Genomic DNA, 54,897 nt, shown 5'->3' on the forward strand with positions numbered 1-54,897 from the left:
AAACTTATTAACCAAGTAGTCTTGATTGACTACATCATTATTATACTAGGAGAAAAAATTATGTTAGAGCAGATTAGAGAGATTATCGCAGAGAATTTAGCAATTGATGTGGAGAAGGTTACAGAGAGTGCAGATTTCAAAGAGGATTTAGACGCAGATTCTTTAGACCTCTTCGAGATGGTAACAGCATTAGAAGATGAATATGAGATCGAAATTCCGGAAGAAGACCTTCCAACACTCAAAACAGTCGGCGACGTAGTGAAATACGTGGAAGCACATAAAGAATAAAGATATAGCCTTCGACAAATTGCAGACTCTTTTAGAAGTGTGAATGCAAGAAAGGAAACAAATTATGCAGACAGAAATAACAAGACTTCTCGGAATAAAATACCCGATCATCCAAGGTGGTATGGCATGGGTAGCTGAGCATCATCTGGCGGCTGCTGTTTCAGAAGCAGGTGGTCTTGGACTTATTGGTGCCGCCAGTGCTCCGGCAGAGTGGGTGCGCGAGCAGATACGGGCAGCACGCAAGCTGACGGACAAACCATTTGGAGTGAATATTATGCTTATGAGCCCTTATGCGGCTGATGTTGCGAAAGTAATTGTGGAAGAAGGTGTCCAGGTCGTGACGACTGGAGCCGGAAGTCCGGGAAAATATATGGAAATGTGGAAGGAAGCAGGAGTGAAAGTAATTCCTGTTGTTGCTTCTGTGGCTCTTGCGAAACGTATGGAGCGGGCAGGAGCAGATGCAATTGTTGCAGAAGGCTGCGAGTCTGGCGGACATGTCGGAGAGAGCACGACTATGACACTTGTACCACAGGTCGTTGATGCAGTCGATATTCCGGTTATTGCCGCAGGTGGAATCGGAGACGGAAGAGGAATTGCAGCAGCATTTATGCTGGGAGCAAAGGCTGTACAGATGGGAACTGCATTTGTTGTCACAGAAGAGGCACAGGTGCACCAGAATTACAAGGATAAGATTTTAAAGGCAAGTGACATTGATACAAGAGTCACAGGACGTACAACAGGACACCCGGTACGGGCACTTCGCAATGAGATGACAAAAAAATACTTGAAGATGGAACAGGAAGGTGCTCCATTTGAAGAGTTGGAACTTATGACTCTTGGAGGTCTTAGAAAAGCTGTCGTAGACGGTGATGTGAAGACTGGAAGTGTCATGTCAGGCCAGATCGCGGGATTGGTAAATGAGCAGATGAGCTGTCAGGCATTGATCCAAAAACTGGTCAGAGAAACAGACGCTTTGATAGGCACTCTGAATCTGTATGAAACCGAAGCATAGTAATTGGAGGATAAGAAATATATGAGTAAGATTGCATTTATCTATCCGGGACAAGGGGCGCAGAAATGTGGCATGGGTGCAGATTTTTACGAAAACAGCGCCAGTGTCAGAAAGCTCTTTGATGAAGCAGGCGAACAGCTGGGGCTGGATATGAAAGCATTGTGTTTTGAGGAAAATAATCTCTTAGACCAGACAGAATATACACAGGCGGCTATGGTAACAACATGCCTTGCTATGACAGAAGTTCTGATGGAACGTGGAGTAAAACCAGATATTACAGCGGGACTGAGCCTTGGCGAATATGCAGCCATCTCTGTGGCCGGCGGGCTGGAGCCGATCGATGCGATCCGCCTTGTGAGAAAACGTGGAATTTTGATGCAGCATACAGTTCCGGCAGGAGAAGGCGCTATGTGCGCGATTCTTGGATTAGATGCAGAGAAAATCGAAGCAGTGACAGCAGAGATTGCAGGTGTGTCTGTAGCGAACTATAACTGTCCGGGTCAGATTGTTATTACAGGAAAAACAAAAGCAGTTGAAAAAGCGGCAGAACATTTGAAAGAGGCGGGTGCAAAACGTACCGTAATGTTAAATGTTAGTGGTCCGTTTCATTCTACGCTCTTACTCCCGGCGGCAAAGGAACTGGAAATGGAGCTAGATAAGACAGAATTTCATGAGCTTATGATCCCTTATATTACAAATGTGACGGCAGAAGCAGTTACGGATGTTCGTAAGAGTCCGGGATTACTTGTGACACAGCTTACATCGTCCGTTCGCTGGCAACAGAGCATGGAGAAAATGATCGCAGACGGAGTTGATACATTTATCGAAATCGGGCCGGGCAAGACTTTGGCAGGATTTATGAAAAAGATTGACCGAAGTGTCAAGGTCTGTAATGTAGCAACATGGGAAGATCTGGAAAAGATCATATAGAAACAAGGCGAAAATGACAGGAGTTATAAATAAAATGGAAAAAAAGGTAGCAGTTGTGACAGGAGCTTCCCGTGGAATTGGTGCGGCAATCGCAAGAGAGCTGGCAGCAGCGGGCATGTATGTTATGATCAATTACTGTGGCAGCGAGGAAAAAGCACAGGAATTAAAGACAGAAATTGAGCAAAATGGAGGAGAAGCTTCTATATATAAATGTGATGTTTCTGACAACGTGGCATGTAAAGAATTTATTGGAAATGTGATCGCAGAATACGGACATCTGGATGTGCTGGTGAATAATGCAGGTATTACAAGAGATGGTCTGTTGATGCGGATGTCAGAAGAAGATTTTGACGCTGTGTTAGATACGAATCTAAAAGGCGCATTTCATACGATCCAGGCAGTATCCAGACAGATGTTAAAGCAAAGAAGCGGGCGCATCGTGAATATTTCATCTGTAGTTGGTGTGTCTGGAAATGCAGGACAGGCCAATTATGCAGCTTCTAAGGCCGGAATCATCGGACTTACAAAAGCTGTGGCAAAAGAGCTTGGCTCCAGAGGAATTACTGTGAATGCAGTAGCTCCTGGATTTATTGATACAGATATGACGCAGAGCCTGCCGGAAAAGGTTGTAGAGGCTACGCTTGCCCAGATTCCTCTTGGAAAATTTGGAGAGCCTGATCAGGTGGCAAAAGCAGTTGCATTTCTCGCATCGGAAGATGCTTCTTATATTACCGGACAAGTGCTGCATGTAGACGGCGGCATGGTAATGTAGAAAGTGATGCAGGGGAAGGAGTACAAAAAAGATGGCAAATAATAAAGTCTTAAAAAGAAGAGTGGTCGTGACCGGACTTGGTGCAATTACTCCAATTGGAAATAGTGTAGCTGAATTTTGGGACGGAATCCGCAAAGGTAAGGTTGGAATTGGTGAGATCACAAAGTTCGACACTACAGATTATAAAGTAAAACTGGCAGCAGAAGTCAAAGACTTTGTGCCGGGAGATCATATGGATAAAAAAGCAGCCAGACGTATGGAAGCATTTTCTCAATATGCGGTTGCAGCAGCCAGAGAAGCTTATGAAGATTCTGGACTGGAGATTGAAAAAGAAGACCCATTTCGCGCTGGTGTGATGATTGGTTCCGGAATTGGAAGTCTTCAGGTAGCAGAGCAGAGCTATGAAAAAATTCTGACCAAGGGACCGGCAAGAGTGAATCCGCTTATGGTGCCTTTGATGATTTCCAATATGGCAGCGGGAAATGTATCAATTCAGTTAGGATTCCGTGGAAAATGCAGCAATGTCGTAACTGCCTGCGCCACAGGAACGAACTGTATTGGTGATGCATTCCGTACAATCCAGTATGGTGACGCAGATATGATGCTTGCAGGAGGAACCGAAGGCTGTGTATGCCCACTTGGTATTGCCGGATTTACAGCACTGACAGCACTTTCTGCTTCTACCGATCCACTTCGTGCCTCCATTCCATTTGATAAAGACCGGGATGGATTCGTACTTGGTGAAGGTGCGGGAGTTGTAATGCTGGAAGAGCTGGAGCATGCAAAAGCGCGTGGGGCAAAAATTTACGCAGAAGTGACCGGTTACGGATGTACAGGGGATGCTTATCATATTACTTCTCCGGCAGAAGACGGAAGCGGTGCAGCGAAGGCAATGGAGCTTGCCATGGAAGAGGCCCAGATTACACCGGCACAGGTAGATTACATCAATGCCCATGGAACAAGTACCCATCACAATGACCTGTTCGAGACACGCGCCATTAAGAAAGCATTTGGCGAGGCAGCGAAAGACGTGGTGATCAACTCTACGAAATCCATGATCGGTCACTTGCTTGGAGCAGCAGGCGGAGTAGAATTTATTACTTGTGTCAAAAGCATGGAAGATGGATTTATCCATCAGACGGTCGGAACAAAAGAGGCCGATGAAGAATGTGACTTAAATTATGCAATTGGAAGTCCGGTAGAGAAAGAAATCAAGGCAGCCATGAGCAATTCACTTGGATTTGGCGGACACAATGCAACAATTTTAATTCAGAAGTATGAAGCGTAAGGGGGGAACCTGGAAATGGACGTAGAACAGTTGATGAAACTGATTGATAAAGTCTCTGAGTCAGACCTGACTGGATTTAAATATGAAGAAAATGGTATAAAATTGCAGCTGAATAAGAAAGAGAACCTGGTGATGGGAACGACTGCGGCAGTGCAGGCTGTTACACCGGAAGCTGTGAAAGTTACAGGTGCTTCTTCTAAAGCAGCCACAGATTTAGAAGAAGGCGTACAGAAACAGACTGGGACATCTGAGGCGGCTCCTGTTGGAAATGTAGTCAAAGCTCCGCTTGTGGGAACATTTTACGCGGCTCCGGCAGAGGATGCAGAGCCATTTATTCAGGTTGGCGATTCCGTGAAAAAAGGTCAGTCGGTTGCAATTATCGAGGCCATGAAGCTGATGAATGAAATCGAGAGTGATTTTGATGGAACAGTCACGGAGATTCTTGTAAAGAATGGCCAGGCAGTAGAGTACGGCCAGCCATTATTCAGAATTGCGTAGGAGGTTATCATGAAACATTTGGATATTAAACAGATTCAGGAAATCATACCTCACAGACATCCGTTTCTGTTATTGGATTATGTAGAAGATTACGAGCCGGGTGAGTATGCAGTGGCGTACAAATGTGTTTCCTACCGGGAAGAGTTCTTTGCCGGACATTTTCCACAGGAGCCGGTCATGCCGGGTGTGCTGATCGTGGAAGCGCTGGCACAGGCAGGTGCGGTAGCGATTTTAAGTGAGCCGGAGAATCAGGGAAAAGTCGCATATTTTGGCGGAATTGATAAATGTAAATTCAAAGGAAAGGTCGTGCCGGGGGACAAGCTTCGTCTGGAAACAAGAATTATCCGGAAAAAAGGACCGATTGGTGTCGGAGAGGCTGTCGCTACAGTGGACGGTAAAAAAGTAGTCAGCGCGGTACTGACATTTGCAGTAGGGTAGGTGATCTGTGTGATTAAGAAGATTTTGATTGCGAACCGTGGTGAGATTGCAGTTCGGATTATCCGTGCGTGCCGGGAAATGGGAATTGAGACGGTTGCAGTATATTCAGAGGCAGACGCAGAAGCCCTTCATACAAAGCTTGCAGATGAAGCGGTCTGTATCGGACCGGCACCGTCATCTCAGAGTTATTTAAGTATGGAGAATATTATCAGTGCAACGGTGGTGAGTGGGGCAGACGCCATTCACCCGGGTTTTGGCTTTTTGTCAGAGAACAGTAAATTTGCAGAACTGTGTGAGCAGTGCGGAATTACCTTTATCGGACCGCCGGCAAATGTCATTGCAAAGCTTGGCAATAAACAGGAAGCAAGAAATACGATGGAAGCAGCAGGTGTTCCGGTCATTCCAGGAAGTAAGGAGCCAGTCTGTGAGGTGCATACCGGACTTTTGCTTGCACGGGAAATCGGTTACCCGGTTATTATAAAAGCTGCCCTCGGCGGAGGTGGAAAAGGCATGCGTGTGGCATATTCCGAAGAAGAATTCACGCAAAGCTTTCAGACCGCACAGAAGGAAAGCCAGATGGCGTTTGGCGATGATACCATGTATATTGAACATTTTATGGAGGAGCCGAGACATATCGAATTTCAGATTCTGGCAGATTCCTATGGAAATGTAGTGCATCTCGGAGAACGTGACTGCTCTATTCAGAGAAATCATCAGAAAATGATTGAGGAGGCTCCGTCAGCGGCGTTGTCTTCAAAGCTTCGAAAGAAGATGGGAGAGGCAGCAGTAAAAGCTGCGAAAGCCGCAGGCTATGTCAATGCAGGAACCATTGAATTTCTTTTAGAGAACAATGATGCCTTTTACTTTATGGAGATGAATACCCGAATTCAGGTGGAGCATCCGGTGACTGAGTGGGTGACTGGAATTGACTTGATCAAAGAACAGATCCGTATTGCAGATGGACAGAAGCTGTCATTTACTCAACAGGATATTGAAATCAATGGGCATGCCATTGAGTGCCGGATCAATGCGGAAAATCCGGAAAAAGGATTCCGGCCGTCACCTGGAACCATTACAGATCTTCATTTGCCGGGAGGAAAAGGAATCCGTGTAGATTCCGCAATTTACAGTGGATGCAGCATTTCTCCATATTATGATTCCATGGTTGCAAAGCTCATCGTCTGGGCGAAGAACCGGGATGAAGCAATCCAGAAAATGCAGAGCGCACTTGGAGAGGTTATTATTGAGGGCATCGACACGAATGTGGATTATCTCTATGAATTATTAAATAACCCGGTATATCAATCCGGAGAATTTAATGTGAATTTCATAGATACTATAAAGCATTAAGGTATACAACAACCGTGGAGTGAAAGAGTATAAGGAGTGGACATATGAAGTTAGATAATATGTTTAAGAAAACAAGACGTCCTTCCGGAAAAAAAGGGCATATCGGTGGGAAACACCAAAGCCCGGAAGTTCCGGAGGGACTTCTGTGTAAATGTAACAAATGTCAGAAAGCAATTATTACAGAGGACGTTATAACAGGCGGATATATTTGCCCGAAATGTCATGGGTATTTTCGCATGCCGGCACCGGAGCGGATTCGGTCAATTGCAGATGAGGATACGTTCGAAGAGTGGGACAGAGGAATTGAAAATACGAACCCGATTGGATACAAAGGGTATCCGGAAAAGGTGGAAGCATTAAAACAAACAACTGGATTAGATGAGGCAGTGGTGACTGGAAAAGCTGCAATTCATGGAATTGAGACAGCGCTTGGAGTCTGTGACGGACGTTTTTTAATGGCGAGCATGGGAGAAGTCGTAGGTGAGAAAATTACAAGAATGGTAGAACGTGCGACAGAAGAAAAGCTTCCAGTTATCATCTTTACATGCTCTGGCGGAGCAAGAATGCAGGAAGGAATCGTGTCTTTGATGCAGATGGCAAAGACATCCGCTGCACTGAAACGTCACAGCGACGCTGGACTTCTTTATATTACGGTGCTGACAGATCCAACAACCGGTGGCGTGACGGCAAGTTTTGCTATGCTTGGAGATATCATACTGGCAGAGCCGGGAGCACTGATTGGATTTGCAGGTCCTCGTGTCATTGAGCAGACGATTGGTCAGAAACTTCCGAAAGGATTCCAAAGATCCGAGTTCTTAAAAGAACATGGATTTGTAGACCAGATTGTAGAACGCCAGAAGATGCGGCAGACGCTGGGAAAAATCCTGAAAATGCATCAGACTGGAAATGAAAAAGTCGAAAAAGCAACAAAAGAATTTCAAAATAGAAAAACCAGATCAAAAACTCTGGAAGCCTGGGATCGTGTACAGATTTCCAGAAGAAATGACCGCCCGGTTGCAGGTCACTATATACAAGCTTTGTTCCAGGATTTTGTAGAACTGCATGGAGATCGGTATTTTGCCGATGATCCGGCAATTGTTGGAGGAATCGCTACATTTCACGGAAGAGCAGTGACAGTCATTGCCCAGGCGAAGGGACAGAATACAAAAGAGAATATCGGACACAATTTTGGTATGCCGTCACCGGAAGGCTACCGGAAGGCATTGCGTCTTATGAAGCAGGCAGAAAAATTCCATCGCCCGGTCATTTGCTTCGTAGATACGCCGGGAGCATTTTGCGGAATTTCCGCAGAAGAGCGCGGCCAGGGAGAGGCGATTGCAAGAAATCTGTATGAGATGTCAGCGCTTAGGACCCCGATACTTAGTATTGTTATCGGAGAAGGAGGAAGTGGCGGTGCACTTGCAATGGCGGTTTCAGACCAGGTATGGATGCTGGAGAATTCCATTTATTCCATTCTTTCACCAGAAGGCTTTGCAAGCATTTTATGGAAGGACAGTACGAAAGCTGCGCAGGCTGCAAAAGTTATGCGTCTGACAGCAGCAGATTTAAAAGAAATGGGGATTGTAGAGAAGGTGTTTGCAGAACCAGAACATTTTACAGCAGAAACGATGAGCAATATTGCAGATGAACTGGAGAAAAATATCGAAGGGTATCTGGAAGAATATACAAACAAAGACATCCAAGAATTAGTGGATTCCCGATATGAACGCTTCCGTCGGATGTAAGCAGGATCTGAAATATATAAGTGCAAAGTTGTCTGTAAAATGCAAGTGTCAGAGAATTCAGAAGGAATGCAGGAGCAGGTTGACTTCTTTGACAAAAAACGTCTATAATGAAAAGCAAGTAAAGGATGAAGGAGCAGTGCGAATGAGTGATGTATATGCAACAATTAACTATGTCCTGGTGAATCTGATTAATGAGATCTGGGAGGTAGAAGGTAAGGCAATTATTACGGATGAATTTAAAGATATTACCAACAATGATATGCACGTCATAGAGGCAATCGGACTTGGAGAGGGTAATAATATGTCTACCATTGCAAAGAAGCTGAATATTACAGTAGGATCACTTACAACTGCTGTGAATAGTCTTGTGAAAAAGGGGTATGTTGACCGGTTCCGCAGCAAAGAGGATCGACGGATCGTATATGTGCGTCTTCTGGAAAAAGGGGAAAATGCATATCATCATCACGAAGATTATCATAAGCAGATGACACAGGCCATTGTGGACAAGTTAGATAAGAGCGAGATCCCGGTACTGTTAAAGACGCTGGACGCACTGACTGGATTCTTTACCGATTATACAAGAGAAAGCAAAGAAAAATCGTCAGACAGCATGGATAAAGAATAGACAAAAAATGACTGATGATGAGAGAACGTATAGAAGAGTGAGGCGTACAATATGATCCGAGGCGTGATATTTGACATGGATGGCACTTTGTTTGATACAGAGAGGCTGTATACGATTGCGTGGAAGCAAGTCGGAGAAGAAATGGGGTATTCCATTACGACAGAACTTCTGAATCAGTGCCGGGGAAAGACGGCAGCGATTATCAGGGGAATATTTGAAGATACATTTGGCAAAGAATTTCGTTATGAAGAAGCAAGACAGCGAAAAGATGAGATTTTTATGGAGATGCTTGCGCGGGACGGAGTTCCTAAAAAGAAGGGGCTTATGGAGCTCCTTTCCTATTTGGAAGAAAAGAAGATTCCGGCAGCAGTTGCAACTTCTACAAGACAATCGCGTGGAGAAAAAGTTCTTCAAATGTCAGGAATAGCGGAATATTTTGCAGCATTTATCTATGGAGACACGCAAAAAGCAAGTAAACCCAAACCGGATATTTTCTGGAATGCAGCAAAAGTGATCGGACGTGATCCGAAGGAGTGTCTGGTAGTTGAAGACAGTACACCGGGAGTCATGGCAGGGATCGCAGCCGGTGGAGAAACGATTTATATTCATGATATGGTAGATGTGCCGGAAGAGGTACTGGAACATGCATCAGCCAGTCTGGAGAATCTGGGTCAGATCATTGAGTGGATGGAAAATGTAAAATAGGGAGATGATTTTGTGAATAAAGAAATCGAAAAGTTGCAGGAAATCATTGATGACAGTGAAAATATTGTCTTTTTCGGAGGAGCAGGAGTATCTACAGAGAGCAATATTCCGGATTTTCGAAGTGCGGACGGCCTGTATCAGCAGAAATACAAGTATTCACCGGAGCAGATTGTCAGTCATACCTTCTTTATGCGCAATACAGAAGGATTTTATGAATTTTACAAAGAAAAGATGATGTTTTTAGATGCGAAGCCGAATGCCGCGCACAAAAAGCTGGCAGAACTTGAGCAGGCAGGAAAACTTAAAGCAATCATTACGCAGAATATTGACGGACTTCATCAGGCAGCAGGAAGTAAGAATGTATATGAGATCCATGGAAGCATTCATCGCAATTACTGTCAAAAATGCGGAAAATTCTACGATGCAGCATATGTAAAGAACAGCAAAGGAGTTCCACATTGTGAGTGTGGAGGAGTGATCAAGCCGGATGTCGTACTTTATGAGGAAAGTCTGGATGAAAATATGATTGACAAGAGTATCCGTGCGATCAGCCAGGCAGACACACTGATCATAGGGGGAACATCTCTGGTCGTTTATCCGGCAGCTGGATTTGTAGATTATTTTAGAGGAAAACATCTTGTCGTGATCAATAAGAGCGATACGGCAAAATCAGTTCGTGCAGAACTTACGATTGCCGCACCAATCGGCGAGGTATTGAGTCAGATTACAGTATGAGTACATTAAAAAAAGAGATCGTGATTCGTGTTGCAGCATTAGATGATGCAGAAGAATTGTTGGAGATTTATGCACCATATGTCAGGGAAACTGCAATTACATTTGAATATGAAGTTCCCTCCCCAGAGGAATTTCGTGAAAGAATTGCACATACACTTGAAAAATATCCATATCTGGTGGCAGAACATGATGGAAAAATCGTGGGGTATGCATATGTCAGTCCATTTAAGGAGCGCGCAGCTTATGCCTGGGCGGTGGAAACCTCCATATATGTAGATCAGAATTGTAAACGTATGGGAATAGGAAAAAAACTTCATAGTGCATTGGAACATTGTCTGAAAGAAATGGGAATTTTAAATATGGAAGCATGTATTGGATATCCCGAGGAAGACGATGAGTATCTGACAAAGAACAGTGCACAGTTTCATGAACATCTTGGCTATCGTATGATAGGAGAATTTGAAAAATGTGGATACAAGTTCCATCGCTGGTACAATATGATATGGATGGAGAAGATCATTGGAATCCATGAAGAAATTCAAACGTTTCCAAAGAAATTTGATGCGGACATGTTGAAGGACTAGAATACAGCAGACTTGGATGGTAAGGTGAAATATATGGAAAATGAGAAAAAGCAGTTAAGGCTTTGGCAGGGATTACTGGTAATCATCCTGGCAGGTCTGGAAGTATTTGTGTTCAGTGACTTTCTGCCACAATGGTTAGGAATGGGACGGTCTTTGATCGGAGAATTGATTTTACTGGGCACAGCAGTTGGAGCAGTGGCAGTGTTTGGCGGAAAATTCCGGTCGGTGTTTCCGATTCATAAGCCAAAGCTTACAGAGGTCATGGGGACGATACTGATTTACCTTGGTGCGAGTCAGGCAATTTCTGTTGTGACCATGATTGAAATGTATATTGCCCCGGAGATGGTTACTGAAACATCAATCGGATTAAGCAGTATGTTCACAAGTTCCTCCATGATAGTAGCAATTATAGTTGTTGGAATTGCACCGGCAATCTGTGAAGAAGCAGTGTTTCGTGGTGTATTTTTTAATTCTATTTGGAATCAGACACACGGAAAATGGATTCCAATTATAGTTACAGCGGCAGTGTTTGGTCTGTTTCATGGAAGTATCATACGATTTTTCCCAACATTTCTCCTTGGAATTGTACTCGGATATCTTGTCTATGAGACGAACAACATGTTTTATAATGTGATGTTTCATGCGATCAATAATATCATTCCGGTACTGGTGCTTTATGGGATGCAGTTTTTGATGCAGCTGATGGCAAGAGCACTTGGAATGAATGGAAGTGGAATGTGGAACTTTGTAATGGATACAGCAACCAGCCAGGTTTCTCAGCTTTCACCGGCATTTATGGGAATTTATATGATAGATGGCGGCGTGGGGCTGGCAATTTTGTATCTGGGCAATCACGTGTTACATCTTGGGCGGGAAGGTTATCCAAAAGAATTATTTCCAAAAGAAAAACGCAAACAACAGTTCATCTGGCTGGCACTTGCCCTGGCACTGGCTGTAACCGGAGGAATGATGATTGTAGCAGGTACGATACAAGGTCTGCATTTTTAAGAAAGATAAATCGGCTATAATAATTGGGGGTTTTTACCTTCGCACACATAGTGCTAGTAATTAAAGTATAGGGAGGAAAGAAAGATGGCGGTAAATGTATTAGACAGATTCGAATTTCGATCTGTCAGGGTAAATGAAGCAGAGGAAGTAGCAGAGATTGAGAAGATCTGTTTTCCACCACATGAGGTATGTTCTAAAAAAGATATGTTTGAAAGGGTGGAACATGCACCGGAACTTTTTCTTGTTGCAGTAGACAAAGAGACTGGAACGATCGCAGGCTTTTTAAATGGACTGGCAACAGATGAAGAAGCATTTCGTGATGAGTTTTTCACAGATATTACCGTACATAATCCGGAAGGAAAGAATATTTTCCTTCTTGGGCTGGATGTCCGGCCAGAATACCGCAGGCAGGGTCTTGCAAGAGAAATCATGAACCAGTACGTAAAGCGTGAGCAGGCAAAAGGGCGTAAGATGCTGAAACTGACATGCCTTGAACAGAAAGTGGAAATGTATAAAAAAATGGGCTACAAAGACGAAGGTATCTCTGCTTCTGTATGGGGTGATGAAGAGTGGCATGAGATGAGTTATGCTTTTTAAGGAGACACATATGAAAACATATCAGCTTCAACTGATAAATTGCAATAACCATAATATTGAAATATCAAGATATCTGCAGATTCTTACAAGAATTGAAAAAGAGGATGCAGACAGAATAGTATCGAATGTCCCGGTGGTACTTTATGATAATCTGGACGAGGAATGTGCGGGATATTTTGAAGAAGCACTGGATTATTATCAGGCTGAATATGAAATCCAGCCGATGTCGGAAGAATGCGACATTCCAAAGTTCCCATCAAGACAGATAATCGTACTGGGACGAGTGATGGAATATTTTGGACAGCGCAGTGACTTTGTACAGCTTGCAAAAAAATACGATTTTAGCAGAAAAATCCAATTATCCCAGACACCATTTGCGGCAAAAGATGGTCTTAACAAAGAGCAGGCGGTAAAACTTTGCCAGGAGTTTACCAACATAGGTATGCGGGCGCAGATTGTACGCAGTAAGAAGAAACCTGTGCCAATAGAAGAGAAGAAAAAAAGTTTTTGGAATATTATTTAATTTAGTCGTTGCGCAGCGTCATTGGCGTTATGCAATGCACTTAGCGTAAGAATGTGCCCTGGCACATTCTTTTTTCTAAGAAAAATCTAGAACACCGAGGCATTCTTGAATTTGCATATTTTTCTTGACTTGGAGTTCACTCCAGATGCTATAGTATGTCATGTAGAAGGCAGGTGTTTTGTGTATGACAATTAAAGAAGTCAGTGAGAAATTTAAGATTTCTCAAGATACGCTCAGATATTATGAGCGTATTGGTTTAATCCCGCCAGTTTCGAGAACGGCAAGTGGGATTCGTAACTATCAGGAATCGGATCTTGGCTGGGTAGAGCATGCTGTTTGTATGCGAAGTGCAGGAGTTCCAATTGAAGCATTGATTGAATATGTAAAATTATTCCAGATAGGAGACTCTACATTTGAGGCGAGAAGACAGCTTCTAAAGGAACAGTATGACATTTTAGAGGAACAGAAACAGCAGATTGAGGCAACAATGGAACGCTTGAAATATAAAGTGTCCAGGTATGAAGAGGCTGTGAAGACAGGGGTTTTAACCTGGGAAGAAAAGGAGTGTAAGTAAAGATGTATATTGAAAAGATAAATGGACCAGAGGATGTGAAGAAGATAGAAGTATCAGAACTTCCAAAGCTTGCAGAGGAAATGCGCCATGCGCTTTTGATTCGTGCAAGTAAACATGGCGGACATTTCGGGCCGAATTTCGGTATGGTGGAGGCAACGATTGCGCTTCATTATGTGTTTGATTCGCCGAAAGATAAAATTGTATTTGATGTGTCACACCAGAGCTATCCACATAAGATGCTGACAGGAAGAAAAGACGCATATCTCTATGAAGAGCATTACGACGATGTGTCCGGTTATACAAATCCGCATGAAAGTGAGCATGATTTCTTTACTGTCGGACATACATCTACATCTGTGAGTCTGGCGTGCGGTCTTGCAAAAGCCCGTGATCTCAATGGGGAAGATGGCAATGTAATCGCGGTGATCGGAGATGGTTCTTTAAGTGGCGGTGAGGCATTAGAAGGACTGGATTACGCAGCAGAGCTTGGCGGCAATCTGATTATTGTAGTCAATGACAATGATATGTCGATTGCTGAGAACCATGGCGGTATCTATAAGAATCTGAAGCTGCTTCGTGAGACGAATGGACAGGCCGAGTGTAATCTGTTCTGTGCCATGGGCTTAGATTATATCTATGTGGATCATGGAAATGATGTGGCTGAGCTGATTCAGGCATTTGAGAGTGTGAAGGACAGTAAAAAAGCAGTCGTTGTGCATATCAATACATTAAAAGGAAAAGGTTATGCGCCGGCAGAACAACACAAAGAGCAGTGGCATTTCAACGGACCATTTCATATCGAGACTGGAAAGCCTCTGTATGAGATGGAAGAAGAAGACTACTCAGATGTGACGTGCAATTATCTCATGAAGAAGATGAAAGAAGATCCGGCAGTTGTTGCCATTACTTCCGGAACTCCGACAGTTCTGGGATTTACAGAGGATAAGCGAAAAGAAGCAGGACGGCAGTTTGTCGATGTTGGAATTGCAGAGGAGACAGCGGTTGCACTGGCAGCAGGAATCGCAGCAAATGGCGGAAAGCCGGTCTATGGTGTGTATAGCACATTTGTACAGAGAACCTTTGATCAGATTGCACAGGATGTATGTATCGATAATAGCCCGGCGACGATTGTTACGTTCAGTGGTTCTGTCTATGGAATGAACGATGTGACACATCTTGGACTGCAGGATATCCCGATGATGGCAAATATTCCGAATCTTGTCTATCTTGCGCCGACAACAAAAGAAGAATATCTGGCAATGCTGGACTGGAGTATAGAGCAGAAAGAACATCCGGTTGCGATTAAGCTTCCCGGTGGAGAGGTGATTTCAGACGGAAAAGAAGTCACAAAAGATTTCAGTATTCTAAACAAGTATGAGATGACGAGAAAAGGAAGTAAGGTTGCAATTGTCGGACTTGGAACATTTTATGGATTAGGAAATGATGTGGCGGATCTGATAAAAGAAAAGGCAGGAATAGACGCAACCGTTATCAATCCGTATTATATTACAGGTCTGGATGAAGAAATGCTTGAAGATCTTAAGAAAGATCATAGTGTTGTAATTACATTGGAAGACGGAATTCTGGACGGTGGTTTTGGTGAGAAGATTGCCAGATTCTATGGTGACAGTAATATGAAGGTTTTAAATTTCGGTCTGAAAAAAGAGTTCCTGGATCGATACGATGTGACAGAAGTATTAAAAGACAACCATCTTACAAAAGAGCAGATTGTGGAAGATGTTGCAAGGATTTTTGCATAATAGTTGTACGGACTAAGTTCCTAAGCCAGGGCAGGATTTTGGAATTCCAGAAAATACGTAGGAAAACATCAGATATAAGTTGAAACTAAAAATTCTCTATGGTAAAATATTAATAAAAATTAATATTTTGACACAGAGGAAGAGAATATGAAGAATGAAGAGATTATCTGTTACTGCTCAAATGTTACAAAAGCTCAGATTATAAAGGCAATGGAGCAAGGGGCAAGGACGTTAAATGATATTAGGAAAATGACTGGAGCTTGTACTTTACACAGATGCAAAGAATTAAGCCCAAAAGGGACATGATGTTCTTCCGATATTCGAGAAGTGATGGTCGAATATATGTTAGAGGAAAAGAAGAAAGAGAATAATGATTGAGAATAAAACATGGAACATAGAAAACGTGTAAAAATGGTGCTAGAATACTCTAATAAATATCAGACAGAGGTAAAGGGCCATGACGACATCTATGGTAAAGGGAAGTCCGCTGAAGCTGTTGGAGCGCTTGATGCTTCTGCAAAATATTTGAGCTGTATGGGACTTTTCTATTGGAGCCTTGGAATCCTGACGGTTACAAGAATGGTGACACAAGGTCTTGGATATTCTGGAAGAACCGTTTTTTCAGGTGCTGCGGAGATGGTCGCAAGAGCAGTTGTCAGCCTTGGATTTGTAGGAACATTTGGCTACACAGCAATCTGTTTTGCGGATCAGGCAGCATGGATCGCAGCATGCTGTTACAGTGTTCCGACCTGCCTGTGGTGCGTGAAGAAGTCAATTGCAAAACTGAAACAGACTAAGTAATAGATTTTACAATGAAAAAGCTCCCGGGTTGATGTAAAAACCCGGGAGCTTTGTATTATCTTTATAATTTTTATAACTGTGGTCCAGCGGATACGAGTGCTTTTCCAGCTTCGTTTCCTTCGTATTTTGCGAAGTTCTTGATGAATCTTCCAGCAAGATCTTTTGCTTTCTCTTCCCACTCGGAAGCGTCAGCGTAAGTATCACGAGGATCAAGGATTCCTGTATCAACACCTGTAAGTTCTGTAGGAACTTCAAAGTTGAAGAAAGGAATCGTCTTAGTTGGAGCGTTTTTGATATCTCCATTCAGGATTGCATCGATGATACCACGAGTATCTTTGATGGAGATACGTTTTCCTGTTCCATTCCATCCTGTATTTACAAGGTAAGCCTTTGCTCCGCTCTTCTCCATCTTCTTAACAAGCTCTTCTGCATATTTTGTAGGATGCAGCTCTAAGAATGCCTGTCCGAAGCAAGCTGAGAATGTAGGTGTAGGCTCTGTGATTCCACGCTCTGTTCCTGCAAGTTTTGCTGTAAATCCTGACAGGAAGTAGTACTGTGTCTGCTCTGGTGTCAGTACAGATACTGGAGGAAGTACTCCGAATGCGTCTGCTGACAGGAAGATGACGTTCTTAGCTGCAGGTGCAGAAGAAATCGGGCGGACAATGTTCTCGATATGCTGAATTGGGTAAGATACACGAGTGTTCTCTGTTACGCTCTTATCAGCAAAATCAATCTTTCCTTCAGCGTCAAGTGTTACGTTCTCAAGAAGAGCATTACGCTTGATCGCATTGTAGATATCTGGCTCAGACTCTTTATCAAGGTTGATAACCTTAGCGTAGCATCCACCCTCGAAGTTGAATACTCCGTTGTCATCCCAACCGTGCTCGTCGTCACCAATCAGAAGACGTTTCGGGTCTGTGGAAAGTGTTGTCTTACCTGTTCCGGAAAGTCCGAAGAAGATTGCTGTGTTCTCACCGTTCTTATCTGTGTTAGCTGAGCAGTGCATAGCAGCGATGCCCTTCAGTGGAAGGAAGTAATTCATCATAGAGAACAGTCCTTTTTTCATCTCTCCGCCATACCATGTGTTTACGATAACCTGCTCTTTGCTTGTGATGTTGAATAATACAGCTGTCTCTGAATTTAAGCCTAACTCTTTGTAGTTTTCAACTTTAGCTTTAGAAGCATTATATACAACGAAATCTGGCTCGAAATCTTTAAGTTCCTCCTCAGTTGGCTGAATGAACATATTTGTAACGAAATGAGCCTGCCAAGCTACTTCTACGATAAAACGAATTGCCATACGGGTATCTTTGTTAGCACCGCAGAATGCATCTACAACATAAAGCTTTTTGTTGGAGAGTTCTTTGATCGCAAGATCCTTTACAGCGTTCCATGTCTCTTCAGAAGCTGGATGATTGTCATTCTTGTACTCATCAGATGTCCACCATACTGTGTCTTTTGAATTCTCGTCCATAACAATAAATTTGTCTTTAGGAGAACGTCCTGTATAGATGCCTGTCATTACATTTACTGCACCGAGCTCACTGACCTGTCCTTTTTCGTAACCTTCAAGTTCAGGTTTTGTCTCCTCCTCAAATAATAACTCGTAGGAAGGGTTATACACGATTTCTGTAGTTCCAGTAATACCATACTTGCTTAAATTGATTTCTGCCATCTTAAACCAAACCTCTTTTCTTAAATGTAATAAGGGAAATGGTCGATAGCTGGAACATTTCCCCCATTCATATTTAATTATACATTATTAATTTCCAAAATCAATAAATTTTTAACAAATTCCTCCGGTGCAAAATTACCAATTTTTTCCTAGGAAAGTTCCAATTTTCCGGTATAAAGCTGATAATAGGTTCCTTTTTGCCGAATCAGGTCATCGTGATCACCGCGTTCGATGATCCGACCGTGATCCAGGACGATAATTGCGTTACTGTTGCGAATTGTGGACAGTCTGTGTGCGATAACAAATACGGTACGCCCCTTCATCAGATTGTCCATACCTTTCTGTACGATACTCTCGGTACGGGTATCAATACTTGATGTTGCCTCGTCCAGAATCAGTACCGGTGGATCGGCAACAGCGGCTCTTGCAATAGACAGAAGCTGTCTTTGTCCCTGGGACAATTCCTCGCCGTCACCGCTTAGTAATGTATCGTAACCATTTGGCAGCATCTGGATGAACTGGTCCGCGTGAGCAAGTTTTGCAGCATTGTAGATTTCTTCGTCAGTGGCATTCAGTTTACCGTAACGGATATTGTCTTTGATCGTTCCGGTGAACAAATGTGTATCCTGAAGAACGATTCCGAGGGAACGGCGCAAGTCATCTTTTCTGATTTTTGTAATGTCGATGCCGTCATAAAGGATCTCACCGCTTTGAATGTCGTAGAAACGATTGATCAGGTTGGTGATCGTTGTCTTGCCGGCGCCCGTAGATCCTACGAATGCCAGCTTCTGGCCAGGTTTGGCAAAGAGGCTGATATCATGAAGAATAATTTTGTCTTCATCGTATCCAAATGTCACATCTTTGAATCTTACATCTCCGGTCAGTTCAGTATAAGTCACAGCACCATTTTCGTCAGCAGGCTTTTTCCATGCCCACATACCGGTACGTTCTGTGCATTCAGTAATCGTTCCATTCTCATCTTTTTTTGCATTGACCAGTGTGACAGAACCGGTATCCTGTTCCGGTTCTTCGTCAATGAGCTTAAAGATACGTTCTGCTCCTGCAAGTGCCATGACGATGGAATTGAACTGCTGTGCGACCTGCATGAATGGCTGGGTAAAGCTCTTTGTAAACTGCAGGTAAGAAGCGATGACACCGATGGTAATACCGCCCACACCAGTAACTGAAAGCAGTCCGCCGAGAACTGCAGTCAGTACGAACTGGAGGTTTCCGATGTTTCCGATGACCGGTCCCATCATATTTGCATATTTGTTTGCATTTGCAGCGCACTCGAACAATGCGTCATTTAGTTCATCGAACTCTTTTTCTGAAATTTCTTCGTGATTGAAGACTTTGATGACACGCTGCCCGTTCATACGCTCTTCAATAAATCCAGTCACATCTGCCAGTGCCATCTGCTGACGGATGAAATATTTTCCACTGTTTGCGCCGATAGCCTTTGTTGCAGAGATCAGAACCCCGATGATGAGTACTGCAAGAACGGTAAGAAGCGGGCTTAGCACGAGCATGGAGATAAATGTTACGACGATAGTGAAAAATGACATCAGTGCCTGTGGGATAGCCTGGCTGATCATCTGTCTTAATGTATCAGTATCGTTCGTGTAAAGGCTCATGATAGATCCGTTCGTGTTCTGGTCAAAGTAGCGGATCGGCAGTGTCTGCATGTGCTCAAACATATCGTCGCGCACTTTTTTTAACACGCCCTGTCCAATGTATACCATCATTCTTGTATAGGTAAATGTTGCAATTACTCCGATCAGGAAAATGGTTCCAAGAACCATCAGTGCCTGGTAAAGCTCGGTGTAGTTCGGATTTTTTTGCCCAATCAGCGGAATGATGAAATCATCCAGCAGATATTTCAGGGACAGAGATACCGAGATAGAAGCAACCGCACTCAGAAGGATGCAGATGAATACCATGATAAAACGGTACTTGTACAGGTCCATAATATATTTGAGGAGACGTTTTCCAGTAGCAATATTTTCAGCACTTAGCCTTTTACCTGTTTTTTTTGTTGTCTTACTCATGATCGCCACCTCCTTTTACCTGTGATTCATATACTTCTCTATAAATTTCATTTGTCTTTAATAATTCTTCAGATGTTCCAATTCCCATGATCTGACCGCCATCCAGAACAATGATCTGGTCAGCATCTTCTATAGAAGAAACGCGCTGTGCGATAATAATTTTGGTCGTGTTCGGAATTTCCTCGCGGAATGCTTTCCGGATCAGGGCATCCGTCTTTGTATCTACTGCACTGGTAGAGTCATCCAGAATCAGGATCTTTGGTTTCTTAAGGAGCGCCCTTGCGATACACAGACGTTGCTTCTGACCACCGGATACATTGTTACCTCCCTGGACGATTTTTGTATTGTAACCGTTCGGGAACTCCTGAACGAATCCGTCAGCCTGCGCAAGCTTACATACACGTTTGACTTCTTCATTGCTTGCAGTTTCATCACCCCAGCGGATGTTTTCATAAATGGTTCCAGAGAACAGTACATTTTTCTGAAGAACCATGGATACCTGGTCGCGCAGGGATTCCAGGCTATAATCACGAACATCAATGCCGCCGACTTTGACACGTCCTTTTGTGACATCGTAAAGTCTTGGGATGAGCTGGACAAGGGAAGATTTTGCACTTCCGGTTCCACCGATGATACCGATAGTCTGTCCGGACTCAATATGAAGATTAACGTCTTTCAGAGATAGATTTCCGCCTTCGCCTGCGTAGCTGAAGTCTACATGGTCGAATACAATGTCTCCGCTTGGAACTTCTGTCACTGCATCAGGCTGATCTTGCATTTCCGGAATTTCATTCATGACTTCAGTGATACGGTCAGAAGATGCCTCCGCGATCATGATCATAACGAATACAAATGTAACCATCATCAGAGCTCCGATAATCTGTAGTGCGTAAACGATGACACTTGTAAGTTCGCCTGTCTCCATAGTGCCGGCAATGATGCTCTTGCCTCCGATCAGAACCATGATCAGAACGACTGAGTACATGGTAAACTGCATGACCGGTGAGTTCCAGGCAACAATTTTCTCAGCTTTTGTGAAAAGGTTATATACATATTTGGAAATGTCGTGGAACTTGTCAATTTCATAATCCTCGCGGACGAATGCTTTCACTACACGGGAAGCATTCACATTTTCCTGGACTGAGTTGTTCAGTACATCGTATTCATCGAATACTTTGATAAAATGTGGGTGCGCTTTTTTGGCAATGTAGATCAGTGTTCCTCCAAGAAGCGGGATTACAATCAGGAATAAGAGTGAAATTGTCTTATTGAGGAGCAGTGTCATGATCCATGATAAGATAATCATAAATGGAGCTCTTGCAAGAAGACGGATACTCATCATGTATGCCATCTGGATATTTGTGATATCTGTTGTCATACGTGTGACCAGTCCTGAAGTAGAAAAATGGTCAATGTTTTTGAAAGAGAAATCCTGTACCTTATAAAAGATGTCGTGGCGCAGGTTCTTGGCATATCCGGCACCTGCAATTGCTGCCATGTTACCGGCCTGAACACCAAAGAATAAGGCAAGCATAGCCATGACTACAAGAATCAGACCACGCTGTAAAATGTAGGACATATCTCCATTTGCGATTCCTACATCGATGATTTTTGCCATCTCGAGTGGAATCAGAACTTCCATCAGCACTTCGAGAATAACGAGAAGCGGAGCAAGAATAGACTGCTTTTTATATTCTCGTACTGATCTTAACAGTGTTTTATTCATATTATGCCTCCTTTTTATTGTCAGTACAATTACATTTTGAAGCTGCAAGATTATCAAGCATCTGACAGAGAACTTCCCGGCAAACATGGAGCTTGTCATCAGGAATACCGGCGGACAAAGCGGCCTCACACTTTTTGATATGTTCTACAATACGTGGACGCAAAGCCTCAGCTTTTTCTGTCGGAACCAGTTGCTTTAGTCTTGCATCGCTTTCAACACTGGTTCGTGTAATATAGCCCTTTTGCTCAATCAGTTTAATAATACCGGTGACAGTAGACCGCCGGATCTGGAATGCTTCCTCAATATCCCGCTGGAATATTGGTTTGTGAGCAGATTCCAACAAGATAAATTTTAAAAGATGTTGCTGGACAGGTGTCAGATCACTATTTTCTAAAATAGTATAGCAGTCATTTTGACATTTCATCTTATGAGAAAGAATGTGGATCAGACGTCCCAGTTCCAGAGGATTATTTTGGTTGTTTGTATCTTGCATAATACACCTCAATTCGTAATTGTTAGCTTCCTAACTTTTAACATTATATGGACAATATAATAGAATGTCAAGAGAAAAACTAAGAGGATAATTAAGAAAAAATTGCAGAGTAAACTGCAGACAAAAATTAAGAAAAAATTACAGAAGAGCAGTATGATAAAATAACTTCGTTGTGCAGTGATAAATTCTTGTAAAATAATAAAAGGTGGTTGAAATGTCAGGGGGATAATACTATAATGTGTGAGGGAGTGATCAGGAACTCCTACAATGATTCATTTTCAGGCAGAAATCAAAATGGAGCCTGGAATGGATGAGTAGAAAAATTTCTAAGAAAAAAGGCAGGTGAACAGAATGGACAGTTGCGATAGTCATGGGCGAACTAAGAACATAGGATCAGATATGAGTAACAGTCTGTTCTGTTTTTTCTAAATAGAATTTATCAATTCATTTCTTATCCTATTTTCCAATGAGCGAACATATGCATAAAAATGCAGCTATCTGATCTGTGAAAAACAGATGCAAGAAGGATAAAGATTTTAATGTCAACAGCTAAAGTGTCTCTTGATGTTTTAATTTTTGTGCTTCTTGCGGAAATGAGAAAACAGGATAAGGAGGTTTCCCAAGATGGAAAACAAAACACAGGATTATCAGTCAGAAATCTTGGCTATCATCAGAGGTAATACTTCACCGGGAGTTATGCGTAACAAACTGGAGGATTATCATGAAAATGACCTGGCAGATGTATTTTCCGAGCTGACAGCAGCAGAAAGACGGAAAGTCTGCAGAATTCTGAACCTGGATATGCTTTCAGACATTTTCGAGTATATTGATGAGAAGCAGGCAGCAGAGTATCTGGATGAGATGGATGTGCGTAAGGCAGCGGGTATTCTTTCAGGAATGGAGACAGATGCCGTTGTAGATGTTCTCCGTATGACACCGAAGGAGAAAAAAGTACTTCTGATTGAACTGATGGATGATGAAGCAAGAAAAGATATGGCGATCATTGCTTCATTTGACGAGGAAGAAATCGGAAGTAAGATGACAACTAACTGCATCATGATCCGTGAGAATCTGACTGTAAAGCAGGCAATGAGCAGCTTAATCGGTCAGGCAGCAAAGAACGATAACATTTCTACTATATTTATGGTGACAGAAGATTCTACATTTTACGGAGCATTAGATTTGAAAGATTTGATTATTGCAAGACAGGATGCATGTCTGGAAGATCTGATTGTGACATCATACCCATATGTATATGGAAATGAACTGATAGATGATTGTATTGAAAAGCTGAAAGATTATTCCGAGAATTCCATTCCGGTACTGGATAATGATAACAAATTGCTTGGAGTTATCACATCTCAGAGCATTGTAGAATTGGTCGATGACGAGATGGGAGAGGACTACGCGATGTTTGCCGGTCTGACAGCGGAGGAAGATTTGAAAGAGCCTCTGCGTGAGAGCCTGAAAAAGAGACTTCCGTGGCTGCTGGTATTGTTAGGACTTGGCATGGTCGTTTCATCAGTAGTTGGTGTATTTGAGACAGTTGTAAGTCAGCTTACGATTATTATGTGTTTCCAGTCACTGATCCTGGATATGGCAGGAAATGTCGGAACACAGTCACTGGCCGTAACAATCCGTGTTCTGATGGACGAGTCCCTGACCGGAAAACAGAAGGCAGAATTAGTATGGAAGGAAATGACAATCGGATTTTCGAACGGTCTGATTCTGGGAACATTGTCATTTATTGTAATCGGACTTTATATTGCACTCTTCAAAGGAAAGACTATTATGTTCGCTTATGCAGTTTCAGGCTGCATCGGAATAGCACTTGTAGTTGCAATGGTTATCTCCGGAGCAGTCGGAACATGTATTCCGCTGTTCTTTAAGAAAATTAATGTTGATCCGGCTGTAGCATCCGGACCATTGATCACGACCATCAACGACCTGGTAGCAGTTGTGACTTACTATGGACTGAGCTGGATTTTCCTTATTGAGATGTTGCATCTTGCGGGGTAAGTGATAAAAAAGAACCTCCAGGTATGATTTTGACTATGTAGATTTTAAATATTTTATTGCACCGCCTATTAACATGCAAATCCCAAAACTCGCGATGCTCGAACAGATGGATTTGCATGTAGCTATGCTCATAAAATTATTTAAAATTCTACAATTAGTAAAAATCATACCTGGAGATTTTATTTTCGCTTACTCCGCAAGGTGGTGGTAAGTGGGAGCAATTTAACTAAAAAGGAGGTATTTATGATAAAAGCAGTTATTTTTGATATGTATGAGACCTTGATTACACAGTATGGCGGACCGGTATATTTCCGGGCGCAGATGGCAGCAGATGCCGGCATAGATCCGATGTTATTTGATGCACTTTGGATTCCGAGTGAGAATGACCGGACCATTGGAAAGCAGACATTGGAAGAGACAATTGAGCAGATATTGAGACAGACTGGAAAATACAGCGAGGAGACATTCCAAACTATTATTTCTGGAAGAAAGGCAGCAAAAGCAGACTGTTTTTGTCATCTTCACCCGGAAATTATTCCGATGCTTCAGGCATTAAAAGAAAAAAAGATTAAAATCGGACTGATTAGTAACTGTTATTCTGAGGAAGCGGTATTGATCCGGGAAAGCCAGTTATTTCCATATTTTGATGAGACATGTCTGTCTTATGAACTGGGAATGAAAAAGCCAGATCCAGAAATATTCCTAAAGTGTATGGAAGGGCTTGGCGTGAGAGCCGGAGAATGTTTGTACATCGGAGATGGCGGGAGCCATGAACTGGAGGCGGCAGATATTATGGGAATGACTGCGCTTCAGGCACGGTGGTACATCAAAGAGGTGCCGGAACTGGATATCCGAAAAGAGAAGTTTGAACAGTTAGAGACACCGATGGCGGTGTTAGAAAAGATATAAAAAATGATTCGTTTATTTTTAGACAAATAATATATCTTAAAAATATACAAAAGTATTGCATGAAAAGCATAGAATTGATACAATAAATGTAAGGTGCTGTCAGCACTGGTGTGTCTGGCGGTTTATTTTTTACAGGGAGTCTATAGCTCTGATTACATAGATGATTCGGACGATGAACTATTATGGAAAGGAGAACATACTTATGCTAACAATGGCTGACTTGATTGCAGTACTTAGTCTCTGCTTAACCTCATTTGGTCTTGGATATGCAATGGGATGTAACAATAAGACCACAAAAAAATAACCGCCTGTTAGCCTGAGAAACTAATACGGTTATTTTTTATTTACAATGATCAGGTAAATCGCCATTGGCAGTACCTTTTATATAAGTATATTAACACTGATATGTGTGTGTGTCAAATATATGTTGTATGAAAAGGACGAAGTGGTATGAAGATAAATAATCAATATGAGGAAGCAGAAGCGATTTATCCAGTTACAGGATTATATATTGATCCGGACGGGAATGCTGTAGAAAAGTCAGAGATGCTTTTATCGGAGCATCGTATGGACGTGTATATTAATGATGTGCTGACGATGAAATTAGTGTGTACACCGAAGGATTTGCCGGGGCTGGTACTGGGACGAATGGTCAGCGAAGGCATGATTCATTCATCAGAGGAAGTGGAATACCTTTATATCTGTGAGCATGGAACCAGGGCGAGAGTACAGATTGGTTCAGAACATTGTGGATTGGTTAATGATAATCTGAGCGCAGAGGTTATGGATACGCCGACTTGTTGTACGGATAATAAGACCATATATAGTAGATTTGCAGTGGAAAAAGAATTGCAGCATCTGGAGCCGGTAAAAGTTAGTCTGGAACTTATGTATGCATTCGACGAAGCCTTTCATCAGGATATGCCATTGCATGAGGCGACATGGTCAACACACAGTTGCTTTCTTGCATATAAGGGAAAGATTGTGTATTCCTGTGAGGATATCGGACGCCATAATGCACTGGACAAAGCGATTGGCTATGCACTTATGCAGGATTATGATTTTCATGAATGTGCAGTATTTACGACCGGACGGCTCCCGATTGACATGATTACAAAAGTAATCCGGGCAGGAATTCCACTTGTGGCAAGTAAAAAGACTCCGACGGCAGAAGCTGTAAAACTGGCACAGGAATATGGATTGACGATGATTGGAAGAGCGAAGAATCACAAGATGATGCAATATACGCTGTATAAAGAATAAGACATTAGGTTCTGCTCTTGCATGGTTATTTGCACTCTTTGCAGTGATTGCTTCATTTGGTATTGGAAATATGACACAGGGAAATTCTATTTCAGGTGCACTGCATGCAACATTTCATATCCCGACATGGATCACTGGAATTGTGATCACAGTGCTGGCTTGTAACAATCGGGATTACATTATTTGCATTTTCTACAATCCTCGGATGGGAATATCATGGAGAAAAAGCATTCTTGAACTTGGCTGCACACAGACACTTAATCTTGTATGGAGCTTTTCGGATATAGCAAATGCGCTCATGGCAATCCCGAACCTGATCTGCATGCTCATACTTAGTAAAGAAGTAGCACAGGACATCAAAGCATTCCAGCCAGAGATAGACAACAGACATACAGAAAAACGTTCCGAACAAAACACGTATGTGCAAGATGTAAAATAAAAATATGAGAAAAATATAAAAGACTTATCGCAAAATAAAACAGAAAAAGTCCTGTCCTATGACGATAGGGTAAAATTCGTTATGTCTGCGAGCATAGCATGTCTTTCTATGTACTGTCTGAGCCGTAAGGCGAGTTTACATAGAAAGATATAGATAAGCGGCGCAGCAGACTTAGAATTTTACCCGTGTCATAGGCCAGGACTTTTTCTATTATAGTTGTAAAAGAGCTTTTTGTTTTGCCAATTTTTCCATTTTACAAAAACAATTCTAACAGGAACACCACCATGCATGCGCATACGGATACTTGCAGCAGGCTTTTCCCAAACCATGCAAGTGCTGTGGCAACGATCAGAGCTGCCCATGCAGACCAGACACTTCCGGTCGCGGACAGGATTGCCGGGAAGGTCATCACAGCCAGTGTGACGTATGGTACATAGTATAGAAATGACCGAATCGTTTTATTTTTAATTTCTTTTCGAATCAAGGTCAGAGGCAGCATACGGATCAGATAAGATACTCCGGCCATGACCAGGATATAGATATAAATATTATGACTCATGACTTGCCTGCCTTTCATTGTTATTTAATACACTAGATTCAGTGCTTTTTGTATCGTCCTCATCCTGATTGATTGGGAACAGGATTGCAGCACCTCCGGCAATGAGAATCGTAAGCAGAATCGTTCTTGTTCCGGTAGAAAGTGTGTGGACGACTGGAAGTTTTGTAAATGCAAAGCTTGCTCCCATGGAAATCAAGACAACTCCCGCAAGAATCTTATTTTTTCTTGCAGGCGGGATAATGATTGCCAGGAACATGCCGTAAAGACCGACACTTAATGCACTGACGATATTAGCCGGTAGAATGGATCCCATCAAAGTTCCAAAAAGTGTTCCGAAAGCCCAGCCGGGAAGTGCTACAGTATATGCACCAAAAGAATAGTATGGATTCAATTTACCCGGTACGGCCACGGAGATTCCAAATAACTCATCAGTGACATCATAACTTAGAAGCAGACGCTGGATCATCGGTGTGTCTGGTGGAAGTTTCTGACTTAATGCACAAGACATCAGAAGATAACGGGCATTTGTGATCAATATCAGAATTGCGACCTCCAGATAGCCGCCACCTGCGGCAATCAGCGTAAATCCGGCAAATTCACCAGCTGATGCATTATTAGTAAAACTTACGAGAAATGCCTGAAAGGGTGTGAACCCGGCATTTTTCGCAGCAATACCAAGGGTAAATGAAACTGCAAGATAGCCAAGGGCAATGGGAATTGCGTCCCGCATACCCTTGGCAAACCAAGACTTATTAGTACCTCTCATTTGTGACCTCTTTTCCTATCTCATAAATTCATTGATTACGTGTAACACACCGTCTTCATCGTTGGATTTTGTGATGTAATCTGCAGATTCTTTCACCAGTGGCTGAGCATTTGCCATGGCAACTCCAAGTCCGGCAGTCTCAATCATAGTCAGATCATTGTATCCGTCCCCGCAACAGATCATGGCATCGGTAGAAAGTCCGATGCTGGTGAGCAGCTTTGTAAGGGAGTGAGCTTTATCAATACCCTGGGGCATAATTTCGAGAAAGAACGGATCTGAGCAGTAAATAGACAGATAAGAGTGAAATTGTTTTAAAGCTTCAGCTTTTACTTCCTGAATCAGTTCCGGTTCTCCGGTAATCAGAAATTTATTGTTATTATTTTTAGTGACGTAAGAGACGAAATCATCCACTTTTGTAATCGGCATATGATTGATGAAAGATTCTTTTTCGCTGTATTCATTCGTATCTCCACCTGAAATCAGCTCGGTATCGGTGTAGGCAAGAATGTCAATCCCCGGATATTTTTTCACGATTTCAAGAAGCGGAGCCGCAACATCATTTGGAAGATATTTGCTGTAAATGATCTCGCCGGATCGGCAGTCTGTGATACGACCACCGTTGTAGGAGAGAATATAACTTCCATAGTCTCCAAGGTGAAGTTCCTCTGCCAGAGGAAGGACGCCCTGAGAAGGACGTCCACTGGCTAATACAACTTTTTTTCCGTTTTTCTGAATGTCGATCAGAGCATCTCTGGTCGATGGTGTGATCTCTTTTCTGGAATTGGTCAGTGTCCCGTCCAGATCCAGTGCCAGAAGCTGGTAGTTCATAGTTTTATACTCCTAAAATTTTTGTAATTCATCTACGATTTCAGGGAACTGCATACCATGTGAAGCTTTCACAAGGATATTGTCACCTGGTTGAATCAGATGTTTCATCTCTGCAAGAAAGTCTGCTTTTGCAGGGAACCATTTTGCCTTGCAGCCATGTTCAGAAGCTCCGGCTACAAGCTCTTTGGAAAGCTCGCCAATTCCGCATACAAGGTCGATGCCTATATCACCTGCATGTGCACCGGTTTCGTAGTGGAGTTCTTTTCCGGTCTCGCCCAGTTCGCCCATGTCGCCAAGAACAGCGACTTTTCGTCCGATTGCCATATTCAGAACATCTAAGGAAGCCTGCATGGAAATTGGATTTGCATTATAGCAGTCATCTAAGATGATGATTTTATCTGTCTGAATGATATTATTTCTTCCGGGGATTGAAGGCAGTCCTTCAATTCCGGCTTTGATTTCTGCTGGTGTAAGTCCAAGTTGATAGCCGACAGCAGTTCCGGCAAGAGCGTTTTGTACCATGTGAGCACCAGGAAGTGGAACGATGCAGTCAAAGCTTTCGCCGGACGGAAGATGAATCGTACAGGAAGAACCGCGAAGTCCAAGTGGTTCTACGTCAGTTGCATAGAACTGGCAGTTCTTTCCAAGACCGAAAAATTCAGGATCTACGCCTTTGACCGGTCCCATATCACGGAGCAGATCATCGTCTCCGTTCAGAAGAATAGAACCACCGGTCTTCATATCCTGAATCATCTGAGATTTTTCCTGAAGAATCCCTTCTCTTGTCTTGAAAAATTCCAGATGTGCGATACCGATATTCGTGATCACACAGATATCCGGGCTTGCTACGCTGGAAAGACGACGCATCTCACCGAAGTGGTTGACACCCATTTCCAGAACAGCGACCTGATGCTTTTCATTCATTTCAAAAATTGTAATTGGAAGCCCCCATTCATTGTTGAAGTTTCCAAGTGTTTTATGTACACAGTATTTCTGAGACAGTACAGAAGCAATCATTTCCTTTGTGCTTGTCTTTCCGACACTTCCTGTGATTCCGACAACCTTAATATCGAAAGAATCACGATAAAGCTTTGCAGTATCAAGAAGTGCCTGGCCAGTAGACTCTACCAGGATATATGGAAAATCTGTCTCGCCAAGGTCTTCATGGGAAATCACGCACATTGCGCCTTTTTCAATGGTATCCGGAATGAATTTGTGAGCGTTGACGCGTTCACCGTCAATGGCAATGAACAGATAGTCTTTTTCAACTTTCCGGCTGTCAATTGTAACACCGGCAACTTCTTTGTCCAAAAGATTTTCAGGTCCCCGGTACTCTCCGTGGCAGGCCTTAATAATATTTCTTAAAGTAAGGTTTTTCATGATGGATTTCCTCTTATCTGTAACGCGCATTCATAGATTCTTCAATGATGCGTTCGCATAATTCGTTGTACTCGATGCCTGCGGCTTTTGCAGCCTTCGGAAGCAGACTTGCGGCAGTCATTCCTGGAAGTGCATTCATTTCCAGACTGTAGAATTCGCCGTCTTCGTCATCAATGATAAAGTCAGCACGTGCATACACATCCATACGGAGTGCGGCAAATGCTTCTTCTCCGGCACGCATCATGCGCTGTTGAGTTTCTTCATCAATAGATACCGGTGGACAGATTTCCTGTGCTCCGCCAGCCTGATATTTATTCTCATAGTTGAAGACACCATTTTTCGGAATGATCTCAACTAATGGGAGTGCTTTCCCGGCAATGACAGCGCTGGCAAACTCACGGCCTTTGATGTAAGGCTCAATGACCAGTTCTTCATCTGGGTTCTTTTCAAATGATTCACGAACTGCATTGTTATATTCTTCTTCTGTATGACAGATGTAAACTCCGATACTGGAACCATTTTCACATGGTTTTACGACCAGTGGGAGATAATATCCAAGTTCGGATAAAGGAAGATCCTTTGTCTCTTTTGTCAGATGTGTTCCACGAGGAGTCGGTACACCACTCATTTTATAAATCTGTTTTGTTACTAGTTTGTTCATAGACAGGGCACAGCCAAAAGAGTTGCAGCCTGTATATTTGATTCCAAGAAGATCAAAAGCAGCCTGAAGCTTACCATTTTCTCCGACAGAGCCGTGCAGAGCGACAAATGTAATGTCTGCCATACGGCACAGTTCAATGACATTTGGCCCAAACATGCAGTCGGACTGATTCGGGCGAGATTTCTTAAGGGCTTCAAGGTCAGGTTCTTTTGTGCTGATATTTTTTGCAATCTCAAGACCTGCGCCCGGAAGAGTAAATACATCTTCCAGATTCGCAGGTGCATTTTCAAGACCGAAGTACAGGTCAAGAAGATAAGCCTGGTGTCCGTTTTCCAACAGTGTTTTGCAGATGCCGGCACCGGAGGTCAGTGAGACGTCACGCTCCGGACTTAAGCCGCCTGCTAATACTATAATTTTCATAATGAATGCTCTCCTTTTATTCTGGTTTGTGTGCCTGATCGAGTAAGGCTTTCTTTACATCATATAATCTCTGGGATAAATCTACATAAACCCGGTGTGGATAGAAGAGACGTTTTGTCTCGTCCCACAGGGAGTCTTTTTCCTGTTTACAATATTCTGCAATCTCCGTGACAGAAGGGGAAGTGTAAATACATTCTCCGTTTTTGAAGATCGGAACAAGCATTTCACGCATGATATAAGTGCCGCCTGCAAGCTTTGTTTTCTTCCATGTCTCCAGCGGGTCAAAGAGAAGAAGATCCTGACTTTCGTCAAATGTTTCATCAGCGAAGCAGATCAGATCAGCTTTGATTTTGCCGGTCTCTTTTTCATAGACACGGTAGATTGTCTTATTTCCTGGATTGGTGATCTTTTCTGTGTTTTCAGAAATCTTGATCTTCGGGATAAATTCTCCGTTTTCATTCTTGATTGCAGACAATTTGTATACACCGCCAAATGACGGGCAGTCTTTGGACGTGATCAGATGAGTACCAACACCCCAGGAGTTGATTGCTGCACCCTGTGCCTTCAGATCATGGAGCAGATATTCGTCAAGATCATTGGAAGCGCAGATGGAAGCGTCCGGGAATCCGGCTTCATCTAACATTTTACGTGCTTTTTTGGAAAGATATGCAAGGTCTCCGCTGTCCAGACGGATTCCGTATTTTTTTAATGGTTTTCCTGCGTCTTTAAATTCCTGGAAGACACGTATGGCATTTGGTACGCCAGATTTTAATGTGTCATAAGTGTCTACCAGAAGTGTACAGTTGTCCGGATATAGCTCTGCGTAATATTTAAATGCAGTGTATTCGTCCGGGAATGTCATGATCCAGCTATGTGCGTGAGTTCCCATAACAGGGACATCAAAAAGCTGACCTGCCAGTACATTTGACGTACCGACACATCCGCCGATCATAGCGGCACGTGCTCCGTAAAGTCCGGCATCCGGTCCCTGTGCACGGCGCAGTCCGAACTCCATGATTCCGTCTCCGTCGGCAGCATAGACAACACGGGAAGTCTTAGTAGCGATGAGAGACTGGTGATTGATCAGATTCAGGATAGTCGTCTCGACAAGCTGAGCTTCCATGATCGGAGCAATGACCTTAAGCAGTGGCTCTTTTGGGAATACTACGCTTCCTTCCGGAATCGCATAGATATCTCCTGTAAAGTGAAAACCACTTAAATACTGAAGAAAATCATCATCAAAAATGTGAAGACTTCGTAAGTAGTCCACATCTTCGTAGGTGAAATGCAGGTTCTTAATGTAGTCAATGACCTGGTCAAGTCCCGCGCAGACGGAATAACCATTGCCGCAGGGATTGTGACGGTAAAACACATCGAATACAACCGTCTCATGTTGCCCTTTTTTATAATAACCCTGCATCATTGTCAGTTCATATAAATCAGTCAGCAGTGTTAAATCTTGTTTGTTCATAGTGAGCTCCTTTCATGACTGAATCGTAAGCTTTGTTTTCATAATTGATGATACCACGGATTGCTTCGTATCGTACATTTCATGATATCTTGTGTATTATATATCATAATGGTACCTTTATACAAGGGTATGATTTTTCTCAATCGTGTCCTTTATGATCTTCTGGCAGTAAACATCGATCTTCTTGCGGTCTTCTTTTTCCATTTCTTTCATATATATAGGGGAGCAGTATTCCAAAACAACGTGTGTTTTTCTGATATATGGCAAATGTCCCTCGAAAATATTAATGGTGTTATTCAGTGCAACAGGTACGATCGGACATCCGCTCTTTTCTGCAATTTTAAAGGAACCGGCATGGAATGGAAGAAGACTTAATTCGTCTCCTTTGTTGCGTGTCCCTTCTGGGAAAATAAAAACAGAAATTCCATTTTTCACCTGATCGATCGCAGTCAGGATGGTTTTAAGACCTTCTCTTATATTGTCGCGATCCAAAAACAGGCAGTATACCCGTTTCATCCAGGTGCGAAGGAACGGGTAATTTAACATTTCCTTTTTGGCAACGAATCCGGTCAGATCCCTGCAGCGGGAATAAGTCAGCAAAATGTCAAAATAACTTCTGTGGTTGCCCACGTAGAGAATCGGTTCATCAGGAACACGGTCTTCTCCGATGACGGTCACTTCGACACCGGAAATTTTCAGGATCACTTTAAATCCCCATTGAACGATACGTAGTGCTGCGAGATCGGCTGAGCGTTTATTCACTTTGCCAATAAGCCAGAGAATTCCGAGTACAGGAATCCCGAGCAGAAAATATAACAATAAAAATATTGCAACGAGTATAAATCGTAACATATGTCAAGTTCCTCCAACTAATATCTTCCATATAAAATAGTCATGCCACGAAGTTCATCGGCAAGTTCGCCTTTGAGCGCGGACTGCTGATAACGCCAGCTCCAGTTCCCGGCGCCGATACCTGGTGTGTTCATGCGTCCTTCTGCACCGACGCACAGAACATCCTGAAGAGGAAAGATTGCATATGCAGCAACACTTGCAAGTGCGGTTCCAATAAGATCCAATGGAAAATGTGTATCATTGCTGCAGTGTGTGTAGCGGCGTACTTTGTCACGGCATTCCGGGCGCAGTGTCTGATACCAGCTGCGAGTCGTGTCGTTATCATGAGTTCCGGTGTAACATACGCAGACTGGAGATGTGTAGCGGTGTGGCAGGTAACTTCCTTCATCCAGAGAGTCAAATGCAAACTGCAGAACCTTCATGCCTGGGAGCCCAAATTCATCTCGCAAAGCTTCCACTTCCGGGGTGATAACGCCCAGATCTTCTGCAATAATTGGAAGGTTTCCCTCAAAAGCATCACGGACTGCGGAAAATAATGCATGGCCCGGAGCTTTTACCCATTCGCCATTCACAGCGGTCGGTTCGCCGTAAGGAATGGACCAGAAAGCTTCAAATCCGCGGAAGTGATCTACACGCAGAATATCCAGGTTGTGAAGCTGTGCACGGATACGGGATATCCACCAGGAAAAATGTTCCGCCTCATGAGCTTCCCAGTTGTACAATGGATTACCCCATAACTGTCCGGTGGCTGAAAAATAATCCGGCGGTACTCCGGCTACGCGAGTCGGATACCCTTTGGAGTCCAGTTGGAACAGATGCTGGTTCGCCCACACATCGGCGCTGTCCATAGATACAAAAATCGGGATATCACCGATGATGCGGATACCGTGGTCATTTGCATATTTTTTGATTCGTTTCCACTCGTCAAAGAATAAGAATTGAATGAAACGATAGTATTCTATATCTTCGTGCATGGATTTAAAAAGGCCGGCTTTGAATTCCAAAGTCGGACACCGGTATTCATCCGGCCAGTGGAGCCAGTCAGCGCCATGGTGTAATTTCTTACATGCCATAAACAAAGCATAGTCATCCAGCCAGTAGCGGTTGCTTTCATAAAATTCCTGGAAAGACTGGTCCATGCCTGGGATTTCATGGCGTTTCTGTGGAAAACGGCTGTAGGCAAGGGCCAGAACTTTCTCCTTCCACGGAATGACCTGTCCATAATCTACGTGACTTGGGTCTGCAATCGGGCAATCGGTAAGTTCCCAGCCACCGATCAGTCCAAGACGGATCAAATGTCTTGGATCAATGAGAAGAGGCTGACCTGCAAAAGCAGAAAAACTCTGGTACGGAGAGTCTCCGAAACCTGTGTGGGTCAGTGGCAGTACCTGCCAGAGATGCTGACCTGCCCGTGCCAGAAAATCGATAAAGGCATATGCTTCATCTCCAAGATCCCCAATCCCGTAAGGGGAAGGCAGAGAAGTCGGGTGAAGCAAAATGCCGGATAAGCGTTCGTTATTTATCATATTTTTGTAATCTCCTTTTAAAACCATGTTAAAGTAGGAACTTTTAAACTTAATGCCTGCTTATACAAAGTCAAGCCGAGGCATTCTTGGACATGGTATTTTATTAAGTATACAACAATTTTGGAATTTTTCCTAGACTTGGTGTGTATGATGTTATAAAAGGTTTTTCAAGAAGAAAGAGAGCATCATGAATCGAAAACATTTCTACATAATTGCAGGGATTTTTATTCTGGCACTGGCTGGGTGCAGTATTAAAAAGGAAGATACAAAAAAGATACAGGATATTGAATTTACGGTAGTAGCACCAGAAGACGTACCAGAGGAACTGAAAGAAGATATCGAAAAGGCGCGGGATACCCCATTTCGTCTGACTTATGCAGATCAGGGGTATCTTTACATGGCGCGAGGGTATGGAGAAAAAGAAAAAACGGGGTACAGTGTAGAGGTCAACGCATGCTACGAAACATCAGATGCTGTCAGGATCCAGACAACACTTCTCGGTCCGGCAAAGGGCGAGAAGACAAAAGAAAAGAAGACATATCCGTATGTGGTGATGAAAACAGAATATAGAGAGAAAGATGTGATATTTGAGTAAAAGTAATGTGCCAGCCATAGTTGGGATTTTTGATACAACATTATAATAAAACAAACAATAAGGGGGACATGTGTGTGAATTGTGAAAAAAAGATGCTGAATATTTACCGACAGGGGAAAACTTTTACGGACCAGTTCTATGTAGATGAGGATTATAATGTGCCAGACACGAAAGCTGATATCCGGGAGATTATAGAGAGCGATGCGGTTATGGAGGAAATCGACCTGAAGCTTGTGGAGAATTATATCCGGATCACCGGGCGGCTTGCTTTTCAGGTTTTATATGTTGCAGATAACAGTGACAATACCTTATCTTCTCTGGAAGGGAAAATTCCCTTTGAGGAAATGTATTATGTAGACGAGACTTTGGAAGAAACGTTATTTTTGAAAGCAGCGCAGACAGAGCTGACTGTCAATCTGATCCATTCCCGGAAAATCAATGTGAAAGCGATGGCGGAAGTAACCATGAGTTCGGACAGTCAGGTAAGTGAAGAAGTGACGACCGGGATTGAGAGTGGGGAGCAGATTTATACAAAATACCAGGAGAAGCAGATCCTGACTCTTCACACTGTGAAAAAAGATACATACCGCATCAAAGAGCAGCTGACAATCTCCGGAACAAAAGAAAGTATCGGAAACATTTTGTGGAAAGAAGTACTCAGCCGCCGTCTGGATACAAGGCTGGAGGCAGATACATTAAAACTTCAGGGAGAACTTCTTGTGTTTTGTCTTTATGAATCAGTGGATGGAAAGACAGACTGGATCTGTGAAAATGTTCCGTATGAGGGACAGGTAGAGTGCTTTGGTGCAGAGGAAGGTATGTACCATCAGATTTATCCGATTCTTACAGATGCACTTTTAGAGCCGGCTATGGACGAGGACGGAGAAATGCGTCTTCTTGGCATCGAGGCAACACTTTCTATGCGGTTCTTTTTGTGCACGGAGGAAAAGATACAGATATTAGACGATTTATATTCACTGAAAACATGTTGTGTTCCAGCGTATACGCAGTGCAAGGTGGAAAATGTTCTGATGCAGAATCATTCCAAATGTAAAATCGCAGAGCGGTTGTCACTGCCTGAGATTAAAGATGACATTTTACAGATCTGCTATAGTGATGCGAGAATTCAAGTCGAGCAGATGACGGTTCAAGACACAGGTATTCAGATAGAAGGAGTACTCCATATCCGTTTTATGTATGTCAGACCGGACGATCAGATACCATTTGCCCTGTGGCAGGGGATGATACCATTTTCCTGGCTGTTGGAAAGCAATGAAGTCCAGGAGGATATGACATTGGATATGATGCCGTCTCTGGAACAGCTTGGCATCAGTCTCCTTGGAAATGGAGAGATAGAAGTAAAGGCGGTGCTGGCATTTCGGAGTTTCCTTCGTGGGAAAGTGACATTTCGTAACATAGATTCAGTAGAAGAGAAAGAGATAGATTATAAAGTGTTGGAACAAAGACCGGGAATCATTGGATATATCGTAAAAGAAGGCGATGAACTGTGGAATCTGGCGAAATACTACGGCACGACAAAGGAAGGGATTATGGACATCAATCATATGGAGTCGGAACAGTTGAAATGTGGCGACAAACTATTGATTTTTAAGGAAAATGCCAGTATACTGTAGGTATATTGTATACAAGACGGGGCTGGATACGAGGAGAAAAAGTTATGGATAAGATGGAATTAAAGGCACTTGGAAAGATCAATCTTGGATTGGATGTGCTTGGCCGCAGGGAGAACGGATATCACGATGTCCGTATGGTTATGCAGACAGTATATCTGTATGATCAGATCGTGATAACGAAGACAAAGCAGCCGGGAGTAAAGGCAGAGACGAATCTTTTTTATCTTCCGGTAGATGAGAATAATCTTGCATGCCGGGCAGCAAAGATGCTGATCGATGAGTTTAACATTACCGAAGGAGTGCACATTTCCATGGACAAGAAAATTCCGGTATCAGCAGGTATGGCCGGCGGAAGCGCAGATGCGGCAGCAGTTCTTTTTGGAGTCAATAAGATGTTCGAACTGGGGCTTAGCATGACTGAGCTTGAAGAACGGGGGGGAAAGCTTGGCGCAGATGTACCATACTGTCTGATGCGTGGGACAGTTCTGGCAGAGGGAATCGGTGAGAAGCTGACACCTCTTTTGGCCTGTCCAAAGTGTTTTGTGTTGCTGGCAAAACCACCGATCAGTGTATCGACGAAGATGGTCTATGAAAAACTGGATGCATTGGAAATTACAGAACACCCGGATATCGATGGTATTTTAAACGGACTTGCGAGAAAGAATATCCATAAGGTGGCAGAGTGTATGGGAAATGTACTGGAGCAGGTGACGATTCCTGTCTATCCGGTCATTGAACAGATTAAAAATGTCATGAAAGAAGGCGGAGCCATGAACGCTATGATGAGCGGAAGTGGTCCGACCGTATTTGGCTTATTTGAAGACAGACAGTCAGCGAGATGTGCGGCACAGAAGATAAAGGAACAGAAACTGGCAAAACAGGTATATGTAACGAGTATACACCAGGCAAGGAGGAAGTAGAAAGCATGGAGCAAAATTTGAAAGTCAATGAAAATGAATACCTTCCGCTCAGGGATGTGGTATTCAATACACTCAGACAGGCAATCCTTCGAGGAGAGTTTAAACCGGGTGAAAGATTGATGGAAATCCAGCTTGCAAATAAACTGGGCGTGAGCCGTACCCCGATCCGTGAGGCAATCCGTAAGCTGGAGTTGGAAGGTTTGGTCATTATGATTCCGAGAAAAGGTGCGGAAGTGGCGGACATTACGGAGAAAAGTCTGCGAGATGTGCTGGAAGTCAGAAAAGCACTGGAAGAACTGGCAGTGCAGCTCGCATGTGAGAAAATCACTCAGGAAGAGTTGGAAGAATTGGAACAGGCCGGAGAGAATTTTAAAAAAGTCCTGAAAAGAAGTAAAGACATCACAGAGGTAGCAGAGGCAGATGTGCGATTCCATGATGTGATCTATATGGCAACGGATAATCAGAAACTGATCCATCTGCTGAATAAATTAAGAGAACAGATGTACCGCTACCGTGTAGAATATTTGAAGAACCCAGATGTGCACGAGCAATTGACCCAGGAACACGAAGAGATCGTGTACCATATCAAGAGAAGAGAAAAAGTAGAAGCAACAGCAGTTACATGTCAGCATATTGATAATCAGGTATCTGCGGTGACGGACAAGATTAGAACGAAGAATAATTAGCAGATACCTGTATAATCTACGGATATCTGTCCATACTTTCTGTATAAATTCAATTTAAATGTTTGAGTGATTGCAGGAGGTACATAGATATGCGAAAGTTATGGGATCTGTTGAGAAATAAAATCGGGACAAAGAATCTGATTTGTGGTATACTTGGTATTTGTATAGCAGTTGGATGGATGTGGAGTTTTACTGCATGGCGCGTGGCTTTGGTGGATAAGAAAATCTGCGAGACGCAGCGGGGGATTGCAGATGAAGTCTTTCGTTTTCATGTGCTGGCCAACAGTGACAGTGAAAAAGACCAGCGGGTGAAGCTAAAAGTCCGGGACGCAGTGATTGCCTATATGACATCTGAGATGCCAGGTACCACAAACCAGATGGATCACGCAGTGACAATGGATCAGGCGGAGCAGATGAATCCAGGCATTCATAAAAATTCTGCACAGGCAACGAAGAAATGGGCAGAGTCTCACTTAAATGATCTGATCCTGGTGGCTGACGAGGTGCTTGAGCAGGAAGGCATGGATTATCAGGCAGATGCGCACGTGACGAAGTGCTGCTTCCCAGAAAAAAAATACGGAGATATGACATTTCCACAAGGCGAGTATGAGGCGCTGAGGATCACATTGGGTGAGGCGGCCGGACATAACTGGTGGTGTGTGTTATATCCAAATCTCTGTTTTCTGGACAAGACTTGTGCGGTGGTGAGTGATGAAGGGAAAGAAGACCTTAAAGGGGTGCTTACCGATGAGGAATATCAACTGCTTACGGATAATAAAGAACTTAAGATGAAATGGTTTTTCTTCGGAGATTAGGAGAGTATGAGATGACAGAGTTTCTTGTACGACATTTTGTAAAAGATTATGAGAATACGAGTAAGGTGTCTGTGCGTACAGCATATGGAGTGCTGGCAAGCGTGACAGGCATCTTTTGTAATATATTGCTATTTGCGGCAAAATGGCTGATTGGCTATCTGCTTCACAGTATTTCTGTTATGGCAGATGCATTTAACAACCTGTCTGATGCAGGTTCTTCAATCATCAGTCTGATCGGTGTGAAGATGGCAGGAAAACCGGCAGATAAGGAGCACCCGTTCGGACATGGAAGAATTGAATATATTGCGGCGCTGATCGTGGCCTTTCTTGTAATGGAAGTTGGATTCACATTTTTTAAAAGCGCTATTGCGAAGATCAGGGAACCGGAAGAGTTACATTTTCAGGCGGTATCTATGCTCATATTATTTCTGTCAGTGGCAGTGAAGCTGTGGATGGGAGTGTTTAATAAAAATCTTGGAAAACGTATCAATTCCCAGGTCATGATGGCGACTGCAGCAGATTCCATGGGAGATGTGATTACAACGGGGGCGACTATCGCTTCAGTATTATTTTTTTATTTTACAGGAATTAATATTGACGGATATGTAGGACTTGGTGTATCGTTAGTCGTTATGTGGGCCGGTATCGGAATCGCAAAAGATACGCTGGAGCCATTGATCGGGGCACCGGTAGACCCACAGGTCTATAAGCAGATCAGTGATTTTGTGGAGAAATATGACGGGATTCTTGGAAGCCATGATTTGATCGTACATAATTACGGACCAGGAAGGAGCATGGCATCCATTCATGCGGAGGTCCCGAATGATGTGAACATTGAGACATCCCATGAGATTATCGACCGGGTGGAGCGAGAAGCATTAGAACAGCTTGGGGTTATGCTCGTAATACATATGGATCCTGTAGAGACAAAAGACAAGCATGTGCTGGAGGCAAAGGAGAAAGTCGAGAAGGTGCTGCGGGCGATGGATCCTAAGCTTAGTATCCATGACTTTCGAATGGTTCCCGGAACGGATCAGATCAATCTGATTTTTGATCTGGTCGTACCATTTGAATATGATCAGAAAAAACAGGATCATATCCGGTCTGCGATTATGGGAGTTTTACAGATTGTAGATCCAAGATATCAGTGTGTCATTACAGTGGAAAGGAGTTACGTTGCAAGTGCCAAAGAAGGAGTATAAATATATGATTGACGGCCGCGTCCGCTTCAGCGAGATCGACCACACAAGAAAGATTACAGTTCCATCGATCATCAATTATTTTCAAGATTGCAGTACATTTCAGTCAGAAGATATCGGAGTCGGTCTGGACGTACTTTCAAAAAAGAAAAAAGCGTGGATTCTGACTTACTGGCAGATCGTGATCGATCATTATCCGAAAATGAATGATAAGATCCAGGTCAGCACATGGGCTTCAAAGTTCAAGGGAATGCTTGCAGAGCGCAACTTCTGTATGACAGATGAGAATGGAGAAAAGGCTGCGTACGCACAGTCAGTCTGGGTATATATGGATGTGGAAAAGGGGCGTCCGGTAAGACCAGATCAGGAAGAACTGGATGCCTATGGACAGTGTGAACCGCTGGAGATGGACTATGAATCCAGAAAAATTGCACTGCCGGAAGAATGTATGAGTCTGGAGCCGTTTCCGGTGCGCAGATACCATATTGATACGAATGAACATGTAAATAATTGCCAGTATGTACAGATGGCTATGGAAATGTTGAATCAAGAGAGAGTGATCCGTCAGGTGCGGGTGGAATATAAGAAATCAGCAGTGCTGGGGGATATGATTGTTCCCAGGACAGGTGACAGAGATGGCCGGACAGTTGTGGAACTGTGTACGACAGAAGGAGAATTGTATGCAGCAGTAGAATTTGCATGGGTGTAAGGGCATTTACATAAAATGGGCTGATGATAGATGATTGTAGAGAGAGAAAGGATAAGACAGATGAAGTTAATCGAAGAACTCGGAAAACGAAGAATGCTGACAGTTGTAAAGACAGTTGATTTTGGAATATATCTTGGAACAAGCGAGGAACGTGTACTGCTTCCAAAGAAAGAAGTACCAAAAGAAATTGAGATTGGAGATCCGGTGGAAGTATTTCTTTACAAGGATTCCAGCGACAGATTGATTGCAACAACAGCAGAACCAAAGATCACATTGGGTGAACTGGCTGTTCTGACAGTGAAAGATACCGGAAAGATTGGAGCATTTCTCGACTGGGGACTGCCGAAAGACCTGCTACTTCCATTCAAAGAGCAGACTGCTAAGGTGAAAAAAGGAGATCAGGTGCTGGTTGCGCTTTATGTGGACAAGTCCGAGAGATTATGTGCGACTATGAAGGTTTATGAAAAATTAGAGACAGACTCTCCGTATAAGAAAGACGATCATGTAGAAGGAATCGTCTATGAGAGAAGCGATAACTTTGGAGTTTTTGTAGCAGTAGACAATAAGTATTCTGCACTGATCCCGAAGCGTGAAGCGTACGGCGGACATCTTCAGGTTGGGGATAAAGTCCATGCAAGAGTTATAAAGGTACGTGAAGATGGAAAGCTGGACTTAAGTGTGCGTGAGAAAGCATTTATCCAGATGGATGCAGATGCAGAGCTGATCGTAAAACGGATGGAAGAGCACGGGGGAAAACTGCCATTTACAGACAAGGCAGATCCGGAAAAAATTAAAAATGAACTGGGACTGAGCAAAAATGCATTTAAACGTGCAGTAGGACGTCTTTTAAAGGAAAACAAAGTCATTATTACAGAAAAATCTATTGAATTTCTGCACAAATAAGGTATAATGGGGGCGTGATAAATTTTGAAAGGAGCGCGAGCGCATGAAAGTACAGAATATTACAGATATTGAAGGATTTTTTAAAGCAATTGACGGTTGTAAAGGAAAAGTTGAGCTTGTTACTGGTGAGGGAGACAGACTGAATTTGAAATCAAAATTATCCCAGTATGTATCACTCGCGACCATCTTTTCAAATGGAGAGATTCCGGAAATGGAAATCGTCGCACATGAAAAAGAAGACATCGACAGGCTGATTTCCTATATGATTAACGGCTAAGATCAGAAGAGAGAATGAAGTATTGATGAGAATATTAGCGTTGGCGGGCGAAAAAGTCTGTCAGCGCTTTCTTTTCTATCTGTATCAGAGCAGCAAGAATGTGCCGAGGCACATTCTTTATTACATGCGAAGATAAGGAAAATAAGGGAGAAAAATATATGAGCTTTGCACATTTACATGTTCATACAGAGTACAGTCTGCTGGACGGATCCAATAAAATTAAAGAGTGTGTGGCGCGGGTCAAAGAGCTTGGAATGAACAGCGTGGCAATTACTGATCATGGCTGTATGTTCGGCGTGATCGACTTTTACCGTGCTGCCCGTGCTCAGGGAATCAGGCCGATTCTTGGCTGTGAAGTCTATGTGGCACCAGGATCCAGGTTTGACAAAGAGGCTGTAGGAAGCGGAGATGACAGATATTATCATCTGGTTCTCCTGGCAGAAAATGATGAAGGATACCACAATTTGATGAAAATTGTATCCCGTGGTTACACAGAAGGATATTATTATAAACCACGTGTGGATCTGGAACTTTTGAGGGAATTTCACGAAGGAATCATTGCGCTTAGCGCGTGCCTGGCAGGTGAGGTTCAGAAAAATATCACAAGAGGCATGTACAGTGAAGGAAGAGCAGCAGCTCTTAGGTATGAGGAAATATTTGGAAAAGGGAATTTTTTCCTGGAGTTGCAGGATCATGGAATTCCGGAGCAGCAGACGGTCAATCAGGCATTGATGCGCATGTCACAGGAGACGGGAATTGAACTGGTAGCAACGAACGATATACATTATACTTATGCAGAAGATGCGCGGGCACACGATATTCTGCTCTGTATCCAGACAGGTAAGAAGCTGGCAGACGAGGATCGTATGCGCTATGAGGGCGGACAGTATTATATCAAGTCAGAAGAGGAAATGAAGAAGCTGTTCCCATATGCATTGCAGGCTCTTGAGAACACACAGAAGATTGCAGACCGTTGTGACGTGGAAATCGAATTTGGTGTGACCAAACTTCCAAAATACGATGTTCCGGATGGACTTTCCTCCTGGGAATATTTGAACAAATTGTGTTACGAAGGGCTGGAAAGACGTTACTCGAATCCTTCACAGGATTTGAAAGACAGACTGGACTATGAACTGTCAGTTATTCACAAGATGGGCTATGTCGATTATTTCCTGATTGTGTGGGATTTCATTCACTATGCAAGGTCACAGAAGATTATGGTCGGACCGGGACGTGGTTCCGGTGCCGGAAGTATTGTGGCGTATTGTCTGGAGATTACAAGTATTGACCCGATTAAATACCAGCTTCTGTTCGAACGTTTCCTGAATCCGGAGCGTGTGTCCATGCCCGATATTGACGTGGATTTCTGTTACGAGAGGCGTCAGGAAGTGATCGACTATGTAGGAAGAAAGTACGGCGCAGACCGAGTCGTTCAGATCGTCACATTTGGTACACTGGCTGCCAGAGGTGTGATTCGGGATGTAGGACGTGTGATGGATCTGCCGTATGCATTTGTAGATAATATAGCGAAGCTTATTCCGAAGGAGCTGAATATTACTTTGGATAAGGCACTCAAGACCAGCTCAGAACTTCGCAAGTCCTATGAGGAAGACCCACAGGTAAAAGAACTGATTGACATGTCCATGCGTCTGGAAGGACTTCCAAGACATACTTCCATGCATGCAGCCGGAGTTGTTATCAGCCAGAAGCCGGTAGAAGAATATGTGCCGCTGTCACTTGGATCAGATGGATCTGTAACGACTCAGTTCGTAGCGACCACGCTGGAAGAGCTGGGACTTTTGAAAATGGACTTTCTGGGGCTTCGCACCTTGACGGTAATCCGGGATGCAGAGAAGCTTGCAAGCTACAGTTCCGGAAAAGAGATCAACATTAACAAGATTAATTTTGACGATAAAGCAGTACTGGATTCTATTGGAACGGGAAAGACAGACGGTGTGTTCCAGTTAGAGAGTGCAGGAATGAAGAACTTTATGAAAGAGCTGAAACCGCAGAGCCTGGAAGATATTATCGCCGGAATTTCCCTGTATCGTCCGGGGCCGATGGATTTTATCCCTCAGTATATTAAAGGAAAAGAACATCCGGAGCTGATCACCTATGACTGCCCACAGCTAGAGCCGATCCTGTCGCCAACTTATGGCTGTATCGTCTATCAGGAGCAGGTGATGCAGATTGTGCGTGATCTGGCAGGATATACCCTTGGACGAAGCGACCTTGTGCGCCGCGCTATGTCTAAGAAGAAAGCCGATGTCATGGCAAAGGAACGCCAGAATTTTGTGTACGGAAATCCGGAGGAAGGGGTACCAGGCTGTATTGCAAATGGTATTGACGAGAAGACTGCCAATAAGATTTATGATGAAATGACAGATTTCGCCAAGTATGCGTTTAACAAATCCCATGCGGCAGCATATGCGGTCGTTTCTTATCAGACAGCATGGCTCAAATATTATTATCCAGTAGAGTATATGGCAGCTCTTATGACCTCAGTCATTGATAATCCAGGAAAGGTAGCCGAGTACATTTACAGTTGCCGCCAGATGGGGATCAAGATTCTGCCGCCGGACATTAACCATGGTTACAGCAGCTTTTCTGCAGATAACGGAAGTATCCGGTACGGACTGGCAGCGATCAAGAGCATCGGCAGACCAGTCATCAAAGAAATCGTTGCAGAGCGGAAAGTAAACGGAGAGTTTAAGAATCTGAAAGATTTCATTGAGCGGATGTCAGGAAAAGATATCAATAAGAGAACGATTGAGAACTTTATCAAATCCGGTGCATTTGACGAACTTGGAGGAACAAGAAAGCAATTCATGGTCATCTATGTACAGATTCTCGACCAGGTGAACCGGGAGAAGAAAAATTCCATGACAGGTCAGATGTCTCTTTTTGACATTGTAGGAGAAGAACAGAAATCCGAGTTCGATATTCCACTGCCAAATGTAGGTGAATACGAGAAGTCTACGAAACTTGCTTTCGAAAAAGAAGTGCTTGGAATCTACTTAAGCGGACATCCGATGGAAGAGTACGAGGAGCAGTGGAGAAAAGGCATTTCCAAAACGACACAGGATTTCCAGTTTGATGAGGAATTGGGATTTTCAAGAGTCAGTGATGGCGCAACAGAGATCATTGGAGGAATCATTGCGAGCAAGACAATCAAATACACGAAGAATAATAAGACCATGTGTTTCCTGACGATCGAAGATATTATGGGATCAGTAGAAGTCGTTGTATTTCCAAGAGATTATGAGCGCTATCATCAATATCTGGAAGAGGAAAATGTTGTCTTTGTTAAGGGACGGGTGTCAGAAGAGGATGAAGCCTCCAGCAAACTGATCTGTGAGAAAGTCATTCCATTTGGACAGAAGAAACAGGAACTCTGGATCCAGTATCCGGATAAAGAAACATTTCTTCAGGGAGAGAAGATGCTATATGATATGCTTGCATCTTCCGATGGAAATGATGAAGTGATAGTATATTGTAAGGCAGAGCGGGCGGTAAAACGCCTTCCATCTAACCGAAATGTGAATATAGAACCTGGATTACTAAGCAGGCTTATGAATTATTTTGGTGAATCTTGCGTAAAAGTGGTGGAAAAACCATTGAAAAGCTAAGGCAATTCATATACAATGTAGCGTGAAGGGTTAAATAAATAACGAAATAAATATGTTGCTGATCAAAGAGGTGAAAAGCAACTCTACGATGGAGGAGAAGAATCATGGCAGAAAGAATCATTCGTACAATAGGTGTATTGACAAGTGGAGGAGATGCTCCGGGAATGAACGCGGCAATTCGTGCTGTTGTCAGAACTGCACTTGGAAAAGGTGTGAAAGTACGAGGCATCAGAAAAGGTTATAAGGGACTTCTCAATGAGGAAATCATCGATCTGGACGCAGGAGATGTATCAGACATTATTCAGCGTGGAGGCACAATTCTTCAGACGGCCCGTTGTAAAGAGATGATTACAGAAGAAGGTCAGCAGAAAGCAGCAGCTATCTGTAAAAAGTATGGAATTGACGGTCTGGTAGTAATTGGAGGAGACGGATCTTTCCGTGGAGCGCAGAAACTTGCATATCTTGGAGTGAATACGATTGGAGTTCCGGGAACCATCGATCTTGATATTGATTGTACAGAGTATACGATCGGATTTGACACAGCGGTAAATACAGCTATGGAGGCAATTGATAAAGTCCGTGATACATCTACTTCACACAGCAGATGTTCTATTATTGAAGTTATGGGACGTGATGCAGGATACCTGGCTCTGTGGTGCGGTATTGCAAATGGAGCTGAACGTATTCTCCTTCCTGAGGAAGAAGGATATGATATTGATGATATTATCGATGATATAAAAGAGTCTAAAAAAAGAGGTAAGAAGAACTACATTATCATCAATGCAGAAGGTGTTGGTGATTCTGTGAATCTTGCAAAGACAATCGAAGAAAGAACGGGCATGGAGACAAGAGCAACTATCCTCGGACATATGCAGCGTGGTGGAAGCCCGACATGTAAAGACCGTGTATATGCATCTATCATGGGATCCATGGCAGTAGATCTTCTCTTAGAAGGAAAGACAAACCGTATCGTAGGTTACAGACACGGTGAATATGTAGATTTTGATATTGAGGAAGCACTTGGAATGCAGAAAGGAATCCCTGAATATCAGTACGAGATTTCCAAGAAGCTTTCTCTGTAAAGCCGGCAGGAATAGAAGTGATGATGTCCGCCGGACTTCGAGAATGAGGAAAGATAAAGATTTATGACGAAAAATGTATTAGTTACAATATCCGGACTTCATTATGATGACAGTGTGATGATGGTGCAGGAGGAGAATAGTAATGAGGCAAACTCCATAGAGGTGACAACTCCTGCCACCTATTATCTGAAAAATGGGAAACATTACATAGTTTATGATGAGGTCGTAGAGGGAATTCCGGGGACGATCAAGAATCGGATTAAAATTGATGAAGGAAAGCTTTTAGATATTACAAAAAGCGGAATTACTAATTCGCATATGGTATTTGAGACCGATAAGATTAATGTGACTCCATATCAGACTCCATACGGAGATCTGCTTCTTGGCACATATACGAAAGGTATGGATATACAGATTGAAGAGGAGCGCATCGAACTTCAGGTCAGATATTCTCTGGATATTAATGGAGACAAGGCCGCAGACTGCGATATCCGCATTCTGATAGAAGCGAATGAATAAGAAGGATAAAAAAATGAGTATAAAAAAGGGGCTGTGAAAAACAGCCTCTTTTTTTGGATTTTATTTTCTATGCTTTATTTTTTATCTTTTTTAAATCTGGCAAAAAATCCTTTTTTCTTCTCTGGTGTCTCCAGTGCACCACGCACGCCCTTAACGCCGGTAATGTAGATACCGCTTACTGTTGCTTTTACTTCTTTTTTAACAGGAATGAGCGGATAAATCTGAGCATCACACATCAGTGTCATAATTCTCGGTCCGACTTTCGCCTTGACAACCGGAACTTTAGAACGGCGGAGATACTTTGGAGTATTGTCGATGACAATCTGTGGAAGACCAGAATCCTTTAACTTCATCTTGCCCTTATCGATGATCAGCATAGATACTGTCTGTGCAACAGCATCTAACTGCTCCTGCTGTTCAGCCTGTTTTTTTTCGGCTTTCTTACCCAGAAAATACAGCACAACACAAGCGATTATCAGTACGACTAAAATTACCAGTAAAACAATCGATAATGTACTCACGAGTAACCCTCCTATATTTATCTAATGTCATTTACACAAATCCCATTGTATCATTCTTTAAGTGGAAGTGCAAGGAAAAACGTCAGTTACTGCGCGTGCAATTATGAAATATATGTGAAAAGTATTTGCAACATTTGGGAAATGTGTTATAACTAGAAGTAGCGTTTTTTCGAGCGTGAAAAGTAATTTTAAATTATAAAACGAAGTTTTAAAGGGGTAAGAAGATGAAGAAGAGATTAGCAGCACTTTTCTGTGCAACACTTGCAGCTTCCATGATTCTTGTGGGATGCCAGGCAAGTAAAGGATTAGAGACAGACAATCTGAAAATCACACAGTATAAAGGCGTAGAAGTAAGCGCAGTAGCTAAACCGGAAAAAGTGACAGATGACGATGTAGAACAGTATATTCAGTCTCAGCTTACAAGCTCTGCAACGACAACAGAAGTGACAGACCGCGCAGCACAGAAGGGAGATACTGTAGATATCGCATTTGCAGGAACCATTGATGGAGAAGCATTTGACGGAGGCTCTTCTGATAGCTATTCACTGGAACTGGGTTCTGGAAAGATGATCGATGGATTTGAAGACAGCATTATCGGACATAATGTGGGAGAGACGTTTGTATGGGACGGAAAATTCCCAGACGATTATAAGTCAACAGATCTTGCAGGAAAAGCATGTCAGTTTACGATTACTGTAAATTCTATCTCAGAGCAGAATGTACCGGAACTGACAGACGAGTGGGTTGCGAATAATTCTAAAAGTTCTAAGACTGTAAAAGAATATAAGAAAGAGATCAAAAAGACACTGGAAGATCAGAAGCAGGAAGACTATGATAGTACTTTGAAATCAGAGGCATGGCAGGCAGTCGTAGATAACACAACTGTTCAGAAGTACTCTAAGAAACAGCAGGAGAAGATTGACGAGATGAAGAATTCTCTGATTGATTCTTACAAGTCTTACGCAGAGAGTCAGGGAACTGATTATGAGACTTACATTACATCTTCTGGTCAGTATACAGTAGAGAGTTTTGAGCAGAAAGTGGAAGAGGCAGCTCAGGAGTCTGAGAAGCAGACCATGATTGCTGAGGCTATTGCAGACAAAGAGAAGATTAAATTAGATGACAAGACATATAAGAAGATGTTAAAAGAGTATGCTAAGACATATGGATTCGAAGATGGTGACGCCATGGAAGAGGCATATTCAAAAGATACTTTAAAAGAAGCAATGCTCACAGATCTGGTAAAAGACTGGCTGGTAGATAACTGTATCCAGAAAACAGATAATTAAGAATAAAATGAATCTATCGGAGATTGAAAATAAATATAACGAAAGAATAAAATACATCAATCAATGATTAATGTCATTAGACAATTAACAAGAAAGCACTGATTAATCAGATAACATATGATTCATCGGTGCTTTTTTTGCACTTTTAATAGAATAATTGGAAAATTATACTAATATATGTATAAAATTGCACAAGTAGAAGTGTAATATAAGCTTGAGTTATATGCATTATTTAGGTATAATAAAGAAAGCACGTTCATGGAAGGGCGTGTAAACTCAAGAAGAAAGGTGAGAGGGAAATGAACGAAAAGAATGAGTTTAAACCGTATATCCCGGCCGATAGGGTTATGCCGGAGCTTACGGTAACTTCCATTGTAATGGGAATGCTTCTGGCTGTAATTTTTGGTGCAGCAAACGCATATTTAGGACTTCGTGTAGGTATGACTGTATCTGCGTCTATTCCGGCAGCAGTTATCTCTATGGGAGTGATCCGCGTGATCATGAAGCGTAATTCCATTCTGGAAAGCAACATGGTTCAGACAATCGGTTCCGCCGGAGAGTCTCTGGCAGCAGGAGCCATCTTTACAATGCCGGCTCTGTTCCTTTGGGCAGAAGAGGGCCTGTGCGATATGCCAAGTCTTGTAGAGATTACACTGATCGCACTTTGTGGTGGAGTCCTTGGAGTACTCTTCATGGTACCACTTCGTAATGCGCTGATCGTAAAAGAGCATGAGACACTGCTTTACCCAGAGGGAACTGCTTGTGCAGACGTACTTCTGGCAGGAGAAGAAGGAGGAGCCAATGCTTCAACAGTATTCTCCGGTATGGGACTTGCGGCAGCATTTAAATTCGTTGTAGACGGACTGAAAGTACTTCCGTCTGACGTATCATTTGCATTTAAGTCATTCAAAGGTGAGATTGGTATGGAAGTATATCCGGCACTTATCGGTGTTGGTTATATCGTAGGACCACAGATCGCTTCCTACATGTTTGTAGGATCTATAATCGGCTGGATGGTAATCATTCCTCTGATTTGTCTGTTCGGACCAGATACATGGCTTTATCCGGCAGATGTAGGAAAAACAATTGCTGATCTTTATGCAGCTGGCGGAGCAGCAAAAATCTGGAGTACATATGTAAAATATATCGGTGCAGGAGCAATCGCTACAGGAGGAATGATCTCCCTGATCAAATCTCTGCCACTGATCATTACAACATTCCGTGACTCTATTAAGAGCATGAAAGGTGGAAAGAATACCAATACAGCTCGTACAGCTCAGGATCTTCCAATGCAGATGATCCTGTTCGGAATCGTAGCTATGATTCTTATCATCTGGGTAGTGCCTGCAATTCCGGTAACATTACTTGGAGCAGCAATTATCGTAGTATTTGGTTTCTTCTTTGCAACTGTATCCTCCCGTATGGTAGGTCTTGTGGGAAGTTCTAACAACCCGGTTTCCGGTATGGCTATCGCTACACTTCTGATTGCTACAATGTCAATCAAAGCAAGCGGTAAGACAGGAATCGACGGTATGACAGCAGCTATTGCAATCGGATCAGTTATCTGTATCGTAGCAGCTATCGCCGGTGATACATCACAGGATCTGAAGACAGGATACCTGCTTGGTGCAACACCTAAGAAACAGCAGATGGGTGAAATTATCGGAGTTGTTGTATCCGGCCTTGCAATTGGTGGAGTTCTGTATCTTCTGAATGCAGCCTGGGGATACGGTGGAGCAGAAGTACCTGCACCACAGGCAACACTGATGAAGATGATCGTAGAGGGAATCATGGGTGGAAACCTTCCATGGAACCTGGTATTTATCGGAGTATTCTTAGCAATTGCACTTGAGATCTTAAGAGTACCGGTTATGCCATTTGCAATCGGTCTTTATCTTCCAATCTACCTGAATGCATCCATCATGATCGGTGGTGTTGTTCGTATGTTCATGGATCGTCGTAAAAATGTTGACGAGGAGACAAAGACAAAGCAGACAACAGACGGAACACTGTATTGTGCAGGTATGATCGCAGGAGAAGGACTTGTAGGAATCCTGCTTGCAATCTTCGCAGTATTTGGAATTAACGTAAGTATCGGGGAAAGTGTAAACTTTGGTAACATCGGTGGAGTTGTACTGATGGTTATCATGATCTTATGCCTTCTGAAATTCTCTCTTTGGAAAAAGAGTAAAGAGAAATAATGAAAAAGAATAAGAAAAATAAGCAGCAGATCAATTATCTTGACCTGATTCCGGTGAGACCGGAAAAACTCGGCTGGCATATAGACCGTCGGGAACGGGTTGTATTAGAAGTGAAGAATGAAGGCTTTTTCAATCGGATCGCACAGACATATTTCCGCAGACCACAGACGACGAAAGTTCATCTGGATGTGCAGGGAAGTTATCTGTGGCCGTTGATCGACGGGGAGCGGACAGTGATGGAACTGGCCGCCCTTCAGAAAGAACATTTTGGAGAAGCAGCAGAGCCGCTGTATCCAAGAATTGTGAAATATTTTCAGATTTTAGAGAGTTATCATTTTATCAGCTTTAAAAATATGGAAAAATAATTATCTGTACTGCAGATATTCGAGAAACCGCTTTACCGCAAGGGAAGCGGTTTTCTTGCTTCTAAGAGCCAGCCCTACACGGCGGTAAGCCGGAACATCTAATTCCTTTGTAAGAATGTGATAAGGGATTCGTTGCAGAATCAGTTGTGGAAGCACACTGATGCCAAGCCCCTTTTCGACCATGGACATAATTGCGTAATCATCCCATGTCATAATATGTACCTTCGGATTCAACCCACAATTACTAAAGATGTCTGTGGCATCAGAATTGGCTCCTCTGGAAAGAAGGAGAAATGGAGCAGATACTAGTTCTTGAACCGGGAATTTTTTACAGTCTGCCAGTGGATGATCTTCAGGTATAACAGCCATCAGCGGGTCAGCTTCTAAAAAAATAGTTTCCAGTTCAGGATTTATTGTCGGGAGGCGTAAAAATCCACAGTCCACCCGGCCGGAAACAATCCAATTTTCAATTTCGGCGTAATCACCGAGTAGAAGTTCAAAATCAATATTCGGAAAATCTTTCTGAAACTGTTGGATTATATTCGGCAGCCAATGTGTGGCAACACTGGAAAATGTACCAATTCGAATCAGACCAGACTGCAGGCCATGGAGCTCATCCACCTGCATCTGCAGCTTTTTGTATTCGGCGCAGACATTCTGCGCGTAAGGAAGAAGTCTCAGTCCATCAGAAGTCAGACGGACACCACCCCTGCCGCGTTCCAGAAGAATAATATTCCATTCCTGTTCCAGATCTCCAATCATCCGGCTGATCCCGGACTGGGAGTAGGAGAGTGCTTCGGCAGCTTTTGTGAAACTGCCATATTCAACAGCCTTAAGAAAGGCCTGGTATTTTTGTATGTTGACGTCCATATGGGTTCCTTTCAATTTGAAAAAGTCAGGACGGTATCTTTATCATAATGATGCGTCGCGAAGTATAGATTTGCTGTAGCGTGAGCGTGCCTTCGAGAATCTGCTTCATGGACGCGCATTATACAGTGTTTTGACTAATCTTGTATAAATATCAATACATGAGAAAAACTCATGATACATATGAGAAAGATACGCTTTTGTAATCTGTAGCTCTATGGTAAACTAAACGCAGATGAAATGCAAGAGAGAGCGAGGATTTTTATTATGAAACCTTATCAGAACAGAATTGTTGTTAAAGTGGGTACATCAACACTTACAAATGAGCTTGGAAAGAGTGACCTTCGTTGTTTTGACAGACTGGCATGTGTGCTGTCAGATATCCAGAATATGGGATATGAAGTGATCCTTGTATCTTCCGGTGCAATTGCAGTTGGAAGAAATAAATTAAAAATGAAGACTCAGCCGACAAGTATGCGCCACAAACAGGCAGCCGCAGCAGTTGGACAGTGCAGTATCATGTTCCTGTATGATAAGTTCTTCGGAGATTACGATAAGACGATCGGTCAGATTCTTCTGAATGCTGAAGATATTGAACAGGAAGAGAAAAAAGACAATCTGATCAATACATTTGACGCACTTTTAGAGATGGGAGCCATTCCAATTGTAAATGAAAATGACTCTGTAAGCTATACGGAGATTGAATCTAATGACCGACTTTTTGGAGACAACGATATGCTGTCTTCTGTAGTAGCGGTTCTGTGCCGCGCAAGCAAATTAGTGATTTTTTCAGATATTGATGGATTCTACAATTGTGATCCAAGACTTCATCCAGATGCAAAGCTGATTGAAGAGATTGATAAGATTGACGACGAAGTGTACAAGCTTGCCGGAGGTGCGGGATCCAGACGCGGAACAGGAGGAATGCGTACAAAACTCCAGGCAGCAGCACTTGCAACTTCGCAGGGAATCGACACCATTATTACGAATGGAAAGAACCCGGCAGCACTCTATGATATTATCGAAGGAGTCCCGGTAGGTACGAAATTTAAAGCACAGTAAAAGGTATAGTAGATGATATAGTAAAAACGCTCAGACCTCAATATGAGATATGAGCGTTTTTATAGTACGCTTTGCAAGAAATCTTTGCGGAGATGAAAAGATTTCTTAACAGACTAATTTTCTTTTTTGTTATTATTCTCGGAATCTTCAGAGATAGAGCCGATGCTCTTTTTAAATTCTTTGATAGAAGTTCCAATTGCTCTTCCAATTTCCGGTAATTTGGAAGGCCCAAAGATTACCAGAGCGATAACTAAGATTAAGATTAATTCACTTGTTCCAATTCTTGAAAACATAATAATTCCTCCTAGTATAATAATGATGTAGTCAATCAAGACTACTTGGTTAATAAGTTTCTA

At 42.9% G+C, this 54,897-nt stretch carries 54 protein-coding genes and 2 pseudogenes; 41 read left to right on the forward strand and 15 right to left on the reverse strand.

Annotation, left to right across the window (positions count from 1 at the left end):
- The first annotated feature begins 60 nt into the window (after positions 1-60).
- The 20 genes from acpP to LI164_RS11670 all read left to right on the forward strand — a co-directional run bounded on the left by acpP (position 61) and on the right by LI164_RS11670 (position 16,233).
- Positions 61-288 (forward strand): acyl carrier protein, encoded by a 228-nt coding sequence (acpP, locus tag LI164_RS11575; RefSeq protein WP_005333177.1) that lies wholly within the window; start codon positions 61-63, stop codon positions 286-288.
- Between the two features lie 64 nt (positions 289-352).
- Positions 353-1,300 carry an enoyl-[acyl-carrier-protein] reductase FabK gene (fabK, locus tag LI164_RS11580; protein ID WP_117605708.1) on the forward strand — a complete coding sequence of 316 codons (948 nt, stop codon included), beginning with the start codon at positions 353-355 and terminating at the stop codon, positions 1,298-1,300.
- 21 nt (positions 1,301-1,321) lie between these two features.
- A complete protein-coding gene (fabD, locus tag LI164_RS11585; RefSeq protein ID WP_117682752.1) occupies positions 1,322-2,230 on the forward strand; it encodes an ACP S-malonyltransferase in 909 nt (302 codons plus the stop codon).
- A gap of 34 nt (positions 2,231-2,264) precedes the next feature.
- The gene (gene fabG, locus LI164_RS11590) at positions 2,265-3,002 is read left to right on the forward strand and encodes a 3-oxoacyl-[acyl-carrier-protein] reductase (protein WP_255642427.1); all 738 of its coding nucleotides are present in this window, start codon (positions 2,265-2,267) and stop codon (positions 3,000-3,002) included.
- 31 nt (positions 3,003-3,033) lie between these two features.
- Positions 3,034-4,290, forward strand: coding sequence for a beta-ketoacyl-ACP synthase II (fabF, locus tag LI164_RS11595; RefSeq protein WP_005333189.1), 1,257 nt, complete (start codon positions 3,034-3,036; stop codon positions 4,288-4,290).
- A 15-nt stretch (positions 4,291-4,305) separates the two neighbouring features.
- Positions 4,306-4,788, forward strand: a complete 483-nt coding sequence (gene accB / locus LI164_RS11600; protein WP_005333190.1) for an acetyl-CoA carboxylase biotin carboxyl carrier protein — start codon at positions 4,306-4,308, stop codon at positions 4,786-4,788.
- Positions 4,789-4,797: 9 nt separating this feature from the next.
- Positions 4,798-5,226, forward strand: a complete 429-nt coding sequence (fabZ, locus tag LI164_RS11605) for a 3-hydroxyacyl-ACP dehydratase FabZ (protein ID WP_005333191.1) — start codon at positions 4,798-4,800, stop codon at positions 5,224-5,226.
- Between the two features lie 9 nt (positions 5,227-5,235).
- The gene (locus LI164_RS11610; protein ID WP_040015523.1) at positions 5,236-6,576 is read left to right on the forward strand and encodes an acetyl-CoA carboxylase biotin carboxylase subunit; all 1,341 of its coding nucleotides are present in this window, start codon (positions 5,236-5,238) and stop codon (positions 6,574-6,576) included.
- Positions 6,577-6,620: 44 nt separating this feature from the next.
- Complete coding sequence (locus LI164_RS11615) at positions 6,621-8,321, forward strand: acetyl-CoA carboxylase carboxyltransferase subunit alpha (RefSeq protein WP_215683408.1); 1,701 nt, start codon at positions 6,621-6,623, stop codon at positions 8,319-8,321.
- A 142-nt stretch (positions 8,322-8,463) separates the two neighbouring features.
- The gene (locus LI164_RS11620) at positions 8,464-8,946 is read left to right on the forward strand and encodes a MarR family winged helix-turn-helix transcriptional regulator (RefSeq protein ID WP_227087178.1); all 483 of its coding nucleotides are present in this window, start codon (positions 8,464-8,466) and stop codon (positions 8,944-8,946) included.
- Positions 8,947-8,997: 51 nt separating this feature from the next.
- The gene (locus LI164_RS11625) at positions 8,998-9,651 is read left to right on the forward strand and encodes an HAD family phosphatase (RefSeq protein WP_227087179.1); all 654 of its coding nucleotides are present in this window, start codon (positions 8,998-9,000) and stop codon (positions 9,649-9,651) included.
- A 12-nt stretch (positions 9,652-9,663) separates the two neighbouring features.
- Positions 9,664-10,386: an NAD-dependent protein deacylase gene (locus LI164_RS11630; protein WP_005339526.1), complete on the forward strand. Its 723-nt coding sequence runs from the start codon at positions 9,664-9,666 to the stop codon at positions 10,384-10,386.
- A complete protein-coding gene (locus LI164_RS11635; RefSeq protein ID WP_117682758.1) occupies positions 10,383-10,970 on the forward strand; it encodes a GNAT family N-acetyltransferase in 588 nt (195 codons plus the stop codon). The genes LI164_RS11630 and LI164_RS11635 overlap by 4 nt, the downstream gene beginning before the upstream one ends.
- A gap of 33 nt (positions 10,971-11,003) precedes the next feature.
- A complete protein-coding gene (locus LI164_RS11640) occupies positions 11,004-11,978 on the forward strand; it encodes a type II CAAX endopeptidase family protein (protein WP_147567079.1) in 975 nt (324 codons plus the stop codon).
- Between the two features lie 84 nt (positions 11,979-12,062).
- Positions 12,063-12,575, forward strand: a complete 513-nt coding sequence (locus LI164_RS11645; protein WP_147567080.1) for a GNAT family N-acetyltransferase — start codon at positions 12,063-12,065, stop codon at positions 12,573-12,575.
- A 10-nt stretch (positions 12,576-12,585) separates the two neighbouring features.
- Positions 12,586-13,098 (forward strand): hypothetical protein, encoded by a 513-nt coding sequence (locus tag LI164_RS11650; protein ID WP_227087180.1) that lies wholly within the window; start codon positions 12,586-12,588, stop codon positions 13,096-13,098.
- A gap of 184 nt (positions 13,099-13,282) precedes the next feature.
- Positions 13,283-13,672 (forward strand): MerR family transcriptional regulator, encoded by a 390-nt coding sequence (locus LI164_RS11655; protein ID WP_005333221.1) that lies wholly within the window; start codon positions 13,283-13,285, stop codon positions 13,670-13,672.
- A 2-nt stretch (positions 13,673-13,674) separates the two neighbouring features.
- Positions 13,675-15,432, forward strand: coding sequence for a 1-deoxy-D-xylulose-5-phosphate synthase (locus LI164_RS11660; protein ID WP_147567082.1), 1,758 nt, complete (start codon positions 13,675-13,677; stop codon positions 15,430-15,432).
- Between the two features lie 147 nt (positions 15,433-15,579).
- Positions 15,580-15,810, forward strand: a complete 231-nt coding sequence (locus LI164_RS11665; protein WP_243002258.1) for a (2Fe-2S)-binding protein — start codon at positions 15,580-15,582, stop codon at positions 15,808-15,810.
- A gap of 9 nt (positions 15,811-15,819) precedes the next feature.
- Positions 15,820-16,233 carry a hypothetical protein gene (locus LI164_RS11670; RefSeq protein ID WP_227087181.1) on the forward strand — a complete coding sequence of 138 codons (414 nt, stop codon included), beginning with the start codon at positions 15,820-15,822 and terminating at the stop codon, positions 16,231-16,233.
- A gap of 70 nt (positions 16,234-16,303) precedes the next feature.
- Here LI164_RS11670 and pckA read toward each other — a convergent pair whose 3' ends face one another.
- The 4 genes from pckA to LI164_RS11690 all read right to left on the reverse strand — a co-directional run bounded on the left by pckA (position 16,304) and on the right by LI164_RS11690 (position 22,175).
- A complete protein-coding gene (gene pckA, locus LI164_RS11675) occupies positions 16,304-17,908 on the reverse strand; it encodes a phosphoenolpyruvate carboxykinase (ATP) (RefSeq protein ID WP_117657241.1) in 1,605 nt (534 codons plus the stop codon).
- Between the two features lie 149 nt (positions 17,909-18,057).
- On the reverse strand, positions 18,058-19,956 hold the full coding sequence (locus LI164_RS11680) for an ABC transporter ATP-binding protein (RefSeq protein ID WP_147567083.1): 1,899 nt from the start codon (positions 19,954-19,956) through the stop codon (positions 18,058-18,060).
- Entirely contained in the window at positions 19,949-21,682 is a 1,734-nt protein-coding gene (locus LI164_RS11685) for an ABC transporter ATP-binding protein (protein WP_147567084.1), read from the reverse strand. Before LI164_RS11685 ends, LI164_RS11680 begins: the two co-directional genes overlap by 8 nt.
- 1 nt (position 21,683) lies before the next feature.
- Positions 21,684-22,175: a MarR family winged helix-turn-helix transcriptional regulator gene (locus LI164_RS11690; protein WP_147567085.1), complete on the reverse strand. Its 492-nt coding sequence runs from the start codon at positions 22,173-22,175 to the stop codon at positions 21,684-21,686.
- A gap of 624 nt (positions 22,176-22,799) precedes the next feature.
- Between LI164_RS11690 and mgtE the strand changes: the two genes are divergently transcribed.
- The 5 genes and pseudogenes from mgtE to LI164_RS16360 all read left to right on the forward strand — a co-directional run bounded on the left by mgtE (position 22,800) and on the right by LI164_RS16360 (position 26,805).
- The gene (mgtE, locus tag LI164_RS11695; protein WP_117682767.1) at positions 22,800-24,194 is read left to right on the forward strand and encodes a magnesium transporter; all 1,395 of its coding nucleotides are present in this window, start codon (positions 22,800-22,802) and stop codon (positions 24,192-24,194) included.
- Positions 24,195-24,437: 243 nt separating this feature from the next.
- On the forward strand, positions 24,438-25,103 hold the full coding sequence (locus tag LI164_RS11700) for an HAD family hydrolase (protein ID WP_147567086.1): 666 nt from the start codon (positions 24,438-24,440) through the stop codon (positions 25,101-25,103).
- Between the two features lie 450 nt (positions 25,104-25,553).
- On the forward strand, positions 25,554-26,366 hold the full coding sequence (fdhD, locus tag LI164_RS11705; protein WP_227087182.1) for a formate dehydrogenase accessory sulfurtransferase FdhD: 813 nt from the start codon (positions 25,554-25,556) through the stop codon (positions 26,364-26,366).
- A gap of 43 nt (positions 26,367-26,409) precedes the next feature.
- A pseudogene (locus LI164_RS16355) lies at positions 26,410-26,461 on the forward strand (hypothetical protein); the annotation flags it as partial.
- Positions 26,462-26,563: 102 nt separating this feature from the next.
- Positions 26,564-26,805, forward strand: a pseudogene (locus LI164_RS16360) (alanine:cation symporter family protein).
- Between the two features lie 253 nt (positions 26,806-27,058).
- Here the strand turns inward: LI164_RS16360 and LI164_RS11720 are convergent.
- From LI164_RS11720 to malQ, 8 genes are all read right to left on the reverse strand, one after another.
- A complete protein-coding gene (locus LI164_RS11720; RefSeq protein ID WP_005333240.1) occupies positions 27,059-27,364 on the reverse strand; it encodes an AzlD domain-containing protein in 306 nt (101 codons plus the stop codon).
- Complete coding sequence (locus LI164_RS11725; protein WP_029731503.1) at positions 27,354-28,130, reverse strand: AzlC family ABC transporter permease; 777 nt, start codon at positions 28,128-28,130, stop codon at positions 27,354-27,356. The genes LI164_RS11720 and LI164_RS11725 overlap by 11 nt, the downstream gene beginning before the upstream one ends.
- Positions 28,131-28,145: 15 nt before the next feature.
- Positions 28,146-28,958, reverse strand: coding sequence for a Cof-type HAD-IIB family hydrolase (locus LI164_RS11730; RefSeq protein ID WP_227087183.1), 813 nt, complete (start codon positions 28,956-28,958; stop codon positions 28,146-28,148).
- 12 nt (positions 28,959-28,970) lie between these two features.
- Positions 28,971-30,338, reverse strand: coding sequence for a UDP-N-acetylmuramoyl-tripeptide--D-alanyl-D-alanine ligase (gene murF, locus LI164_RS11735; RefSeq protein WP_227087184.1), 1,368 nt, complete (start codon positions 30,336-30,338; stop codon positions 28,971-28,973).
- A gap of 13 nt (positions 30,339-30,351) precedes the next feature.
- Positions 30,352-31,419 carry a D-alanine--D-alanine ligase gene (locus LI164_RS11740; RefSeq protein WP_227087185.1) on the reverse strand — a complete coding sequence of 356 codons (1,068 nt, stop codon included), beginning with the start codon at positions 31,417-31,419 and terminating at the stop codon, positions 30,352-30,354.
- A gap of 16 nt (positions 31,420-31,435) precedes the next feature.
- Positions 31,436-32,890 (reverse strand): nicotinate phosphoribosyltransferase, encoded by a 1,455-nt coding sequence (locus LI164_RS11745; protein ID WP_022278526.1) that lies wholly within the window; start codon positions 32,888-32,890, stop codon positions 31,436-31,438.
- A gap of 117 nt (positions 32,891-33,007) precedes the next feature.
- Positions 33,008-33,742, reverse strand: coding sequence for a 1-acyl-sn-glycerol-3-phosphate acyltransferase (locus LI164_RS11750; RefSeq protein WP_227087186.1), 735 nt, complete (start codon positions 33,740-33,742; stop codon positions 33,008-33,010).
- Between the two features lie 17 nt (positions 33,743-33,759).
- The gene (gene malQ / locus LI164_RS11755) at positions 33,760-35,268 is read right to left on the reverse strand and encodes a 4-alpha-glucanotransferase (RefSeq protein WP_227087187.1); all 1,509 of its coding nucleotides are present in this window, start codon (positions 35,266-35,268) and stop codon (positions 33,760-33,762) included.
- A 187-nt stretch (positions 35,269-35,455) separates the two neighbouring features.
- Between malQ and LI164_RS11760 the strand changes: the two genes are divergently transcribed.
- The 12 genes from LI164_RS11760 to LI164_RS11815 all read left to right on the forward strand — a co-directional run bounded on the left by LI164_RS11760 (position 35,456) and on the right by LI164_RS11815 (position 48,236).
- Positions 35,456-35,863: a protease complex subunit PrcB family protein gene (locus LI164_RS11760; RefSeq protein WP_022278523.1), complete on the forward strand. Its 408-nt coding sequence runs from the start codon at positions 35,456-35,458 to the stop codon at positions 35,861-35,863.
- 68 nt (positions 35,864-35,931) lie between these two features.
- Entirely contained in the window at positions 35,932-37,497 is a 1,566-nt protein-coding gene (locus tag LI164_RS11765) for an SPOCS domain-containing protein (protein WP_105309974.1), read from the forward strand.
- Between the two features lie 44 nt (positions 37,498-37,541).
- A complete protein-coding gene (ispE, locus tag LI164_RS11770; protein WP_227087188.1) occupies positions 37,542-38,417 on the forward strand; it encodes a 4-(cytidine 5'-diphospho)-2-C-methyl-D-erythritol kinase in 876 nt (291 codons plus the stop codon).
- A gap of 5 nt (positions 38,418-38,422) precedes the next feature.
- A complete protein-coding gene (locus LI164_RS11775) occupies positions 38,423-39,103 on the forward strand; it encodes a GntR family transcriptional regulator (RefSeq protein ID WP_022278520.1) in 681 nt (226 codons plus the stop codon).
- A gap of 89 nt (positions 39,104-39,192) precedes the next feature.
- Complete coding sequence (locus tag LI164_RS11780) at positions 39,193-39,918, forward strand: stage II sporulation protein R (RefSeq protein ID WP_022278519.1); 726 nt, start codon at positions 39,193-39,195, stop codon at positions 39,916-39,918.
- 11 nt (positions 39,919-39,929) lie between these two features.
- Positions 39,930-41,120: a cation diffusion facilitator family transporter gene (locus LI164_RS11785; RefSeq protein ID WP_022278518.1), complete on the forward strand. Its 1,191-nt coding sequence runs from the start codon at positions 39,930-39,932 to the stop codon at positions 41,118-41,120.
- Positions 41,121-41,124: 4 nt separating this feature from the next.
- Positions 41,125-41,826: an acyl-[acyl-carrier-protein] thioesterase gene (locus tag LI164_RS11790; RefSeq protein WP_227087189.1), complete on the forward strand. Its 702-nt coding sequence runs from the start codon at positions 41,125-41,127 to the stop codon at positions 41,824-41,826.
- Between the two features lie 60 nt (positions 41,827-41,886).
- On the forward strand, positions 41,887-42,729 hold the full coding sequence (locus tag LI164_RS11795) for a S1 RNA-binding domain-containing protein (protein ID WP_005339583.1): 843 nt from the start codon (positions 41,887-41,889) through the stop codon (positions 42,727-42,729).
- Positions 42,730-42,772: 43 nt separating this feature from the next.
- Positions 42,773-43,006 carry a hypothetical protein gene (locus tag LI164_RS11800; RefSeq protein WP_005333269.1) on the forward strand — a complete coding sequence of 78 codons (234 nt, stop codon included), beginning with the start codon at positions 42,773-42,775 and terminating at the stop codon, positions 43,004-43,006.
- A gap of 158 nt (positions 43,007-43,164) precedes the next feature.
- The gene (locus LI164_RS11805) at positions 43,165-46,635 is read left to right on the forward strand and encodes a DNA polymerase III subunit alpha (RefSeq protein WP_227087190.1); all 3,471 of its coding nucleotides are present in this window, start codon (positions 43,165-43,167) and stop codon (positions 46,633-46,635) included.
- Positions 46,636-46,739: 104 nt separating this feature from the next.
- On the forward strand, positions 46,740-47,717 hold the full coding sequence (pfkA, locus tag LI164_RS11810) for a 6-phosphofructokinase (protein ID WP_022278515.1): 978 nt from the start codon (positions 46,740-46,742) through the stop codon (positions 47,715-47,717).
- Between the two features lie 63 nt (positions 47,718-47,780).
- Complete coding sequence (locus LI164_RS11815; RefSeq protein ID WP_005333282.1) at positions 47,781-48,236, forward strand: DUF1934 domain-containing protein; 456 nt, start codon at positions 47,781-47,783, stop codon at positions 48,234-48,236.
- Positions 48,237-48,310: 74 nt separating this feature from the next.
- Here LI164_RS11815 and LI164_RS11820 read toward each other — a convergent pair whose 3' ends face one another.
- Positions 48,311-48,757 carry a hypothetical protein gene (locus LI164_RS11820; RefSeq protein WP_005333284.1) on the reverse strand — a complete coding sequence of 149 codons (447 nt, stop codon included), beginning with the start codon at positions 48,755-48,757 and terminating at the stop codon, positions 48,311-48,313.
- A gap of 224 nt (positions 48,758-48,981) precedes the next feature.
- Here LI164_RS11820 and tig point away from each other — a divergent pair, with 224 nt between their 5' ends.
- From tig to LI164_RS11835, 3 genes are all read left to right on the forward strand, one after another.
- On the forward strand, positions 48,982-50,046 hold the full coding sequence (gene tig / locus LI164_RS11825; RefSeq protein ID WP_119224823.1) for a trigger factor: 1,065 nt from the start codon (positions 48,982-48,984) through the stop codon (positions 50,044-50,046).
- 299 nt (positions 50,047-50,345) lie between these two features.
- A complete protein-coding gene (locus LI164_RS11830) occupies positions 50,346-52,247 on the forward strand; it encodes an OPT family oligopeptide transporter (RefSeq protein WP_227087191.1) in 1,902 nt (633 codons plus the stop codon).
- Positions 52,247-52,612: a PqqD family protein gene (locus LI164_RS11835; protein WP_005333290.1), complete on the forward strand. Its 366-nt coding sequence runs from the start codon at positions 52,247-52,249 to the stop codon at positions 52,610-52,612. The genes LI164_RS11830 and LI164_RS11835 overlap by 1 nt, the downstream gene beginning before the upstream one ends.
- On the opposite strand, the gene LI164_RS11840 is transcribed toward LI164_RS11835, so the two are convergent.
- Positions 52,613-53,482, reverse strand: coding sequence for a LysR family transcriptional regulator (locus LI164_RS11840; protein WP_227087192.1), 870 nt, complete (start codon positions 53,480-53,482; stop codon positions 52,613-52,615).
- 264 nt (positions 53,483-53,746) lie between these two features.
- Here LI164_RS11840 and proB point away from each other — a divergent pair, with 264 nt between their 5' ends.
- Entirely contained in the window at positions 53,747-54,541 is a 795-nt protein-coding gene (gene proB, locus LI164_RS11845) for a glutamate 5-kinase (protein ID WP_005339601.1), read from the forward strand.
- Positions 54,542-54,654: 113 nt separating this feature from the next.
- On the opposite strand, the gene LI164_RS11850 is transcribed toward proB, so the two are convergent.
- The gene (locus LI164_RS11850) at positions 54,655-54,834 is read right to left on the reverse strand and encodes a twin-arginine translocase TatA/TatE family subunit (RefSeq protein WP_227087193.1); all 180 of its coding nucleotides are present in this window, start codon (positions 54,832-54,834) and stop codon (positions 54,655-54,657) included.
- Positions 54,835-54,897: the final 63 nt, after the last annotated feature.

This window comes from Dorea sp. 210702-DFI.3.125 (assembly GCF_020560945.1).
Classification (GTDB): Bacteria; Bacillota; Clostridia; order Lachnospirales; family Lachnospiraceae; genus Dorea; species Dorea formicigenerans.

What these genes read in the sequence shown, in the direction of transcription:
- LI164_RS11640 (WP_147567079.1), top strand. Translation starts at nt 11,004, where the DNA reads ATGGAAAATGAGAAAAAGCAGTTAAGGCTTTGGCAGGGATTACTGGTA.
- LI164_RS11780 (WP_022278519.1), top strand. Translation starts at nt 39,193, where the DNA reads ATGCGAAAGTTATGGGATCTGTTGAGAAATAAAATCGGGACAAAGAAT.
- LI164_RS11620 (WP_227087178.1), top strand. Translation starts at nt 8,464, where the DNA reads ATGAGTGATGTATATGCAACAATTAACTATGTCCTGGTGAATCTGATT.
- fabZ (WP_005333191.1), top strand. Translation starts at nt 4,798, where the DNA reads ATGAAACATTTGGATATTAAACAGATTCAGGAAATCATACCTCACAGA.
- murF (WP_227087184.1), bottom strand. Translation starts at nt 30,338, where the DNA reads ATGAAAAACCTTACTTTAAGAAATATTATTAAGGCCTGCCACGGAGAG.
- LI164_RS11795 (WP_005339583.1), top strand. Translation starts at nt 41,887, where the DNA reads ATGAAGTTAATCGAAGAACTCGGAAAACGAAGAATGCTGACAGTTGTA.
- LI164_RS11655 (WP_005333221.1), top strand. Translation starts at nt 13,283, where the DNA reads ATGACAATTAAAGAAGTCAGTGAGAAATTTAAGATTTCTCAAGATACG.
- LI164_RS11645 (WP_147567080.1), top strand. Translation starts at nt 12,063, where the DNA reads ATGGCGGTAAATGTATTAGACAGATTCGAATTTCGATCTGTCAGGGTA.
- tig (WP_119224823.1), top strand. Translation starts at nt 48,982, where the DNA reads ATGAAGAAGAGATTAGCAGCACTTTTCTGTGCAACACTTGCAGCTTCC.
- LI164_RS11725 (WP_029731503.1), bottom strand. Translation starts at nt 28,130, where the DNA reads ATGAGAGGTACTAATAAGTCTTGGTTTGCCAAGGGTATGCGGGACGCA.
- LI164_RS11790 (WP_227087189.1), top strand. Translation starts at nt 41,125, where the DNA reads ATGATTGACGGCCGCGTCCGCTTCAGCGAGATCGACCACACAAGAAAG.
- proB (WP_005339601.1), top strand. Translation starts at nt 53,747, where the DNA reads ATGAAACCTTATCAGAACAGAATTGTTGTTAAAGTGGGTACATCAACA.
- LI164_RS11835 (WP_005333290.1), top strand. Translation starts at nt 52,247, where the DNA reads ATGAAAAAGAATAAGAAAAATAAGCAGCAGATCAATTATCTTGACCTG.
- fabK (WP_117605708.1), top strand. Translation starts at nt 353, where the DNA reads ATGCAGACAGAAATAACAAGACTTCTCGGAATAAAATACCCGATCATC.
- pckA (WP_117657241.1), bottom strand. Translation starts at nt 17,908, where the DNA reads ATGGCAGAAATCAATTTAAGCAAGTATGGTATTACTGGAACTACAGAA.
- LI164_RS11785 (WP_022278518.1), top strand. Translation starts at nt 39,930, where the DNA reads ATGACAGAGTTTCTTGTACGACATTTTGTAAAAGATTATGAGAATACG.
- mgtE (WP_117682767.1), top strand. Translation starts at nt 22,800, where the DNA reads ATGGAAAACAAAACACAGGATTATCAGTCAGAAATCTTGGCTATCATC.
- LI164_RS11840 (WP_227087192.1), bottom strand. Translation starts at nt 53,482, where the DNA reads ATGGACGTCAACATACAAAAATACCAGGCCTTTCTTAAGGCTGTTGAA.
- LI164_RS11800 (WP_005333269.1), top strand. Translation starts at nt 42,773, where the DNA reads ATGAAAGTACAGAATATTACAGATATTGAAGGATTTTTTAAAGCAATT.
- LI164_RS11680 (WP_147567083.1), bottom strand. Translation starts at nt 19,956, where the DNA reads ATGAGTAAGACAACAAAAAAAACAGGTAAAAGGCTAAGTGCTGAAAAT.
- LI164_RS11775 (WP_022278520.1), top strand. Translation starts at nt 38,423, where the DNA reads ATGGAGCAAAATTTGAAAGTCAATGAAAATGAATACCTTCCGCTCAGG.
- acpP (WP_005333177.1), top strand. Translation starts at nt 61, where the DNA reads ATGTTAGAGCAGATTAGAGAGATTATCGCAGAGAATTTAGCAATTGAT.
- accB (WP_005333190.1), top strand. Translation starts at nt 4,306, where the DNA reads ATGGACGTAGAACAGTTGATGAAACTGATTGATAAAGTCTCTGAGTCA.
- LI164_RS11635 (WP_117682758.1), top strand. Translation starts at nt 10,383, where the DNA reads ATGAGTACATTAAAAAAAGAGATCGTGATTCGTGTTGCAGCATTAGAT.
- fabF (WP_005333189.1), top strand. Translation starts at nt 3,034, where the DNA reads ATGGCAAATAATAAAGTCTTAAAAAGAAGAGTGGTCGTGACCGGACTT.
- LI164_RS11730 (WP_227087183.1), bottom strand. Translation starts at nt 28,958, where the DNA reads ATGAACTACCAGCTTCTGGCACTGGATCTGGACGGGACACTGACCAAT.
- LI164_RS11750 (WP_227087186.1), bottom strand. Translation starts at nt 33,742, where the DNA reads ATGTTACGATTTATACTCGTTGCAATATTTTTATTGTTATATTTTCTG.
- LI164_RS11625 (WP_227087179.1), top strand. Translation starts at nt 8,998, where the DNA reads ATGATCCGAGGCGTGATATTTGACATGGATGGCACTTTGTTTGATACA.
- LI164_RS11760 (WP_022278523.1), top strand. Translation starts at nt 35,456, where the DNA reads ATGAATCGAAAACATTTCTACATAATTGCAGGGATTTTTATTCTGGCA.
- LI164_RS11805 (WP_227087190.1), top strand. Translation starts at nt 43,165, where the DNA reads ATGAGCTTTGCACATTTACATGTTCATACAGAGTACAGTCTGCTGGAC.
- malQ (WP_227087187.1), bottom strand. Translation starts at nt 35,268, where the DNA reads ATGATAAATAACGAACGCTTATCCGGCATTTTGCTTCACCCGACTTCT.
- LI164_RS11615 (WP_215683408.1), top strand. Translation starts at nt 6,621, where the DNA reads ATGAAGTTAGATAATATGTTTAAGAAAACAAGACGTCCTTCCGGAAAA.
- fabG (WP_255642427.1), top strand. Translation starts at nt 2,265, where the DNA reads ATGGAAAAAAAGGTAGCAGTTGTGACAGGAGCTTCCCGTGGAATTGGT.
- LI164_RS11650 (WP_227087180.1), top strand. Translation starts at nt 12,586, where the DNA reads ATGAAAACATATCAGCTTCAACTGATAAATTGCAATAACCATAATATT.
- LI164_RS11740 (WP_227087185.1), bottom strand. Translation starts at nt 31,419, where the DNA reads ATGAAAATTATAGTATTAGCAGGCGGCTTAAGTCCGGAGCGTGACGTC.
- LI164_RS11765 (WP_105309974.1), top strand. Translation starts at nt 35,932, where the DNA reads ATGTGTGTGAATTGTGAAAAAAAGATGCTGAATATTTACCGACAGGGG.
- LI164_RS11660 (WP_147567082.1), top strand. Translation starts at nt 13,675, where the DNA reads ATGTATATTGAAAAGATAAATGGACCAGAGGATGTGAAGAAGATAGAA.
- LI164_RS11815 (WP_005333282.1), top strand. Translation starts at nt 47,781, where the DNA reads ATGACGAAAAATGTATTAGTTACAATATCCGGACTTCATTATGATGAC.
- LI164_RS11700 (WP_147567086.1), top strand. Translation starts at nt 24,438, where the DNA reads ATGATAAAAGCAGTTATTTTTGATATGTATGAGACCTTGATTACACAG.
- fabD (WP_117682752.1), top strand. Translation starts at nt 1,322, where the DNA reads ATGAGTAAGATTGCATTTATCTATCCGGGACAAGGGGCGCAGAAATGT.
- LI164_RS11850 (WP_227087193.1), bottom strand. Translation starts at nt 54,834, where the DNA reads ATGTTTTCAAGAATTGGAACAAGTGAATTAATCTTAATCTTAGTTATC.
- LI164_RS11670 (WP_227087181.1), top strand. Translation starts at nt 15,820, where the DNA reads ATGGAACATAGAAAACGTGTAAAAATGGTGCTAGAATACTCTAATAAA.
- fdhD (WP_227087182.1), top strand. Translation starts at nt 25,554, where the DNA reads ATGAAGATAAATAATCAATATGAGGAAGCAGAAGCGATTTATCCAGTT.
- LI164_RS11745 (WP_022278526.1), bottom strand. Translation starts at nt 32,890, where the DNA reads ATGAACAAACAAGATTTAACACTGCTGACTGATTTATATGAACTGACA.
- LI164_RS11690 (WP_147567085.1), bottom strand. Translation starts at nt 22,175, where the DNA reads ATGCAAGATACAAACAACCAAAATAATCCTCTGGAACTGGGACGTCTG.
- LI164_RS11720 (WP_005333240.1), bottom strand. Translation starts at nt 27,364, where the DNA reads ATGAGTCATAATATTTATATCTATATCCTGGTCATGGCCGGAGTATCT.
- LI164_RS11830 (WP_227087191.1), top strand. Translation starts at nt 50,346, where the DNA reads ATGAACGAAAAGAATGAGTTTAAACCGTATATCCCGGCCGATAGGGTT.
- ispE (WP_227087188.1), top strand. Translation starts at nt 37,542, where the DNA reads ATGGATAAGATGGAATTAAAGGCACTTGGAAAGATCAATCTTGGATTG.
- LI164_RS11685 (WP_147567084.1), bottom strand. Translation starts at nt 21,682, where the DNA reads ATGAATAAAACACTGTTAAGATCAGTACGAGAATATAAAAAGCAGTCT.
- pfkA (WP_022278515.1), top strand. Translation starts at nt 46,740, where the DNA reads ATGGCAGAAAGAATCATTCGTACAATAGGTGTATTGACAAGTGGAGGA.